General features: G+C 34.1%; 48 protein-coding genes, 2 tRNA genes, 1 pseudogene and 1 riboswitch. Of the genes and pseudogenes, 24 read left to right on the plus strand and 27 right to left on the minus strand.

Going from position 1 to position 57671, the window contains the following annotated elements:
- From RC62_RS15530 to RC62_RS15585, 12 genes and pseudogenes are all read right to left on the minus strand, one after another.
- Positions 1 to 2136, minus strand: a pseudogene (locus RC62_RS15530) (DUF11 domain-containing protein); the annotation flags it as partial.
- A gap of 476 nt (positions 2137 to 2612) precedes the next feature.
- Entirely contained in the window at positions 2613 to 3539 is a 927-nt protein-coding gene (queG, locus tag RC62_RS15535) for a tRNA epoxyqueuosine(34) reductase QueG (protein WP_055096836.1), read from the minus strand.
- Positions 3536 to 4882 carry a cytochrome P450 gene (locus RC62_RS15540; RefSeq protein WP_055096838.1) on the minus strand — a complete coding sequence of 449 codons (1347 nt, stop codon included), beginning with the start codon at positions 4880 to 4882 and terminating at the stop codon, positions 3536 to 3538. The genes queG and RC62_RS15540 overlap by 4 nt, the downstream gene beginning before the upstream one ends.
- 11 nt (positions 4883 to 4893) lie before the next feature.
- Positions 4894 to 5916 (minus strand): Holliday junction branch migration DNA helicase RuvB, encoded by a 1023-nt coding sequence (ruvB, locus tag RC62_RS15545; protein ID WP_055096839.1) that lies wholly within the window; start codon positions 5914 to 5916, stop codon positions 4894 to 4896.
- A gap of 175 nt (positions 5917 to 6091) precedes the next feature.
- Positions 6092 to 7894 carry a cbb3-type cytochrome c oxidase subunit I gene (locus RC62_RS15550; protein WP_055096842.1) on the minus strand — a complete coding sequence of 601 codons (1803 nt, stop codon included), beginning with the start codon at positions 7892 to 7894 and terminating at the stop codon, positions 6092 to 6094.
- Positions 7895 to 7925: 31 nt separating this feature from the next.
- The gene (locus tag RC62_RS15555; protein ID WP_055096843.1) at positions 7926 to 9110 is read right to left on the minus strand and encodes a cytochrome c oxidase subunit II; all 1185 of its coding nucleotides are present in this window, start codon (positions 9108 to 9110) and stop codon (positions 7926 to 7928) included.
- A gap of 19 nt (positions 9111 to 9129) precedes the next feature.
- Complete coding sequence (locus RC62_RS15560; protein ID WP_055096845.1) at positions 9130 to 10524, minus strand: hypothetical protein; 1395 nt, start codon at positions 10522 to 10524, stop codon at positions 9130 to 9132.
- 27 nt (positions 10525 to 10551) lie between these two features.
- Complete coding sequence (locus RC62_RS15565; RefSeq protein ID WP_055096847.1) at positions 10552 to 11097, minus strand: c-type cytochrome; 546 nt, start codon at positions 11095 to 11097, stop codon at positions 10552 to 10554.
- A gap of 8 nt (positions 11098 to 11105) precedes the next feature.
- A complete protein-coding gene (locus RC62_RS15570) occupies positions 11106 to 11630 on the minus strand; it encodes a DUF3341 domain-containing protein (protein WP_025572651.1) in 525 nt (174 codons plus the stop codon).
- Complete coding sequence (gene nrfD, locus RC62_RS15575) at positions 11623 to 13023, minus strand: NrfD/PsrC family molybdoenzyme membrane anchor subunit (RefSeq protein WP_055096849.1); 1401 nt, start codon at positions 13021 to 13023, stop codon at positions 11623 to 11625. Before nrfD ends, RC62_RS15570 begins: the two co-directional genes overlap by 8 nt.
- Before the next feature lie 34 nt (positions 13024 to 13057).
- Positions 13058 to 16123: a TAT-variant-translocated molybdopterin oxidoreductase gene (locus RC62_RS15580; protein ID WP_055096852.1), complete on the minus strand. Its 3066-nt coding sequence runs from the start codon at positions 16121 to 16123 to the stop codon at positions 13058 to 13060.
- A gap of 32 nt (positions 16124 to 16155) precedes the next feature.
- Positions 16156 to 17484, minus strand: a complete 1329-nt coding sequence (locus RC62_RS15585) for a c-type cytochrome (protein WP_055096854.1) — start codon at positions 17482 to 17484, stop codon at positions 16156 to 16158.
- A 219-nt stretch (positions 17485 to 17703) separates the two neighbouring features.
- Between RC62_RS15585 and RC62_RS15590 the strand changes: the two genes are divergently transcribed.
- Positions 17704 to 18093, plus strand: a complete 390-nt coding sequence (locus RC62_RS15590; protein WP_055096856.1) for an SPOR domain-containing protein — start codon at positions 17704 to 17706, stop codon at positions 18091 to 18093.
- 269 nt (positions 18094 to 18362) lie between these two features.
- Here the strand turns inward: RC62_RS15590 and RC62_RS15595 are convergent, their stop codons facing one another.
- From RC62_RS15595 to rimP, 4 genes are all read right to left on the minus strand, one after another.
- Positions 18363 to 19148 (minus strand): acid phosphatase, encoded by a 786-nt coding sequence (locus RC62_RS15595; protein ID WP_055096858.1) that lies wholly within the window; start codon positions 19146 to 19148, stop codon positions 18363 to 18365.
- Positions 19149 to 19396: 248 nt separating this feature from the next.
- Positions 19397 to 22282, minus strand: coding sequence for a translation initiation factor IF-2 (infB, locus tag RC62_RS15600; RefSeq protein ID WP_055096860.1), 2886 nt, complete (start codon positions 22280 to 22282; stop codon positions 19397 to 19399).
- Between the two features lie 48 nt (positions 22283 to 22330).
- Complete coding sequence (gene nusA, locus RC62_RS15605) at positions 22331 to 23578, minus strand: transcription termination factor NusA (protein ID WP_041516381.1); 1248 nt, start codon at positions 23576 to 23578, stop codon at positions 22331 to 22333.
- Between the two features lie 13 nt (positions 23579 to 23591).
- A complete protein-coding gene (rimP, locus tag RC62_RS15610) occupies positions 23592 to 24056 on the minus strand; it encodes a ribosome assembly cofactor RimP (RefSeq protein ID WP_055097735.1) in 465 nt (154 codons plus the stop codon).
- Positions 24057 to 24231: 175 nt separating this feature from the next.
- Between rimP and RC62_RS15615 the strand changes: the two genes are divergently transcribed.
- From RC62_RS15615 to RC62_RS15625, 3 genes are all read left to right on the plus strand, one after another.
- A complete protein-coding gene (locus RC62_RS15615; RefSeq protein WP_055096863.1) occupies positions 24232 to 25056 on the plus strand; it encodes a universal stress protein in 825 nt (274 codons plus the stop codon).
- A gap of 184 nt (positions 25057 to 25240) precedes the next feature.
- Positions 25241 to 26656, plus strand: a complete 1416-nt coding sequence (locus tag RC62_RS15620; protein WP_055096865.1) for an aldehyde dehydrogenase family protein — start codon at positions 25241 to 25243, stop codon at positions 26654 to 26656.
- A 61-nt stretch (positions 26657 to 26717) separates the two neighbouring features.
- The gene (locus tag RC62_RS15625) at positions 26718 to 27524 is read left to right on the plus strand and encodes a helix-turn-helix domain-containing protein (RefSeq protein WP_055096867.1); all 807 of its coding nucleotides are present in this window, start codon (positions 26718 to 26720) and stop codon (positions 27522 to 27524) included.
- Between the two features lie 96 nt (positions 27525 to 27620).
- Here RC62_RS15625 and RC62_RS15630 read toward each other — a convergent pair.
- Both RC62_RS15630 and RC62_RS15635 read right to left on the minus strand, forming a co-directional pair.
- Positions 27621 to 27691, minus strand: a tRNA-Gln gene (locus RC62_RS15630).
- A gap of 97 nt (positions 27692 to 27788) precedes the next feature.
- A tRNA-Gln gene (locus RC62_RS15635) sits at positions 27789 to 27859 on the minus strand.
- Between the two features lie 245 nt (positions 27860 to 28104).
- Here RC62_RS15635 and RC62_RS15640 point away from each other — a divergent pair.
- Positions 28105 to 31383 carry a DUF2723 domain-containing protein gene (locus RC62_RS15640; RefSeq protein WP_055096869.1) on the plus strand — a complete coding sequence of 1093 codons (3279 nt, stop codon included), beginning with the start codon at positions 28105 to 28107 and terminating at the stop codon, positions 31381 to 31383.
- Between the two features lie 92 nt (positions 31384 to 31475).
- Positions 31476 to 32111, plus strand: coding sequence for a polysaccharide deacetylase family protein (locus RC62_RS15645; protein ID WP_055096871.1), 636 nt, complete (start codon positions 31476 to 31478; stop codon positions 32109 to 32111).
- A 23-nt stretch (positions 32112 to 32134) separates the two neighbouring features.
- Here RC62_RS15645 and RC62_RS15650 read toward each other — a convergent pair whose 3' ends face one another.
- From RC62_RS15650 to RC62_RS15680, 7 genes are all read right to left on the minus strand, one after another.
- Positions 32135 to 32437 carry a thioredoxin family protein gene (locus RC62_RS15650; RefSeq protein ID WP_007803883.1) on the minus strand — a complete coding sequence of 101 codons (303 nt, stop codon included), beginning with the start codon at positions 32435 to 32437 and terminating at the stop codon, positions 32135 to 32137.
- A 74-nt stretch (positions 32438 to 32511) separates the two neighbouring features.
- The gene (locus RC62_RS15655) at positions 32512 to 33747 is read right to left on the minus strand and encodes a metallophosphoesterase (RefSeq protein WP_055096873.1); all 1236 of its coding nucleotides are present in this window, start codon (positions 33745 to 33747) and stop codon (positions 32512 to 32514) included.
- A gap of 177 nt (positions 33748 to 33924) precedes the next feature.
- Complete coding sequence (locus RC62_RS15660) at positions 33925 to 34113, minus strand: hypothetical protein (RefSeq protein WP_055096875.1); 189 nt, start codon at positions 34111 to 34113, stop codon at positions 33925 to 33927.
- A gap of 107 nt (positions 34114 to 34220) precedes the next feature.
- Positions 34221 to 35558, minus strand: a complete 1338-nt coding sequence (locus RC62_RS15665; RefSeq protein ID WP_245176837.1) for a sensor histidine kinase — start codon at positions 35556 to 35558, stop codon at positions 34221 to 34223.
- Between the two features lie 9 nt (positions 35559 to 35567).
- Positions 35568 to 36242, minus strand: coding sequence for a response regulator transcription factor (locus RC62_RS15670; protein ID WP_055096879.1), 675 nt, complete (start codon positions 36240 to 36242; stop codon positions 35568 to 35570).
- Positions 36243 to 36428: 186 nt separating this feature from the next.
- Entirely contained in the window at positions 36429 to 36611 is a 183-nt protein-coding gene (locus RC62_RS15675; protein WP_055096881.1) for a hypothetical protein, read from the minus strand.
- A gap of 50 nt (positions 36612 to 36661) precedes the next feature.
- Positions 36662 to 36859, minus strand: a complete 198-nt coding sequence (locus RC62_RS15680; RefSeq protein WP_055096884.1) for a hypothetical protein — start codon at positions 36857 to 36859, stop codon at positions 36662 to 36664.
- 337 nt (positions 36860 to 37196) lie between these two features.
- On the opposite strand from RC62_RS15680, the gene polA reads away from it, so the two are divergent.
- Positions 37197 to 40043: a DNA polymerase I gene (gene polA / locus RC62_RS15685; RefSeq protein ID WP_055096885.1), complete on the plus strand. Its 2847-nt coding sequence runs from the start codon at positions 37197 to 37199 to the stop codon at positions 40041 to 40043.
- 224 nt (positions 40044 to 40267) lie between these two features.
- On the opposite strand, the gene RC62_RS15690 is transcribed toward polA, so the two are convergent.
- Entirely contained in the window at positions 40268 to 41293 is a 1026-nt protein-coding gene (locus RC62_RS15690; RefSeq protein WP_055096888.1) for a LacI family DNA-binding transcriptional regulator, read from the minus strand.
- Between the two features lie 521 nt (positions 41294 to 41814).
- Here RC62_RS15690 and RC62_RS15695 point away from each other — a divergent pair.
- The 6 genes from RC62_RS15695 (at position 41815) to tsf (ending at position 46502) form a co-directional block, all read left to right on the plus strand.
- Complete coding sequence (locus tag RC62_RS15695; protein WP_055096890.1) at positions 41815 to 42561, plus strand: ferritin-like domain-containing protein; 747 nt, start codon at positions 41815 to 41817, stop codon at positions 42559 to 42561.
- Positions 42562 to 42587: 26 nt separating this feature from the next.
- On the plus strand, positions 42588 to 43400 hold the full coding sequence (locus RC62_RS15700) for a ferritin-like domain-containing protein (RefSeq protein ID WP_055096892.1): 813 nt from the start codon (positions 42588 to 42590) through the stop codon (positions 43398 to 43400).
- Between the two features lie 193 nt (positions 43401 to 43593).
- The gene (gene rplM, locus RC62_RS15705) at positions 43594 to 44049 is read left to right on the plus strand and encodes a 50S ribosomal protein L13 (protein WP_007808911.1); all 456 of its coding nucleotides are present in this window, start codon (positions 43594 to 43596) and stop codon (positions 44047 to 44049) included.
- Entirely contained in the window at positions 44049 to 44435 is a 387-nt protein-coding gene (rpsI, locus tag RC62_RS15710) for a 30S ribosomal protein S9 (RefSeq protein ID WP_007808909.1), read from the plus strand. Before rplM ends, rpsI begins: the two co-directional genes overlap by 1 nt.
- A gap of 176 nt (positions 44436 to 44611) precedes the next feature.
- Positions 44612 to 45403, plus strand: a complete 792-nt coding sequence (gene rpsB, locus RC62_RS15715) for a 30S ribosomal protein S2 (RefSeq protein ID WP_055096894.1) — start codon at positions 44612 to 44614, stop codon at positions 45401 to 45403.
- A 136-nt stretch (positions 45404 to 45539) separates the two neighbouring features.
- Positions 45540 to 46502 (plus strand): translation elongation factor Ts, encoded by a 963-nt coding sequence (gene tsf, locus RC62_RS15720; RefSeq protein ID WP_055096895.1) that lies wholly within the window; start codon positions 45540 to 45542, stop codon positions 46500 to 46502.
- Between the two features lie 401 nt (positions 46503 to 46903).
- Here the strand turns inward: tsf and RC62_RS15725 are convergent, their stop codons facing one another.
- A complete protein-coding gene (locus RC62_RS15725) occupies positions 46904 to 49021 on the minus strand; it encodes a M3 family metallopeptidase (protein WP_082421307.1) in 2118 nt (705 codons plus the stop codon).
- A gap of 181 nt (positions 49022 to 49202) precedes the next feature.
- Between RC62_RS15725 and RC62_RS15730 the strand changes: the two genes are divergently transcribed.
- From RC62_RS15730 to RC62_RS15780, 11 genes are all read left to right on the plus strand, one after another.
- The gene (locus RC62_RS15730; RefSeq protein ID WP_055096897.1) at positions 49203 to 49865 is read left to right on the plus strand and encodes a queuosine precursor transporter; all 663 of its coding nucleotides are present in this window, start codon (positions 49203 to 49205) and stop codon (positions 49863 to 49865) included.
- A gap of 15 nt (positions 49866 to 49880) precedes the next feature.
- Positions 49881 to 50555: a hypothetical protein gene (locus tag RC62_RS15735; protein WP_055096900.1), complete on the plus strand. Its 675-nt coding sequence runs from the start codon at positions 49881 to 49883 to the stop codon at positions 50553 to 50555.
- Positions 50556 to 50697: 142 nt separating this feature from the next.
- Complete coding sequence (locus RC62_RS15740; protein ID WP_157472545.1) at positions 50698 to 51138, plus strand: lipocalin family protein; 441 nt, start codon at positions 50698 to 50700, stop codon at positions 51136 to 51138.
- Positions 51139 to 51212: 74 nt separating this feature from the next.
- Positions 51213 to 51776: a DNA-3-methyladenine glycosylase I gene (locus tag RC62_RS15745; RefSeq protein WP_055096904.1), complete on the plus strand. Its 564-nt coding sequence runs from the start codon at positions 51213 to 51215 to the stop codon at positions 51774 to 51776.
- 82 nt (positions 51777 to 51858) lie between these two features.
- Positions 51859 to 51956, plus strand: a riboswitch (TPP riboswitch).
- An 86-nt stretch (positions 51957 to 52042) separates the two neighbouring features.
- Entirely contained in the window at positions 52043 to 52249 is a 207-nt protein-coding gene (thiS, locus tag RC62_RS15750) for a sulfur carrier protein ThiS (RefSeq protein WP_055096907.1), read from the plus strand.
- 278 nt (positions 52250 to 52527) lie between these two features.
- Positions 52528 to 54351 (plus strand): phosphomethylpyrimidine synthase ThiC, encoded by a 1824-nt coding sequence (gene thiC / locus RC62_RS15755; protein WP_055096909.1) that lies wholly within the window; start codon positions 52528 to 52530, stop codon positions 54349 to 54351.
- 75 nt (positions 54352 to 54426) lie between these two features.
- Positions 54427 to 55017 (plus strand): thiamine phosphate synthase, encoded by a 591-nt coding sequence (locus RC62_RS15760; protein WP_055096911.1) that lies wholly within the window; start codon positions 54427 to 54429, stop codon positions 55015 to 55017.
- Entirely contained in the window at positions 54984 to 55739 is a 756-nt protein-coding gene (locus RC62_RS15765; RefSeq protein ID WP_055096913.1) for a hydroxymethylpyrimidine/phosphomethylpyrimidine kinase, read from the plus strand. The genes RC62_RS15760 and RC62_RS15765 overlap by 34 nt, the downstream gene beginning before the upstream one ends.
- Positions 55729 to 56367: a thiamine phosphate synthase gene (locus tag RC62_RS15770; RefSeq protein ID WP_055096916.1), complete on the plus strand. Its 639-nt coding sequence runs from the start codon at positions 55729 to 55731 to the stop codon at positions 56365 to 56367. Before RC62_RS15765 ends, RC62_RS15770 begins: the two co-directional genes overlap by 11 nt.
- Entirely contained in the window at positions 56348 to 57124 is a 777-nt protein-coding gene (locus RC62_RS15775; protein WP_055096918.1) for a thiazole synthase, read from the plus strand. The genes RC62_RS15770 and RC62_RS15775 overlap by 20 nt, the downstream gene beginning before the upstream one ends.
- Before the next feature lie 149 nt (positions 57125 to 57273).
- Positions 57274 to 57651: a GxxExxY protein gene (locus tag RC62_RS15780; RefSeq protein WP_055096920.1), complete on the plus strand. Its 378-nt coding sequence runs from the start codon at positions 57274 to 57276 to the stop codon at positions 57649 to 57651.
- Positions 57652 to 57671 lie beyond the last annotated feature (20 nt).

A 57671-nucleotide genomic window follows, 5' to 3' on the forward strand; every position in this document is an offset into this window, starting at 1 on the left:
AATATAATATGTTCCGGCTGTAGCTGCTGTTGGTGTTGTATATGATGTAGTAGCAGTTGAGTTAGTCCAATATGTAAAAGTTAAATTTGACGAACTTCCTGCAGTAACTGAAGAAGCTGTTATATCAACTTTTGATGGCGAACAAACTGATGCCGGATTAGTAATAACAAGTGTAGGCAAAGGATTAGGAGTAGTAGAAACACTAGCTGAGTTATTTGCTAAATTACTATCTGTTGTCGTAGATGGCAATGCTGCTGTGTTGGTATAATTTCCTGTAGCGTTTACTTTTGCAATAATTTTTAATGTTTCAGTGATTCCTCCGTTTACATCTCCAATACTCCAAACTCCACTTCCGGAATTATAGCTTCCTACTGATGGTGTTGCACTAACGAAATTATATCCGGAAGGAAGTAAATCATTTACAGAAACTCCTGTTGCATTATTTACGCCTAAGTTACTGAGCTTAACAGTAAACTCGACATTAGAACCTACACACGGAGTTGAATTATCAACTGTTTTTGTCACACCTAAATCTGTACACAAAGTAACACTTACTGGTTTAGATTGAGTTTGAACTCCACATGCTAAAGTCGAAGCTACTGAATAAGAACCTGTTTTAGTAGCGATATATGAATTTGAATTTGCTCCTGTAATAGCTGTACCATTAAAATACCATTGATAGGGTGCAAAATCTGAAGGAGTGGTTAATGTAGCTGTATTATTAGTACATCCGCCTCCTGAAACATAAGTCATTGTTGGATCTTCCGGCTGAGCCGCAAAATTTGAGAAAAAACCTGCCATGGAGAATCCACCTCCTTGTTGTACAATTGAAACTGTTAATTTAGCTAAACTTGATATGGAAAGTACATTTGGACTTCCAATCTGGGTATCTTCAAAATTAATTATATACCATCCTGTCGATCCTAATTGATGACGCGGAGAAATACCAGATACTGTTTCAATATTAACTCCATTAACATTCACAACAGCAGCCGCATCTTTTAAAAGTATATATCCAAAATAAGGTAAAGAACCTGTTCCGTAATTTCTAAATTTAGCAGTTTCTATAAAATTTGACCCGCCACATTCTGATACGGGAGCAATTGTCGAAATATCTACCTCACAGGATTGGGCTGTACCGGAATACACTGCTACATTCTTATCTGCAGAAACTCGTGAAGCTGAAAAATTAGTATTTGAATTACCATTAAGAAAAGTGAAAAATTTACCAGCGGTTGCTAAAACTGTAGTTGTTGTTTTTGTTAATACTCCAGTAGCTGAATAACTGTCAACTGTAACTGTTGTATTATCTTTTGTAGCCACAACAGTAGTTTGCTCTGCTGTATCATTTCCTTTTCCTCTTTCAATAAAATATTCTGATCCTAAAACTGATTCAGGAGGTACTTGATTATAAGCTCCGTCCCCACATCCTCCGGGTGTATCAATGGCAGCAGAAGTATTCATTACCGTTGGATTAGACGATTGTACCAAAGTACCTATTGGTGCTTTAAACAAATAACTCTGACCGGCATCTAAAGTTGCCTTAACAATACCATCTATAGTAATTGATGTGCCATTTGCAATAGCCATAATACTGTAAATAGGACGTTGATCACCATAACCATTAAAATTCCCTAAAGAACCGTCTCTGTAATATCCTACTCTAAATCGTATACCAATTCCTGCATCACCAAAACTTGTTAATGCAGCATTCCCTTTAATATCCTGATCTGTACCATCACCACCTAATGCATCTGAAGCGACATTTCTTAAATTAATGGATATTGGTGCATCCCCAGTCACAATTAATCCCGCTGCAGTTAAAACTGTATTTAATGCAAAAGCAGGAGCCGCACTTGGTTTACCTAAAAATCTATATACTGCAGGAGCTCCTTTTGTAGCTGTAAGTGTCGTAACTAAAGTACCATCACTCTTAGCTACAGTAATATTTACGGTTGACGTAGAATTCGTTGCAATTACGATCTCATTAGCTTTACTAAAATATTGCCAAGGCGCAGGCGCAATGTAATGTTTTGTATAAAACTGTGCTGATGCGTTATAACTAATAAATAATAAAAATAAAACCAGGAAATTTAATCTAAAAAATTTAGATCGGCTAAAAGTAAAGTTACGCATAGACAACTGTGAATTTAAAAATAGAAATACCCAAAACTGAATCGCTAACATTAGCATTCGATTGGATGTATGGGAGATACGATAAAATAGAAAGAATGGATTTTAAAAATCTGAAAAAAATATTTTCAAGATCTTCATAAAAATAAAGTAGTGTTTGAACCATAGATCGTTATAGGTGCAAGACTCAAATTGTCTCTCTGTTAAATTAGTAGTTTTTGGAGCGGCGAAAGTATACAAACACCTCTGTACTAGCTAGTTTAGTCGTCAAACTACATATATAAACGTTGAATTACACTTTTTAACGGTAAAAATTAACGTTGAAGTGTGAAAAATATAACTATTTGATAACCAAACAACAGAAAATTCTTAATTTTTTAGGGAATTATTATTATTTACAGATTATGAAGATAAAAACGTAAAAATCTTACAAATAATAAAAAGAAAGGGATTAAAAATCTGAAAATAAAAGCAAAAGATTATTCCAGAAACTTTACATTTCTTTTTAAACCATCAAATTTGGTTCTTTTGATAGGCGAATTTTTAAAAACTGCCCGAAAAGTTTCTTCTGTAATTTCAATCCAGTCTTTTTTAGTAAAAGAAAGTAATTCGGGATTTGGATTAAATAATGGCTCTGAATGAGGTTTCGAAAATCGATTCCAGGGACAAACATCCTGGCAAGTATCACATCCAAACATCCATTCATCAAATTTCCCTTTCATTTCATAAGGAATATTCTCTTTGAGTTCTATTGTGTAATAAGAGATGCATTTACTCCCATCAACAATATGAGGAGCAACAATTGCCTGCGTCGGGCAAGCATCTATGCAAGCAGTACAGGAACCGCAATGATCTGTAGTTGCATGATCATATTCTAAATCTAAATCAAGTATAAGTTCAGCAATAAAGTAAAAAGAACCTACTTTTTGAGTTAACAGATTACCACTTTTACCAATCCAACCTAATCCGCTTTTAGCTGCCCAGGCACGATCTAAAACTGGTGCCGAATCAACAAAAGCACGACCTGAAACGTCTCCTATATTTTCCTGAATGGAATGCAAAAATTCTTTAAGCTTCTCTTTGATTACAAAATGATAATCCTGACCATAAGCATATTTCGAGATCTTAAAACTTTCCTGAGTTTGAGTTTCTTCAGGATAATAATTGAGCAAAAGCGACACAACACTTTTTGCATCATCGACTAACAAAGTTGGATCTAAACGTTTATCAAAATAATTCTCCATATAAGCCATTTGGCCATGATGGTTGTTATTGAGCCATTTTTCAAGGCGTGGTGCTTCCTCTTCCAGAAATCCAGCTTTAGATATTCCGCAAGAAAGAAACCCGAGGCGTTTTGCTTCTGATTTTATAAATTCCGAATATGTTTCTTTTGCATTAATGCTCATCTTTTCGAAAATGAAACTTCTACACCAACCGGTTTTAATGTAATTAAAGGATTAAACTGAACAGTATCAGTACTGGATTTAATCTCATATTTTTTTACAATTTGAGCAATGGTCAAACACATCTCATAAATAGCAAATCCCGCTCCTATGCACATTCTTGGTCCCGCGCCAAAAGGGTAAAAATACTGCATAGACTGTTTTTTCTGCTCGCCAAGAAATCGTTCCGGAATAAATTCATCCGGATTTTGCCAATATTTAGGATTTCGATGTAATTCGTAGAAAGAAACTCCGATAAGAGTTTCTTTTTTTATATGAAAACCAGCAAGTATATCATCTGTAACATTTTGTCGATCTGTAATCCATGCTGGCGGATACAAACGCATAGATTCATTTAATACTGCATTAGTATAAGTCATTTTTTGAAGCTGCTCCACAATATTCTCAGTTTGAGATTCTATCTCTAAAATCTCATCTAAAACTCTTTGTTGTACATCGGGGTTTCTTCCTAAAAGATGTAAAGTAAAAGTCAAAGCATTTGCTGTAGTTTCATGTCCTGCGATAAAGAGCACTTTAATTTCATCTACTAATTGCTTAACCGACATACCTTCTCCCGTATCTTCATATCGGGTTTCCAAAAGCATATTGAGCAAGTCATTAATTTCTTCTTTCGAAGTAATTCTTTGTTCAATAATTTCCTGAATAATACTATTATTTTCTTCAGCAAGTTCTAGATGTTTTTTTACTTGTCCGCTTAATGAAAACCACCATGCTTTATGCGGAAGTCTAATTTCTTTGATCAAAAAATTCTGGACTTCTTCAATAATAAATTTTATTCTATTTAATTTTTCGTCTGAAATTGAAAGCTGAAACAATGACTTCGCCACCACATTAAAAGCCAACTGACTCATTACAGGAAAAAGATCAATTGGTTTTTCTTCCAGTAAATCTTTTAATTCTGAAGCAATAGTCTCATTCATATTTTCAACTAATTGATTCATCTTTTGCTTATGAAAAGCTGGCTGAATCAGTCTTCTTTGCTTAAGCCAAAAATCCCCATCTACCGTTAAAAGACCTTTTCCTAAATACTTTGAAAGATAAACAGACTGAAATTTAGATTTATGATAATTCTTTTGATTTTTCTGCAAGATATATTGAGCAATCTCATTATCTCTTGATAAAATTATATGTTTAGAAAAACCAATTTTGAGAGAAAAAGAATCGCCAAATTTATCAAAATACCTTTTATGAAAAGGAATCGGATTTTTACGTACTCCTTCTGCATCCAGAAAAAATCTCAATATCGAAAGTCTGTTCGGGTAATTATATTTTCTATTTTCAGACATTTTGATAGAATTTAAAATAATCCACCCTGAATATTAGTATTAATTTTTCCTAAATGTTTATATGCTTTATCGGTTACTTCGCGTCCGCGTGGTGTACGCATAATAAAACCTTCCTGAATTAAAAACGGTTCATAAACTTCTTCAATTGTTTCACTGCTTTCAGAAACGGCAGTTGCCAAAGTTGAAAGTCCAACAGGTCCTCCTTTAAATTTATTAATGATAGTTAACAATATTTTGTTATCCATTTCATCAAGTCCATGCGCATCTACATTAAGCGCTTTTAATGCATAACGAGCAATTTCGAGATCGATAGTTCCGTTTCCTTTTATCTGTGCAAAATCACGTACTCGACGCAACAATGCATTTGCAATACGAGGAGTTCCACGGCTTCTGCCTGCAATTTCGATAGCAGCATCTAATGAGATTGGCATTTTAAGAATAGAAGAACTTCTTTCTACGATTGTAGTTAAAAGTTCTGTAGTATAATATTGTAATCGGGATGAAATTCCAAAACGTGCACGCATTGGTGCAGTCAATAATCCTGAACGAGTTGTGGCTCCAATTAATGTAAAGGGGTTTAAATTGATCTGTACTGTTCTGGCATTTGGTCCAGACTCGATCATGATATCAATTTTAAAATCTTCCATTGCAGAATACAAATACTCTTCAACAATTGGGCTTAAACGATGAATTTCATCAATAAACAAAACATCTCTTTCATCAAGATTTGTAAGCAATCCGGCTAAATCTCCAGGCTTATCTAAAACTGGTCCGGAAGTAATTTTAATACCAACTTCAAGTTCATTGGCCAATATATTAGCCAAAGTAGTTTTACCTAATCCGGGAGGACCATGAAAAAGTGTATGATCAAGAGCCTCACCACGTTGATTGGCTGCTGCAACAAAAACTTTTAAATTCTCTAAAACTTGATCTTGTCCGGCAAAATCATCAAATGACAGCGGACGTAATCTTTTTTCAAGATCTAATTCTTCTGGATTGTACCCATTTGTAGTGGGATCTAGGTTCTCATTCATTTTACAAAGATAGACAAAGTAATCAGTTTGTAAAATAGATAAAATTTAAATAAAAGGAAACCAAATTTCAATTTTTTAAAACTACAAATTCCAATACGACGTTAAACTCAACTCGAATTTGGAATTTATATAAAAAAAAAAGACCATCTTTTCAGATGGTCTTTTTTAAATATTTTTAGTGGTGTAAAACTTCTTCACCTTCTTTCATTGGTACATTTTGCGGTACAAAATCTACATCGTGATTTGGGTTACTGTAGTCATATGGCCAACGGTATACGTGAGGAATTTCACCTGGCCAGTTACCGTGAATATGTTCTACCGGAGTAGTCCACTCTAATGTTGTAGATTTCCATGGATTTTGTACTGCTTTCTTACCGTAGAAAATACTACTAAAGAAGTTGTACAAGAATACTAATTGGAACGCACCTCCTACAAGAGCAAATGTTGTAATTAAAACATTCACATTTTGTAAATCATCAAATAATGGGAAGTTCGTGTTTGTATAGTAACGTCTTGGTAAACCAGCTAATCCGATAAAGTGCATTGGAAAGAATACTCCGTAAGCACAAACTGCTGTTACCCAAAAGTGAATGTAACCTAAATTTTTATTCAACATTCTTCCGTACATTTTAGGGAACCAGTGGTAAATACCAGCAAACATTCCGTAAAGTGCAGAGATACCCATTACTAAGTGAAAGTGAGCAATTACGAAGTATGTATCGTGAACGTTAATATCTAAAGTACTATCTCCTAAAATAATTCCGGTTAAACCTCCAGTGATAAAAGTAGAAACCATTCCGATAGAGAATAACATAGCAGGATTGAATTGTAAGTTACCTTTCCATAAAGTTGTAATCCAGTTGAACGCTTTTACAGCAGATGGAATCGCAATCAATAAAGTAGTAAAGGTAAATACAGATCCCAAGAAAGGATTCATACCTGAAATAAACATGTGGTGACCCCAAACAATTGTAGATAAAAATGCAATTGCAAGAACTGACATAATCATCGCTCTGTATCCAAAGATTGGTTTACGAGAGTTCGTAGCCATAATTTCAGAAACAAGTCCCATTGCAGGTAAGATTACAATATAAACCTCAGGGTGTCCTAAAAACCAGAATAAGTGTTCGAATAATACTGGAGAACCACCTTGGTAATGTAAAACCTCTCCAGCAATATAAATATCAGATAAAAAGAATGAAGTACCAAAACTTCTATCAAAAATCAATAATAATGCAGCAGATAACAATACCGGGAATGAAATAACACCAATAATAGCTGTTACGAAAAATGTCCAGATTGTAAGTGGAAGTCTGGTCATAGACATTCCTTTAGTTCTTAAGTTGATAACAGTTACAATATAATTTAAAGATCCCATTAAAGAAGATGCAATAAATATAGCCATTGAAACTAACCATAAAGTCATACCTGTTCCAGATCCTGGAATCGCTTGTGGTAAAGCACTTAATGGAGGATAAATTGTCCAACCTGCAGAAGCTGGTCCAGCTTCAACAAATAAAGAAGACAACATAATTACAGCAGATAAGAAAAACAACCAGTATGAAATCATATTCATAAATCCAGACGCCATATCTCTTGCTCCAATTTGAAGTGGAATAAGTAAGTTACTAAAAGTACCACTTAAACCAGCCGTTAGTACAAAGAATACCATGATGGTACCGTGAATTGTTACTAAAGCCAAATAAATATCATTAGCCATTACACCATCAGGTGCAAATTTATCTCCTAATAAAACATTAAAGATCTTGAAAGACTCTTCTGGCCATGCTAATTGCATTCTAAAAAGCAAGGACATTGCAATACCAATAATACCCATAATGATACCGGTAATTAAGTATTGCTTAGCAATCATTTTATGATCAATACTAAAGATATATTTAGTAATGAACGTGTCTTTATGATGATGTTCGTGCTCGTGATCGTGTCCGTGATCGTGATCGTGCGCTTCTGCTGACATATATGTGTACTTTAAATTTTCTTAATAAATATTATTTCATAGCAACTTTAGCTATAGCTGCTTTAACAGTATCAATTACCGCTTTAACAGTATCTTTAGCTGTGCTATCTGTAGTAGCTTTTGCTCCTTCAGCTGGTGCTTTAGCAGCTGCTGCCGCTTTAATATCCTGAGCTAAAGTAGTCTTTTCGCTTAACCATTTTTTATAATCTTCCGGAGTATCAACAACCACTTTCATTTGCATGTTGTAGTGAGAAGCTCCACAAATTTTATTACATAATAATAAATAATCAAATGTGTAAGGATCTAAAGCTGTACCTCCTTTAGCAACCAACTCAACGCTTTTTTCAGCTCTAAGTTTGTTGATGTTTGCAACTTTCTCCACCATAAATGGCAACTCTCTGTATTCAGCAGTTGTATAAGTCGGGATAAAAGCAAACTCAGTAACCATTCCCGGAACACAGTTCATTTGCGCTCTAAAGTGAGGCATATAAGCTGAGTGCAATACGTCTTGAGAACGCATTTTGAAATGTATTTTTTTACCTTTTGGAATATGCAATTCTGAAACTACGATATCATCAGCTGAATTTTTGTCAGACATATCAACACCTAAAGTATTGACACCTTCAATCAAACGTACGTTAGCTTTTCCTAAAACATTATCATTACCTGCATATCTTGCAGTCCATTTGAACTGTTGTGCATATAATTCTATTTCAATTACATCCTCGTCTTTATCAACAAACATGATATTGTTCCAGGCATACAATCCATAAAGAATTAAACAAGCCAAAACTACAGATGGAATAATACTCCAAATTGCTTCTAATTTATTACTATCAGCAAAAAATAATGCTTTTTTATCTTTATGTCCTCTGTTCTTAAAAGAAAACCAATATAATAAACCTTGTGTAATAAATTGTACTACAAAAATTAAAACCCAAGTAATATTCATTAAGTTATCTACTAAAAGTCCATGCTCTGAAGCAGGAGTATGAAGTGCTAAATTACCCCATTTTAGTAAACCGTAAATCGTAAATATATATATGAAAGCTAAAAAGCCAAACATCACATATCCCTGAATATTATTATCATTATCTGATGCAACCTGAGAATCGTCCGAAGAAGATCCCACTTGAGTAAGATCAAATATCTTGGTCAATTGCCACAATGCAACTGCTAATAAAACTAAAACTATAATTACCAACAAACTTGTCATCTGTTTACTTCTTTAAATATTAATAATGAAAATGTTTACTTTCTTCAATGAAAGGATTTCTTTTTGCTAACAAAGGAGCTTTAGTCAATGCAGTAAACACTACAAAAATAAATAAACCTAAGAAGAAAAGTATAGATGCAATTTCAGAAACTCCAATAAACCATTTATCTCCAACTGTACCAGGCATAATCATATTAAAGAAATCTACGTAGTGACCTAGTAAGATAACAACACCAGCCATTACAATTACCCAGCTAAGACGTTTGAAGTCTGTATTGATTAATATTAATAATGGGAACACAAAGTTCATAACCACAGCACCAAAGAATGGTAAATTGTATAATTGAATTCTTGTTACGAAGTAAGTTACCTCTTCAGGAATATTAGCATACCAGATTAACATGAATTGAGAGAACCATAAATAAGTCCAGAAAACACTAATACCAAACATAAATTTAGCTAAATCGTGAATGTGGCTTGTATTTACATACTCTAAATATCCTTTAGATTTTAAGTAAACCGTTACTAATGCAATAGCAGTAATACCACTTACGAAGAAAGATGCGAAAACATACCATCCAAATAAAGTACTGAACCAGTGTGGATCAAATGACATAATCCAATCCCAAGACATAATAGACTCAGATACGATAAAGAATACTAAGAATCCAGCAGTTAACTTGAAGTTCTTTTTGTAGTATAGATCATCATTAGCTTCATCCTGAGCTAAACAATTTTTTCTAGATTGGTAACGATATAAGTTCCAACCTACTAAAAATATAGCAGCTCTAATAATCCAGAAAGTAAAGTTTAAATAACCCGCTTTACCAGCAATAATTTTATCATAATTTGCATGAGTAGGATCTGTAACCCCTTCACCTAACCATACGAATATATGATTAAAGTGTAATCCGCAAAGAATTAAAATAATAAAGAAAATAACTGAACCTACAGGTAAATAAGCTGTGATTCCTTGCATAACTCTAAACAAAACCGGAGACCAACCTGCCTGAGCAACTTGTTGAATAGCATAAAATGCTAAAGTTCCCATAGAAAGTAGCAAGAAGAAAATACAAGCAACATATAAAGCTGACCAAGGCTTATTTTGCAATTGGTGCAATACATGCGTTAAATGTTCTTTGTGCTCATCAGCAGCATTTACTGTTTCATGCTCGCCCCCTTTGTGCGATTCATGCGAAGCTTCAGCAGCTTCGTGGTGTCCAGCTTCTTGATGAGAAGTTTCTGCTGTTGCTTCATGCGCAGCATCATGAGAACCATGTGCATCTGCAGCTAGAATTTTTTCAACTTCTTGAATATCTTTAGGAGCAGTTAAAAAACCATATCCAATTCCTAATATACCAAGGGCCATTAGGATGATAGAAAAAGTTTTTAATTTACTTGAAAATGTATACATATCTATTACGATCAGTTTGTTCAACAATTATAATTGGCTTTTTAGTTTTAGAACATAGTCAGCAACTAACCAACGTTCGTGGGCACTTAATTGATTTGCATGTGAACCCATTGCATTTAAACCATAAGTTTCAACATGAAAGATACTTCCTTCAGTGATTTCTCTGTCTTTATAGCTAGGTACTCCAAGAAATTTTTCTCTTTCAACCAATTTACCTTTACCGTTTCCAGTTGCACCATGACAACTGATACAGTAAATTTCGAAAAGTTCTTTTCCTTTACCGGAATTTCTTTCGATAGAATCCAAAGGTGATTTTAAATTAGCTTTAGCCAATTCATAACCAGCAGTTGAATTTTCATATTCATAAGGCTCAAAACCTCTATTGATACTTCCCTCTGCAGGAAGCTGTCCTTCTTTTCCACCTTTAAATACTTTTGCTTCTGAATAGGTTTCATATCCTACAGACTCATACATATTTGGGAAATACTGATAGTTTGGTGCCGAATTATTGTGGCAAGATGAAACTAAAATAGTTATACCAACTAAAAGTGTTATTTTATATATCCTTTTCATAGCTACAATTAATTCTTTTCAATTACTTTAACTTCAACAGCTCCTGTACCTTCGAAAAAAGAAACTAGTTCTGCTTCGTTATCATTTACAGCAACTTCCATTAAAAAATGGTCATCTGTTGTTCTTACATCAGGATTCTCAGCTTGTTTGAATGGCCATAATCTACTTCTCATATAAAAAGTAATAACCATTAAGTGAGCAGCAAAAAATACTGTCATTTCAAACATAATTGGAACAAATGAAGGCATATTCTGAATGAAGCTAAAACTTGGTTTACCTCCAATATCTTGTGGCCAGTCATGAATCATGATATAACTCATCATGGTTGTTGCAACAGAAATACCAACACATCCGTATAAGAAAGCACAAATTGCTAATCTTGTTGGTGCTAAACCCATAGCTTTATCCAATCCGTGAACTGGGAATGGAGTAAAAACCTCTTCAATATGATGATGAGCAGCTCTGGTTTTCTTTACTGCATCCATCAAAATATCATCGTCATTATAAATGGCGTATATTACTTTATTACTCATGATGTGTGTCTTTATTTGCTCTTTCTCTAATGTAATTATCTCCTGTTCCTTTCAAAATTGTTTTTACCTCTGCCTGAGCAATTACAGGGAATGTTCTTGAGTATAATAAAAACAATACAAAGAAGAAACCAATCGTTCCGATGAAAATTCCAATATCAACAAATGTTGGTGAAAACATTGTCCAAGAAGATGGAAGGTAATCTCTATGTAAAGAAGTAACAATAATTACGAATCTTTCAAACCACATTCCGATGTTTACTACAATCGAAATAATAAATGAAAACATGATACTTGTTCTTAATTTCTTGAACCACATAAACTGTGGAGAGAAAACGTTACAAGTCATCATTGACCAATACGCCCACCAGTAAGGTCCGGTTGCTCTGTTCAAGAACGCATATTGCTCATATTCTACACCTGAATACCAAGCCACAAACAACTCAGTGATATATGCTACCCCAACAATAGAACCAGTAATCATGATTACAATATTCATTAACTCGATATGTTGTAGTGTAATATAAGCTTCAAGGTTAGAAACTTTTCTCATAACGATCAACAATGTATTTACCATTGCAAACCCTGAGAATACCGCTCCGGCAACGAAGTACGGAGGGAAAATTGTTGTATGCCATCCCGGAATTACAGAAGTAGCAAAGTCCATCGATACAATCGTGTGTACAGAAAGTACAAGAGGTGTAGCCAAACCAGCTAATACCAGAGATACTTCTTCAAAACGTTGCCAGTCTTTAGCTCTACCACTCCATCCAAAACTTAGGATAGAATATACTCTTTTATTAAAAGGTGTTATTGCTCTATCACGTAGCATTGCAAAGTCAGGCAACAAACCAGTCCACCAGAAAACCAATGATACTGAAAGGTACGTAGAAATTGCGAATACGTCCCAAAGCAGCGGTGAGTTAAAGTTTACCCATAATGATCCAAATTGATTTGGAATAGGTAAAACCCAGTATGCTAACCATGGGCGACCCATGTGAATAATTGGAAATAAACCTGCCTGAACTACCGAGAAGATAGTCATAGCTTCAGCAGAACGGTTAATAGCCATTCTCCAACGTTGACGGAAAAGTAATAATACCGCAGAAATTAATGTTCCGGCGTGACCAATACCAACCCACCAAACGAAGTTCGTGATATCCCAGGCCCAACCAACTGTTTTATTTAATCCCCATGTTCCAATACCGGTAGATACGGTGTAAATTATACAACCTAACCCCCAAAGGAAGGCTATTAATGCGATTGAAAATACAATCCACCAATGTTTGTTTGCCGGCCCTTCAACAGGGGCGGCTACATCTACAGTTACATCGTGATAAGATTTATCACCTATAACTAAAGGTTTTCTAATGGGTGCTTCGTAGTGAGACGACATAATCCTTTATATGTTTCTTAATTAATAATTTATTCTAAGTATTTCTAACTTTAACATGGTAAACCACATTAGGTTTTGTTCCAACATGCTCCAATAAGTGGTATGATCTATCATCAGCAGCTAATTTAGCAACTTTACTTTCAGCATCATTAACATCACCAAATATCATTGCTCCTGAAGAACAAGCATTTGAACATGCTGTCTGGAATTCACCATCAGCAACCGGACGACCTTCATTTTTAGCTTTTAGCTTAGTCGCCTGTGTCATTTGAATACACATAGAACATTTTTCCATAACTCCACGAGAACGAACGTTTACATCTGGATTTAATACCATACGTCCTAAATCATCATTCATGTGGTAATCGAATTCACTGTTTTTGTTATACAAGAACCAGTTGAAACGACGTACTTTATACGGACAGTTGTTTGCACAATAACGAGTACCAACACATCTGTTGTATGCCATATGATTTTGACCTTCACGACCGTGAGAAGTTGCAGCAACCGGACAAACTGTTTCACATGGTGCGTGATTACAGTGTTGACACATTACTGGCTGGAAAGAAACTTGTGGATTATCTCCTGCTTTTTCCATTTCATTAAATGTAGATAATGAACTAGACAAACCAGCGATATTCTCTTTTCTTTCATTATCACCTTCAAAAGTACTTTCAGAAGAGTAATATCTGTCAATACGCAACCAGTGCATATCACGACTTCTTCTTACCTCTGCTTTACCTACAACCGGAACGTTGTTTTCAGCGTGACATGCAATAACACATGCTCCACAACCTGTACAAGCGTTTAAGTCAATCGAAAGGTTAAAGTGATGTCCTGTAGAACGATCAAATGATTCCCATAAATCGACAGTTGTAGCCTCAACTTCCTGGTGATCTAAAGATACCATTGGTTTTTCATTCCAATGTTCAGCATCTTTAGTATTAAAAATTTCAAGAGAAGTTTCTTTAATGATATCTCCTCTTCCCATTAATGTTTTTTGTCCCTGAACACAAGCAAACTCATGAACTCCATTTGCTTTCGCAATAGAAACAGACTGAACACTATTGAAGTTTTTATATAATGAGTAAGCATTTAAACCTACTACCATTTCTTCTTTTAAGGCAGCCTTACGACCATAACCTAATGCTAAACCAACCGTACCAACAGCTTGTCCCGGTTGAACAATCACAGGAACATTTTCTAATTTTAAGCCATCAGCAGTAGTAATTGTAGCATAACTTCCGTTTAAACCTCCGTTTGCAACGATTTCATTTGTTAAGCCTAATTTTTTAGCATCAGCATTCGAAACAGTTACATAATTATCCCAAGATACTCTTGTGATTGGATCTGGGAACTCCTGCAACCAAGGATTGTTTGCTTGTTGTCCATCACCCATACCTGTTTTAGTATACAATACTAATTCGAAATCTCCAGCAGATTTTGATTTTGCAACAGCACTTGCAGCAGCAGTAAAATCAACAGATCCAGCAGATAACGCAGATGAACCAATGACAAAAACACCATCATGTAAAACTTTGTTCCAAGAAGAACCTACAATAATAGAAGCTGAATTAGCTTTAATATAATCGTAGAAATTTCCAGGAGTTCCATTTAACGATAATAAAACGTCTTGAAATTGTTTTGTGTTAAAGATAGGACGAATAGTTGGCTGAGTCAAACTATAAGTTCCTTTTGTAATTACAACATCTCCCCAAGCCTCTAAATAATGAGGAACCGGAGCAGCTATTGTAGTTATTGATGCAGTTTCATCTTCTTTTAAAGAAAAAGCAACTGATGTTTTTACTTTTTTCAATCCAGATACAAAAGAAGCTGAATCAGCTAAAGTATAAACTGGATTAATGCCGCTCATGATTAAGGTATGAACACTTCCAGCATTCATATCTTTTATCAATTGAGATACAATTGCATTAGAACCTTTTCTAATTTGTCTTGTACCTGCAGTATTAAAAGCTTCACTAGCCAACACTTGGTTGATAGCTAAAACTAATAACTGAGCATTTTTATCTTCAAGTCCTGAAACTAAAACTCCTTTAGAACCTGCAAGTTTTAATTGCTGAGCAGCTTTAACCGCTTCGGCTTTAAATTTAGCATCTAAAGAAACAGCTACAGAAGATCCTGTAATAATGTTATAGATTTGAACCAAAGCTTGTTTTTGATCTGCAATTCCCATAGGAATACGCTTATCAGCTGCAGCTCCGGATAATGTCATATTAGATTCAAACTGAAAATGACGAGACATTTTTTTCGCTCCGTTAGATCCTGACGGAATTCTACCTTGAGCATATCCTGCATCATATCCACCACCTTGCCAGTCTCCTAAGAAATCAGCACCAACAGAAACAATTAAAGAAGCTTTTGAAAAATCATAATCAACAAGAGCTCTTTCTCCGTATACTGTTTCAAATGCATCTAATGCGTCAGATGACGAAACCGCATCATAAACAACATGTTTTGCATTAGGATTTTTAGCGATAAACTCCCCTATTAATTTCTCAGTAGACGGACTCGCTAAAGTATTTGTCAACAATACTACTTGTCCACCTTTTGCTTTTGCTTCAGCAAGACTTGATTTAATTCTCAAATCAACAGCAGACCAGCTACCATTTTTCCCATCCAATTTAGGCTCTTTCAAACGCATACTATCATATAATGATAAGATAGATGCATGAATTCTAGCATTGGCTGAAAACTTAGATCCGGAAATAGTATTGTTATCAATTTTAATTGGACGACCCTCACGAGTTTTTACTAATAAGTTAGCAAAATCGAAACCATCAAAAACAGTAGTTGCATAATAATCAGCAACACCAGGAATGATTTGTTCCGGTTGTAACACATATGGTATAGACTTGTGAACAGGACCTTCGCAGGCTGCAAGCGTAACAGCTGCAGTACTAAATCCTACGTACTTTAAAAAGTCACGACGTGAAGTTCCAGATGAAGCTAAAGCATCTGCATTTCCTAAGAATTCTTCTGTAGGAATTTCTTCAACAAATTCGTTATTTCTAAGCGCCTCAACAATAGAACTATTCTCTAGTTCTTCAACACTTTTCCAGTATTTTTTGTTTGATGACATTGTATATAAATATTAAAATCTTAATAATTCGATTAATAGTGGCATTTACCGCATTCTAAACCTCCCATTTGCGCTGCAGTCAATTTTTCTACACCGTATTTTTTAGAAAGTTCAGCATGAATTTTATCATAGTAAGCATTTCCTTCCATCTTAACATCAGTTTTTCTATGGCAATCAATACACCATCCCATTGTTAATTTAGAATATTGCTTCATGATCTCAAATTCCTGCACAGGACCGTGACAAGTTTGACATTCAACTCCGGCAACATTAACGTGTTGTGAGTGGTTGAAGTAAACAAAATCAGGAAGATTATGAATACGAACCCATTTTACAGGCTGCGTTTTTCCGGTATAAGCTTGTTTAGTCTTATCCCAACCAACTGCATCATACAATTTCTGTATTTGAGCATCATAAAACGCTTTGCTGTATTCAGCAGTAGCAGTAGTTTCAGCAACTTCAGAAATATTTTTATGACAGTTCATACAAACATTCAAAGAAGGAATACCAGCGTTTTTACTTACACGAGCAGCAGAGTGACAATATTTACAATTGATCTCGTTGTCTCCAGCGTGAATTTTATGAGAATAGTGAATTGGCTGAATTGGCTCATAATTTTGATCAACACCTACTTGCATTAAGTATGCATACACAAAATAACCACTTGCCAAAAGCAAAAATATAGAAGTAACTAATACTAAAAATTGGTTTTTAGCAAAAGCTTTCCAGATTGGAGTTCTAGCCTCTTTTGGAGCAACTACAATACCATTATTACTTGCTACTTTAGTTAACACTTTGTTCACCATGAACAACATAACAACTAAAATCGCCATTACAAGAGCAAGAGCTCCTAAAATAATGTTATTAGAAATTCCACTTCCACCTTCTTGAGGACCTGTTGGCAATGCACTAACAGCCCCAGCAGGCTTCTCAGGTATTGGCTGAGAAGTATAAGCGATAATATTATCAATATCACCTGTAGACAATTGAGGAAAAGAAGTCATTACAGACTTATTGTTTTCTTCAAATAATTTAACTGCAACAGCATCTCCTGATTTAATCATTTCAGAGCTGTTATGCACCCACTTGTAAATCCAGGCCATATCATGTTTACCAGCAACACCTCTTAAGGCAGGGCCAGTTGATTTAGCATCTAATTTGTGACATGCAGCGCAATTTGCATTAAAAAGTTCTTTCCCTTTTACTGGATCACCACCTGCAGCAGCAGCCGGAGCAGCAGCTTCAGGCGCCGCCGGAGCAGCAGCATCTTGAGCAAATGAAGTTAGGGAGAAAATTAACGTTAGCGATAAGCTAAGAAGTAATTTTCTTGAGATCGAATTATGGTTACCCACCTTTTTCATATAGTATAATAATTATCTACTAATTTTTGGTATGATTTTTTCTATATCAAATCAACGAAAAACTAATACCTTCTTTTAAAACTTGCACAAAAATACGACTTATGAACTATTCTCAAAACCTTAAAATACTCTTAAATATCAATTTATATCAATTCTAAATAATATCAATATTTTCCACACAAATTTTAAATACTATTTTTGCATAAAAACCATCACATTATGAGAATTTTAACCCCTTCAAAAAGAGTTTTCTTAACATTATCAATGTTTACTTTAGCATATAATATTCATGCTCAAGACCAAAATTTAACACTAAATCAAGACCCTAAATTTGACCAACTACTCAACGACAAACGTAAAATTAACACGTCAATAAACACAAACGATACTTATAAAATCCAAATCTTTAGCGGCAAAAGCGAAGAAGCAAAGAAAACGTTATCGGATTTTAAAAGGGAATATAGCAATATTGACGGAACCATAATTTTTAATACCCCAAACTACAAAGTAATGGTTGGGAATTTCAAAACAAGAATAGAAGCAGAACGTAATTTAGCGGAGATAAAAAAGAGATACAAAAGCGTCTTTTTAATCAAACCTGGCAAATAATTTCAAATTACAATAACACCAATAAAAACAACTCTAATTGAGTTGTTTTTTTTTGATCTTCATTTATTCACATAGAAATAGTTTACATGAATTGTTTAAAAAAACTTCAATAGAACAATTAGATCTAAATCTCAGTTTATGCATAAAACAATCAGCTATCATAACACCTTTAATACAGAAATAAAATGGAGTTTAGCAACTTAAAAAACAAGATAAAAATAGTTAAAAACAAAAAAAATAGAAAGAAAATAGCTAACCCAATAAGGCAATTATTTCTTATTGTCTGCAATTTCATTTAAAATCATTTGTACCTCTTCCTTTACTACTGATAAATCTTCCTTAAAGGCTAAATTATCCTGAAGTCTATCTACGGTTGCACTCCCCATTACCCTACCCATTTCTACATCACTGTGCCAATGCGCATTACAAACAATACGACTTTCACCAAAATCATAACCACGCTTTAAAGTCATCTTCTTATTATATGGGAAAATCTCACTGAAGATCAATGCCCACGCCCATCCAACAGCTGCATGTCCAGAAGGAAAAGAACCAACGTTACGCAATGTTTTTTCTTGTTCAGGAGTACAAGTTTTTGTATTTGTGACTACAAATGGACGCTCACGATTATAATAATTCTTAGCGGCATAAGTAGATAATCCCGCATCTGTCATTACCCTACGCATCAACAAATAAAGCTTGGGTGTTTTTACTTCACTAATCTCAACTCCCAAAGTAGATTCAAAAGACCTTACTGCAGCAGGAAATGATAAATTCGCATCAATAGCCGCCTGCATAATCCGAATCTTATCATTAGAATCTATAGCTTTATTAGCATATTCTAAATCAAATTTAAATGCCTTTGACAGATGTTCTGGCGGAGGCTGCAAAAACTTCAAACTGTCAGGCATCTCATTTTCGTTTAGATATCCATGCAATAAATCAGGCATTATTTCTTTTAGCTGTTCAACGTTTGCAAATGTACGCAAAGCACTTTCCGACTTAAAACCTTTATTTACAAGTCTGTTGATAATATAAAATATTTTCAATCTCATAAAAAATTTAGTTAGCAAAAATTAACTTAAAAATAAAAGCAACACAAAGAAATCAATAACTGCATTGCAAAACATAAAAACATCTTATATTCTGGTTTCAAATTATAAATTGAAACACATACACAAAATCATAAATTCCAGTATTTTCTCAAACAGATTACGCAAGTTTCTTTTTACTAAATCAAAAAAAATAGCACACAAAAAAAAGTCCCAATTTTCATTGGGACTTAAAATATAATTATTGAATCTTATTTCAATTTCTTTTTAATTGCAACTTCATGGTAAGCTTCAATAACATCTCTTTCTTCAATGTCATTGTAACCTTTAATTTGAATACCACAATCATAACCTTTAGAAACTTCTTTTACATCATCTTTGAAACGTTTCAATGCAACAAGTTCACCCGTATGCACTACTACTCCTTCTCTAATAACTCTAATTTTAGAAGTTCTCATGATTTTACCATCCATAACCATACATCCTGCAATAGAACCTACTTTAGAAATTTTGAAAATCTCACGAATTTCAGCAGTTCCTAAAATTTCCTCTTTCATCTCAGGAGCTAACATTCCTTCCATCGCATCTTTCAAGTCATCGATAGCTGCATAGATAATAGAGTAGTAACGGATATCGATTTCTTCTTTATCGGCAAGTTGTCTCGCATTTCCAGCAGGACGAACGTTAAATCCAATAATGATCGCATCAGATGCAGAAGCCAACATAACGTCAGTTTCAGTAATTGCACCAACACCTTTATGGATAATATTAATTTGAACTTCTTCTGTAGAAAGTTTAGAGAATGAATCTGATAAAGCTTCAACAGATCCATCAACGTCTCCTTTAAGAATCACGTTCAATTCTTTAAACTGACCAAGTGCAATACGACGACCAATTTCATCAAGTGTAATATGACGTTGTGTACGTACAGATTGTTCACGCATTAATTGAGAACGTTTAGATGCAATTTGTTTTGCTTCTTTTTCATCTTCAAAAACGTTAAACTTATCACCTGCAGTTGCAGCACCATCTAAACCTAAAACTGATACCGGAGTCGAAGGACCGGCTTCTTTAACAATATGCCCTCTTTCATCATGCATGGCTTTAATTTTACCATGATGTTTACCGGCTAACATATAATCTCCAACTTTTAAAGTTCCGTGTTGAACTAAAATTGTTGACACGTATCCTTTTCCTTTATCCAAGAACGCTTCTACAACTGTTCCTTGTGCAGCTTTGTTTGGATTAGATTTTAAATCTAAAATTTCAGCTTCTAATAAAACTTTTTCTAGTAATTCTTTTACTCCTGTTCCAACTTTTGCAGAAATATCATGTGACTGAATTTTTCCACCCCAATCTTCAACAAGTAAATTCATTCCAGCCAAACGCTCTTTGATTTTCTCAACATTAGCATTTGGTTTATCAATTTTATTGATTGCAAATATAATTGGCACTCCCGCCGCTTGAGCGTGAGAAATTGCTTCTTTTGTTTGTGGCATGATATCATCATCCGCAGCAACAACAATAATTGCGATATCGGTAACCTGAGCTCCACGCGCACGCATCGCGGTAAACGCCTCGTGACCGGGTGTATCCAAGAATGCAATCTTCTGACCATTGTCTAAAGTTACTCCGTATGCTCCAATATGTTGTGTAATACCTCCAGACTCACCAGCGATAACATTCTCTTTACGAATATAATCCAGTAAAGATGTTTTACCGTGATCGACGTGACCCATTACAGTAACAATCGGCGCTCTAACAACTAAATCTTCTTCTTTATCCTCGATTACCTCAATAGCATCTTCGATATCAACTGTTATAAACTCAACTTCATAACCAAATTCATCGGCTACAATAGTTAATGTTTCAGCATCTAAACGTTGGTTCATGGTTACCATGATCCCAAGAGACATACAAGTTCCAATTACTTTAGTAATCGGCACATCCATCATGATAGCAATTTCACCTACAGTAACAAACTCAGTAACTTTAATAGTTTTACTTCCTTCATCAAGTGCTCTTTGCTCCTCATCAGATTTCTGACGGTGCGTATCTCTTTTATCTCTTCTGTATTTAGCAGCTTTTGATTTTCCACCTTTCCCCTGAAGTTTTTCAAGAGTTTCTCTAATTTGGTTTTTTACTTCCTCTTCAGTAGGCTCAACTTTTGCAACAATTGCAGGACGATTTCCTTTTACAAAACCTGGTCTTGCACTTCTGTTAGCATTAAAACCTCCACCACCAGTATTTGGTGTAATTTTATTAGGATTTGGAGTTCCCGGTGCATTTCCTGTAGCAGGTTTTGGTGCACCCGGTGCGCCAGGCTTAGGAGCAATTCTTTTACGCTTATTTTTATTAGCGTTATTTCCGGCTCCCGGAGCTCCTGGTTTATTAGGAGTAATTTTTGGATCTTCCTTCTTTTTCTTAGGCTTATTAAATTGAGATAAATCAATCGTTTGCCCAGTAAGGGTAGTTCCTGATAATTTTTGATATTGTGTAGTAATAGTTTCCTCTGCAGTTGTTGGATCAGTTGAAACAACTGGTTCCTGAGCAACTTTAGGAGACTCCACTTTTACTTCTTTCACTTCTTTTTTCTCAGTAATAATAGGTTTTTCTACCTTTTTCTCTTCAGAAACTACAGGAACCACTGGCTCAGGCTGTACAATTTCTTTTTGAACAGGTTTTTCTGGTTGAGTTGGAGCAACAACTACTTTCGGTTCTTCAACTTTAGCAGGCTCCTCAACAGGAGTAGGAACAACTGCAGGTTTCTTAGGATTTAAATCAATTTTACCAACCTGAACAGGTCCGGTTACAACAGCTCTCGCTTTTATAACCTCTTGTTGTTTTTGGCGTTCCTCGTCTTGTCTGCGTTTGTCTTCAATTTCTTTTTCACGCTCTACACGTAAAGCTTCTTTTTCTTTTCTTTTCTCTTCCCCCACTTCCTTAGAAGCTTCTTTATTCCCCTTATCGCCCGCAAATTGGCTTTGTAGGATATTAAATTCGCTATCAGAAATTTTCGCATTTGGATTTGCATCAATAGCAATTCCCTTATCTTTTAGATAATCAACAGCTCTTTCTAACGAAATATTTAATTCCCTTAAAACCTTGTTTATTCTTATTACTCTCTCTTCAGACATATAACCTTTTTATTATTACCTTTTTCGTTGTGTTGTTAGAGCAGATAACTAGCTATCAAACTCTTCTTTTAGTATTTTCATAACATCAAGAATAGTTTCCTCTTCTAAATCTGTTCTTCTTACTAAATCTTCTACTTCTTGTTTTAAGATACTTCTAGCTGTATCCAAACCAATTTTTGCAAATTCTTCGATAACCCAGCCTTCAATTTCATCTGAAAACTCAGTTAATTCAACGTCATCATCTTCGCCACTAGCAACATCACCTTCTCTGATAACATCCAGCTCGTAACCTGTAAGCTGACCCGCTAATTTTATATTATGACCACCTCTACCAATTGCTTTAGAAACTTCTTCTAATTTCAAGAATACTTCAGCTCTTTTGTTTTCTTCATCAATTTTGATTGAAGAAACTTTTGCAGGGCTTAATGCTCTTGTAATAAACAACTGAATATTACTTGTATAGTTTATTACGTCGATATTTTCGTTTCCTAATTCACGAACAATTCCGTGAATACGAGATCCTTTCATACCAACACAAGCTCCAACAGGATCAATTCTGTCATCATAAGAATCTACCGCTACTTTTGCTTTTTCACCAGGAATACGCACTACATTTTTCACTGTAATCAAACCGTCAAAAACTTCCGGAATTTCTTGTTCAAATAATTTCTCTAAAAACTTCTCAGAAGTTCTTGACATGATAATTTGAGGCTTATTTCCTTTTAATTCAACGCTTTCAATGATTCCGCGAACGTTATCCCCTTTACGGAAAAAGTCAGATGGAATTTGTTTTTCTTTTGGAAGAACAATTTCATTTCCTTCATCATCGACCAAAATTACAACTCTTGGGCGAACATGGTGCACTTCGGCAGTATAAATATCACCAATAATATCTTTAAATTGTTTATAAAGATTTGTATTATCGTGTTCGTGAATTTTAGATATTAAGTTTTGACGCAATGCCAAAATAGCTCTTCTTCCTAAATCAATCAATTTAACTTCTTCAGAAACTTCTTCACCAATTTCAAAATCCGCTTCGATCATTCTAGCTTCTGTTAACGTAATTTCTTCGTTCTCAAAATCAAGATCTTCATCAGCAACAATTACTCTTCTTCTCCATATCTCCATATCTCCCTTATCAGGATTAATAATAATATCGAAGTTATCATCAGAACCGTATTTTTTCTTTAATGCATTTCTAAACACGTCCTCTAAAATTGCCATAAGCGTTACACGATCAATAAGTTTATTATCTTTAAACTCTGAGAATGAATCGATTAATGCTAAATTTTCCATGCGAATTCTTTAATTAAAATGTTACTGTAACAATTGCCTCTTTAATTTCTGTATAAGGTATTTGTTGCTCTTTTTGAACTGTTTCTTTTCCTTTTCCTACTTTTTTCGGTTCTCTTGCTTCCCAAGACAAAATTATAAAAACATCGTTAGCTTCCACTAATTCTGCTTCAATTTTTTCAGTATTTGTAGTAACAATCAATGTTCTACCAATATTTTTCTTGTACTGCCTTGTCATTTTCAATGGTGATCCTACTCCAACCGATGCGACTTCAAGCGAAAAATCCTGTTCTTCACGATCCAGATTATTCTCGATTGCACGACTTACATCAATACAATCCTGCAGCGCCACTCCATTATCTCCATCTAAACCTACACTAATTTTGAAAGAGTCTGAAATAGCCAGATCAATCAAAAAGATTGATGGCTTATCTAAAAGAGCCTCCGTAATTAATCCGTTTACTTTTTCTTTAAATGTCATAATTTTATAAAAAGAGGGGACACTTAGTCCCCTCATTATTTAGATTTTAATAAATAACGGTGCAAATATAGTGTTTTTTTTATAAATCAAAATAAATACATTGCTCTAAAAATATTTCTTATCTTTATGAGAGCATAAAAACAACAGAATTTCACATTATTTAACCCAAAAAATTATGAAACTAATTCTAGTACCTACTGACTTCTCTGAACATGCAGAAGACGCCCTTAAAGTCGCTGCTCAAATTGCTAAAAAAAACGGATCCGAAATCATCGTTTTACACATGCTTGAACTGCCAAGCCAAATGAACGACGCAGTACTGGGAGGCGCAAGCATTCCTGAAACAATGCTTTTCATGAAAAAAGCCAATGAAATGCTTGACGAAGTTTCATCAAGACCGTATTTAGACGGAATTCCCGTGACGGAAATTGTAAAAATGGACAAGCCAATTCACGGTATTTCACAAGTAAGCAAAGATTACAATGTTGATTTAATTGTAATGGGATCTCACGGTTCTTCAGGAATTGAAGAGCTATTAATAGGATCGAATACCGAAAAAGTGGTTCGCAATTCCGAAATTCCTGTTTTAGTAATTAAAAAAGACGCAACAAATTTTGATGCATCAAATATCGTTTTCGCATCTGATTTTTCAGATGAAGCAAAAAAACCTTTTCAAAAACTTTTAAATTTCACCAAATTCTTCGAATCAAAAATACACTTGGTAACAATTTGCACACCAAACAGCTTTAAACCAACTCATGTAGTAGAAAAAGCCATGAATGAGTTTGCGTCCGAATTCAATCTTACCAACTACAAAACCCACATTTATAACGATACCAATATAGAAAAAGGAATTATCAACTTTTCAAACAGCATCAATGCAGATATTATTGGAATGTGTACACACGGAAGAACCGGTTTTGCTCACTTTTTTAACGGAAGCATAAGCGAAGGATTAGTAAATCACGCCGTAAAGCCAGTCATAACTTTTAAAATCTAAAACCTCACATATCTCACTCAGAAGCCTCTTAATCGAGAGGCTTTTTTATGCCCAACTAGTCTTATTCTCTACAAAACAACTTTTTTTTATGAGCTTTTCAACAAAGCTACTTTGAACTTCACAACAAAGTCAACAGCATTCTTAATCCAGATCTTTGTCAAATAAAAATCATAAATAATACAACATGAAAACAATAGACAAGATTTACATTAACGGAGAGTTTATTACTCCTGAAGGGACTGAATATTTTGATTTAATAAACCCTACAACAAACGAACAACTGGGAAAAGTACTTTTAGGAAATCAAAAAGACACACAAAAAGCTATAGCAGCAGCAAAAGAAGCTTTTAAAACTTTTTCTAAAACCACAATAACAAAAAGAATTCAATACTTACAAAACATTCAGACTTCTATCGAAAAAAGAAAAGAAGAATTCATTAACGTAATGATTGAAGAGTACGGAGGAACAAAACAATTTGCAACAATTAGCTATGCTTACATGCTAAAAGGTTTTGAGTCCGTAATCAACTTATTAGATACCTATGATTTTACCAAAACAATGGGAAAGTCCGAAGTTCAGATGACCCCAATTGGCGTGGTTGGAATAATTATTCCGTGGAATTCCAGCAATGTTTTTATTTGCAGCAAATTATCCACCGCAATCGCAGCAGGATGTACATCTGTAATAAAACCAAGTGAAATGAGCGCACAGCAAACGCAATTAATCACAGAATGCCTTCATGAAGCAGGATTACCAAAAGGCGTTTTTAATATCGTTAACGGATTGGGCGAAATAGTTGGCGCAGAAATAAGCCGCAATCCTGATATTGCCAAAATCTCGTTTACAGGTTCCACCAATGTTGGAAAAATTATCGCAAAAGAAGCTGTCAACACCATGAAAAGAGTCACATTGGAACTTGGTGGGAAATCACCTAATATCATTCTGGACGATGCTAATTTTTCAGAAGCAATTCCGCTTGCTGTCATCGCCGCTTATATGAATAGCGGACAAGCGTGTATTGCCGGAACCAGATTATTAGTTCCCGAAAACCGACTTGAAGATGTCAAAAAAATAATAAAAGAAGTCCTCTCTAACACTATTGTTGGAGACCCAAAAAACGAAACAACAGCAGTTGGACCAATGGTTAGCGCAAAACAATACGAACGTGTTCAAAATTACATTCAGATAGGTATTGATGAAGGTGCCGAAGTTTTAATTGGTGGATTAGGAAAACCTGAAGGATTAGAAAAAGGAAATTTTGTAAAACCAACTGTTTTTGTAAATGTAAACAATCAAATGCGAATTGCAAGAGAAGAAATCTTCGGGCCTGTTTTGTCTATTATAACATACAAAACCGAAGAAGAAGCAATAGAAATCGCAAATGATACCACATATGGATTACAAGCTTATGTAAGTTCATCAGATGAAAAAAGAGCTCACAAAGTTGCTTCACAAATAAATGCCGGACGCGTGCAAATAAACGGAATAGGCCATGATCCCATGGCGCCTTTTGGAGGATTTAAACAATCAGGAATAGGCAGGGAATTTGGAATAATTGGTCTTGAAGCATATCTTGAACCAAAAGCGTTAATTCGATAAATAAACCGGATCCGGAAGTCTTCACGAGCAAGATTTCCGGATCTTTTAGTAACTTTACGTTATGACAGCAAAACTAATCACAAAACCCAAAATACTCTACTCCTGCTACTACACACGAAGTCGTGAAGGAGAAAACTTTATACCGGAACATGTATTTAGTTACCAGATTTCAGGAGAAATGATCGCTTCTGACAGTAAGAATACCTACATATCAAAAGAAGGTGATTTTCGCTTTAGCAAAAGAAACCATTTAGCAAAATTTATTAAAATCCCACCCGAAGGAGGTGAATTCAAAACAATCTCTCTTTTCTTAGATCAGGAAATCTTACGCGAAATAAGCAAAGACTACGACTTTAAAATTAATAAGAAACCAGATTCCAAAGCCATGATTTCATTAACACCAAATCCTCTTTATAAAGCTTTTATGGAATCACTAATATCTTATCTCGAAGTAGAACAAGAAAACAACGAAGGTTTATTCAATTTGAAAATAAAAGAAGCAGTACATCTTCTACTTAAAGTAAATCCAGAATTAAAAGATATCTTATTTGATTTTAATGAGCCCGGCAAAATCGATCTGGAAGCATTCATGAATAAAAATTTTCATTTTAACGTTCATCTAACGCGCTTTGCTTATCTCACCGGCAGAAGCTTAGCCACTTTTAAAAGAGATTTTCAAAAAGTTTTTCAGGAAACACCCGGAAAATGGCTGCTTAATAAAAGATTGCTAGAAGCTTATTATTTAATTAAACAGGGAAAATCCCCATCTGAAGTTTATATTGGAGTTGGCTTTGAAGATTTATCGCATTTTTCATTTTCATTTAAAAAGAAGTTCGGAGTTGTCCCATCTTCATTATTCACAAAATAAGCCATTCAAAACCAAACAGATACACCTTATACAATTATAAAACAGTAATAAAATTTATTGCATAAAAAAAGCCTCTCAATCGAGAGGCTTTTTATGTTGGTCTACAAGGACTCGAACCTTGAAAGACTGCACCAAAAACAGTTGTGTTACCATTACACCATAGACCAATAAGAATGCTTACGCGAATGCAAATTTAAAGCTTTTTTTAGTTTGCACAACTTTATTTTTGAATAAAAAAGCCTCTCGATTGAGAGGCTTTTTATGTTGGTCTACAAGGACTCGAACCTTGAAAGACTGCACCAAAAACAGTTGTGTTACCATTACACCATAGACCAGCGTTGCTGTTAAGCGAGTGCAAATTTAAAGCTTTTTTTAGTTTGCGCAAACTTTTTGATAAAAAAAATTCGTTTTTTTTCATTTTTTATTCTCAGAAACTCACAACATTTTTACAAGTATTTCACAAACAACACATTACTTGCCATAAATACTTTTGTAGAATTTTTTGTTAATGCTCTTCTCTTTCAACAAAAAAACATTTTCTTTGTAAGATAGAAAACATACATAATTATAACACCTAAATATGGCACAATTCAATTTCAATAAATGGAATACAATTATTGGTTGGTTTGCATTTGCAATCGCTTTAATTACCTATACACTAACCGTTGAACCTACCATGAGTTTTTGGGATTGTGGCGAATATATTGCCACAGCAGCTAAACTAGAAGTTGGTCACCCTCCTGGAGCTCCATTATTCCAGATGATGGGCGCATTTTTTGCTATGTTTGCAATAGATGCACAACACGTAGCTGTTATGGTTAATATGATGTCTGTTTTTTCAAGCGCATTTACTATTTTATTTTTATTCTGGTCTTCATCTATGATTTTGAAAAAAATTATAGAACGATTCTCAGAAATTAATCAAAATAATTCAATTGTTATATTAGGAAGTTCTTTTGTTGGAGCTCTTGCTTATACTTTCTCTGACAGCTTCTGGTTTAATGCAGTTGAAGCCGAGGTTTATGCAATGGCTTCTTTATTAATCGCATTGCTTTTCTGGCTGGGTCTTCGTTGGGAACAAGACATGGACAAACCTAAAGGGAATAAATGGTTATTAGTTATTTCTTTAGTTGTAGGACTTTCATTTGGAGTGCACTTCATGGCTTTATTAACCATTCCTTCAATAGGATTCCTTTACTACTTTAAACATTACGAAAAAGTTACAATCAAAAACTTTCTTATTGCCAATGTTGTCGTAATTGGTATTTTACTATTTATATTCAAACTGCTATTGCCATTAACAATGGAGGCATTTGCAGATACTGAAGTTTTCATGGTTAACAGCATTGGATTACCATTTAACTCAGGAACTATATTTGTGGCGCTACTATTAATTGCATTCTTTTATTTTGGATTAAAATACACCAAACAAAAAGGACTGGTTTTCTATAACACTATAATTCTTTGCATCTTATTTATCTTTATCGGATTCTCAACCTGGATGATGTTACCTGTTCGTGCTAACGCCAACACGGTAATCAATGAGAACAAACCATCAGATGCTGCAGAGGTTTTAGCCTATTACAATCGTGAGCAATATGGTGTAAATCCTTTATTTTATGGTCCGCAATACACAGAAGTTTTCTCTGGTCTTGATGCAAAAACACCTTATTTAGATAAAAAACCTAACTACGAAAGAGATTATAAAACCGGTAAATATATTATTACCAATAATTTCAAAAACGCAGAACAAAATACTGATGATAATCAAAAAACAATTCTGCCTAGAATGTGGAGTACTGAAACAGGACACATTCAGAACTATATCAGTTTTACAAATCCGCCTAAATTTAAAATAAATCCCAACTACGATTATGAACAGGATTTAGGTAAATACGGAATTGATGCCAGTCAGTTAAGCGAAGAAGAATACAATAAAGCTACTGCTCAATTGCGTAACGAAGTTGAAAAAACAGTTTCTGAATTCAGAAAAGCATATGCTCAGAAGCAAATTGACAACGAAGGTTACACAAAATTTTTGAAAAGCTACGGAGATTATTTAATTATCGAAAAACCTTCAGCTGTAGATAATTTCAGTTTTATGTTCGAATATCAATTTGGATATATGTATTGGAGGTATTTAATGTGGAATTTTGTTGGTCGTCAAAGTGATGTTCAGGGTAAATATGATAATCTTGACGGGAACTGGATTAGCGGTATCAAAGCTCTTGATTCTTTACACCTTGGTTCTCAGGACAATCTGCCTTCAGACGTTTTAAACAACAAAGGAAGAAACGTTTATTTCTTCCTGCCTTTTATTCTGGGTCTTATTGGATTAATGTATCATGCCAACAAAGATCTTAAAAGCTTTTACGTGCTTTTAGCTTTATTTTTATTTACGGGAATTGCCTTAAAGATATATTTGAATGAAAGACCTTTTGAGCCTCGTGAAAGGGATTATGCTCTTGTAGGATCTTTTTATGTATTTGCAATATGGATAGGATTTGGGGTGTATTCGCTCTACGAAAGCATTCAGAAATATATTGCACCTAAAATTGCAGGACCACTTATTATTGGAGCAAGTTTATTAGCAGCTCCTGTTTTAATGGCTTCTCAAAACTGGGATGATCACGATAGATCAGGAAAATATACTGCAGTTGCAATGGCAAAAGCATATTTAAATTCCTGCGATAAAGATGCTATTTTATTCACTATTGGAGACAACGACACATTCCCATTATGGTATGCTCAGGAAATCGAAGGCATCAGAACAGATGTTAAGATTGTAAATACGAGTCTATTTATGACAGATTGGTATATTGACCAAATGAAAGCAAAAGCATACGAATCTGATCCTTTGCCAATATCGTTCACACACGATGAGTATGTTGGAGATAAACTTGATTATGTGGCTCACATACCTAAAATCGAAACTCGTTGGAATATTAATGATTTTATTAGCTTCATCAAAAATCCAAAATCAACTGTAGGTTTACAAAACGGACAGACAATTCATTTTTATCCAACAAATAAAATCAGAGTTCCTGTTGATAAAAATACAATCATCAAAAACAAAGTTGTTAATCCTAAGTACAACGATTCTATCGTTCCTTATATGGATATTGACATCAAAGGAAGCGCTATATATAAAAATCGTTTAATGATGCTGGATATACTTGCCAATAACAATTGGAAAAGACCAATTTACTTTAGCGGAGGTGCTTTTGACGATGAAGATTATTTATGGCTAAAAGATTATTTGCAACTAGATGGAATGGTATACAAATTAGTCCCTGTTAAAAACACTCCTTCAAAAGATGGAGGACCAATGGATATGGGACAAATTGATGCTGATAAAATGTATGATATTGTAATGAAATGGGATTGGGGAAATAGTAATGGCAACATTTACCATGATCCTGAAACCAGAAGAAACAGCATTACATACCGTACAAATTTATCACGTTTAATGAATCAACTTATTGCAGAAGGTAAAATTGATAAAGCCAAAAACATTATCAATTTAGCAATAACAAAAATGCCTTTAGATAAATTTGGATACTACTCTTTAGTAGAGCCATTTGCCGGAGGATATTACAAAGTTGGAGAAACTGCAAAAGCACATGATTTACTAAACAAGCTGGTTCAGAAATACAAGGAAGAACTAAACTATTACGCAACATTAACGCCTGGTGATCAAACTGACCTGGCAATTGATATCATTACAGATATTGAGCGTTACAGAAGCTTATTACAAGTTATGAGAGAGAATAAAGATCTTGCATTCTACGAAAAACACAAAGTAACATTTAATACTTATGTAAATGTTTTTGAACGTTTTGGAAGAGAAAAAGAATAATATACGAAAAACATAGCAATTAAAAAAATGCAGCGCAATTTGATAAATAGCGCTGCATTTTTTATTTTTACATATCTGTAAATCAAATCAAAATGAGCTTTTATTGGGTAAAAACTAATTCATTCATAAAAAGGGTATTTTCTAAATATTGTTGGGATATTCCAAACAATGAAAAGAAAATATATCTAACCTTTGATGATGGTCCTACTCCGGAGATTACAGACTGGGTTTTATCAGAATTGAAAAAGTTTGATGCAAAAGCGACTTTCTTCTGCATAGGAAAAAACATAAAAGCCAACTTATCTTTATTCGAAAAATTAATTACCGAAGGGCATTCTATAGGAAACCATACCATGAACCATGTAAATGGATGGAAAAGCAATAACAATGATTATATTGAGAATGTAAAAAACTGCGCTGCAATTTTAGAAGAAGAAAAAACATGCAACCTTATATTTCGTCCTCCGTACGGGAAGATAAAAAAGGCACAATCTAAAATTCTAAGAAAACTCGGGTATAAAATAATTATGTGGGATGTTTTAAGCGCTGATTTTGATCAGACTATTACGCCTGAAAAGTGCCTTGAAAACGTTACTAAAAATGTAAAATCAGGAAGTGTAATTGTATTTCATGACAGCATTAAAGCTTCACCTAATTTAAAATTTGCTTTACCAAAAACGTTACACTTTTTAAAGGAGAACGGCTATACATTTGATATTATTCACTAAACAATATCAACAAAAAGTAGTATTTATAGACTGAATTGTTCCTGAACAATTCCGATAATTGTATTTGCGTCAAGTTCGCCGGATTGTCTCCAGATCATTTGCCCTTCTTTATAGATCATTAACGTAGGAAGGCCTTTAATACGCAGGGCTTCTGCTAATTCCTGATTTTTATCCACATCTATCTTAATCACTTTGGCTTTATCGCCTAGTGCAGCTGCAACATCCTTGATTACAGGATGCATCGATACAGATGATTCATTCCAATCCGTGTAAAAATCAATTAACACTGGGACCTGAGCATTTATAAGTTCTCCAAATTTTGACATAAAACCAAAAATTTAATTCTTTTTTATTCTGTTAAAAAGAGATAATTATATACAAATGTAGCATTTTTAACGAATTAAGCCACATTGTTCCCTTTTTTTAGTTCAATCACTGTAATTTCGGGCATAATACCCACTCTTCCCGGATAAGCATGAAAACCAAATCCGCGATTTACATAAACATATCGTCCAACATTTTCATACAATCCCGCCCATTGTTTGTAAATATACTGCGCCAGACTCCATTTAAAATACCCTGGAATTTCAATTCCAAATTGCATACCATGGGTATGACCGGATAAAGTCAAATGAAAGTTTTTAGGATGATTTTTAATCTCATATTCCCAATGACTCGGATCATGACTCATCAATACCTTAAAATCGTCCTGATGCACGTTTTGAGATGCTTTATTTAAATCTCCTGCTTTCTTAAAATTCTGACCCCAGTTTTCCACTCCAATTAAGGCAATTTTATCATCCCCTTTTTGAATATATGTATGTTCGTTCAGCAAGAGCTCAAAACCTATCTGGCCGTAAAGACTTTTAATTTCCTGAAAGTTCTCCTCTTTTTGTTTTTCTGAAGGCCACGTAACGTATTCACCATAATCATGGTTTCCTAAAACAGAAAACTTACCATATTTATAGTCTTTTATCCTGTTAAAGGTTTCTAACCACGGATGCATTTCTTTAGCATGGGTGTTTACAATATCTCCTGTAAACAAAATCATATCTGCTTCCTGCTCATTTATCAAATCAATGGCATAATTTATTTTGTCCGGATTATCAAAACTGCCGCTATGAACATCTGAAATCTGAGTGATTTTAAACCCATCAAAAGCATCCGGTAAATCAGGAAAATAGATAGTTTGCTTAAAAACTTTAAAATTATATTTACCTTCAAAAATTCCGTAGAGCAGCGATAAAAAAGGGACTGCCGCCAAACCTAAAGCCACTTGGCTAATAAACTTTCTCCTGTCCGGCATAATATCTTTTCTTGGAACATTATACATGAAATAATTCAGGATACTTGCACCAATTCTAAAAATATCTTCACCAAACATTACAAGTGTCAAAACTATTTTAGGAACATATACCAATAACATCAAACCCATTGTAAACATGGTTTGTTTGGTTTGCCCAACAGAACGATCAAATTGTGTAAAAGAATAGATGATAAAAATTAAAAGCAGCAAACTTATAATTTGGTAACTCACCAAAACCCATCTCAATTTGACTAAAGTACGAAAGGCTTGATAAGAATAGAACTCAATAAATAAAAATAGAGCACATAGAATTACAAAACGTAAGATCATTATTTATAGTTTTAAGCAAAGTAACAAAGAATGAATTTTTTATTGCTTTTTATTATCAAAATTTTAACTCAAATAAAACAAAAAGCTGATAGATTTCTCTACCAGCTTTTTCTCTACCAAATTTTTTAAAACCTTTATAATCCACAACATGGTTTGTATTATCAAACCTATGCTGTTTTATTTTTTAGCTTCAGGCTTAGCTGCTTCTGGTTTTGCTTCGGCTTTTTTAGCTTTTTTATCTGCTTTTTTGTCTTTCTTAGGAGCTTTAGCTTCTTTTACCGGAGTTGTTTGAGCTGGAGTTGTTTGAGCGTTTACCATTGCAGCTGTTCCTAACACAGCTACTGCTAACATTACTAATTTTTTCATGATTTGAAGTTTTTATGATTATTAATATTTTCATTTATTATACCTCAAAGATATATTCGTTAAATGAAGACAAAATGAAGATTGGACAACTTTGAAAAAATTAACTTTTAATTTTGTTTTAACGCTTCAGGAAACAATAACATAAAAGTCGTGCTTTCATTTATTTGCGAAGTAACTTTTATTTCAATGTGATGAAAAGAAGCAATACTGGCTGCAATAGCGAGTCCCAGACCCTGCCCTTCCTGATCTGAACTAATTCTCGCAAATCTATTAAATATGTTTTCAATTTGAGAAGCATTCATTCCAATTCCGGAATCAGTTATCGAAATAAAGTAATTGTTTTCTAAAAAACCATCTGTCACTTCAATACTCCCTTTTGGTTTATTGTATTTAATGGCATTGGTAACCAGATTATAAATCAGAATATGAATAAGGGTTTTATTTCCTGTAAAAGTAAAATCATGATTCATTTTATTCAAAAACAGAATTTCCCTATCATCAATACGATCTTGTAAATCTTCTTGCAGGTCAGTAATAATGTCATAGAAATTTATATCCTCGTTTGCTTCGTACTGATTGTTTTCGATTCTGGAGATCAATAATAAATTATTAATTATTTTTTTCAGCATATCCAACGTTCTTAACGAACCTGCAATTTTATCAAAAGCATTATCATCTAAGGAATCATTTTGAAGCAGATTTTCGAACTTATTTTTAAGCAATGCAATTGGCGTAAGCAATTCATGAGAAACATTTGAGATGAATTGTTTTTCTTTTTTGAAAAGTTCCGCAATACGATCCATCATCTGATTTAATACAAAATCGAGTTCCCTAAAGTCCCTGGACCTTGCTTTTATTGGCGTATGATCGAAAGCTTCAGGTTCATTGACACGCCTTATTTTGGTATCTATTATTTTATAGAAAGGCTTTAGCAGATATTCTATATAAAAAGTATCTGCGAGAAAAGTTATGAATAATATAACCACAAATACAATTATAATAAAAAACCTGATTATAAAAGTAAGATCATTTACCTCGCCAAGACTACTTCCTATTTCGAGTTGATAACCTTGATTTTCATAAATAAAATGATACTGCAGAATTCTGTATTCATTTTCTTCGCCTTCGATAATGCGATATTCATTATTAAAAACAGCTTTTTTTTGATTGGCTTTTACAGGAGATTTCGAAAGCACCAAAAATTCACTGTGTAGTGTAGAAAACTGCGAATAGGTTTCGGTAGAATCATCTGAGTTTTCTATAAAATCATTAATTTCATTTTTATCTAAATGCTCAATAAATTTTTGCTTTTTCTCCAGCAATCCATTATTAATATGTCGGTACACAACATCTTCAACCAATATTGGCAACATTAGCCACAACACTAAGATCACCAACAATCTTGTCAGTGCATTAAAAATAGCCAATTGATGCTTTATCTTCACAATATTTATTTACTCATTAATACGATAACCAACATTTCTTACGGTTTCAAACCAATCTATTGTAGTATGTTTGTCGAGTTTTTTTCGAAGATTCCGCACATGTACATCTATGAAATTTGAATCTGAATTTACCTCCAGAATATCTCCCCAGATATGTTCTGTTAATTGTAATCTGGTAATTACCCTGTTTTTATTTAAAACCAAATACTGAAAAATATCAAATTCTTTTTTGGTAAGACTAATAGGTATTTCATTATAACTCACTTTATAATCCTGAAGCTGCAATAAAAATCCGTGAATACTTAAACTATTCACTGTAAATCCATGAATCCTGCGAATCACAGCAAATAATCTGGCACTAAGTTCTGTCAAGGCAAAAGGTTTTGTCAAATAATCATCTGCACCAAGATGCAAACCATTTATCCTGTCATCTAATTCGCCACGTGCAGTGAGTACAATAACCGCCATTTTTGACTTTGTTTTTCGAACCGTTTTTAAAACCTCAAATCCGTCCCCGTCCGGCAAACCAAGATCAAGAAGCATGGCGTCATAATCATTACTGCTCACCTCTTCAAGAGCATCACCGCAGTTATGAGCAATCTTACAAACGTAACCTACATTACATAAAAAATCGTAAATCTCGACAGCAAGTTCCTTATTATCTTCAACAATCAGAATATTCATAATACAGCATTTAAGCGCAAATAAATTTAAGCAATTCTAAAAAAATTATTACGCATTATTAAAAAATTAACGAATCAAAAAAAGCTGATAAATTTCTTTACCAGCTTTTCCATCTGCATTCTCATAATCATTACTTCTGTTTTGCCTCCTTTACAATTCTTTGAAAGCAAAACAAAAACAATTTTATTATTTCATCTTAGTTGCTTCTGCTTTCGGAGCTTCTGCTTTTACTTTTTTATCAGCTTTGTTTTTGTGGTGTTTTGTAGCTTTTACTTCTTTTGCAGGAGCTGCCTGAGTTGGAGCCGTTTGAGCACTTACCATTGCAGTTGTTCCTAAAACTGCTGCTAATACAATAAATAAATTTCTCATGATTTCTAAATTTTAAATTAATTAACCTTTTATTTTACAATAACCTTTTCTTATTTTTTTACTTTAGCTGTCCCTACTTTTACAGCCTCGCTTTTTTCTGATTTCACTTTTTTATCAGCTTTGTTTTTTGGGTGTTTTGTAGCTTTTACTTCTTTTGCAGGAGCTGCTTTAACCTCTTTTGCAGGAAAAGCACTTACCATTACACTTGTACCTAAAACTGCTACTAATAACATCAATAAATTTCTCATGATTTCTACTATTTAAAAATTAATATCTTTTATTTTACAGATCAAATGTACCTCTGTAATATGAAGACAAAATGAAGAAATCCATGATCCTAAATATTTTAACTTGACATTAACTATTGGGTGTTTTTCTACCATATAAGTAATATAAGTTCATTTAATTTTATTACCGAAATGTTAGACGCGCCGCTGTGCATCTCTACAATGCTGCGCATCTTTACAGAATGTGCGCTACTAAAATGACCTTACATTACTTATATAGCTGAAAACAAATTAAATTTTCAGAACCGAATCATTTTTAAAACCCAATTGTTTATTTTTACAGACTAATATTTTTTTTATGTCAACTCAAAAACGTCTTTTTCTTCTCGATGCTTACGCTTTAATTTTTCGTGGTTATTATGCCTTCATAAAGAATCCGCGAATTAATTCTAAAGGAATGGATACATCAGCGATCATGGGATTCATGAATTCGCTTTTAGATGTCATTAAACGTGAAAAACCAGATCATTTGGCCGTAGCTTTTGATAAAGAAGGAAGCCAGGTAAGAACAGAAATGTTTTCTGACTATAAAGCCAATCGCGATGCAACGCCTGAAGCTATTAAAATTGCCATTCCTTACATTCAGGATTTATTGAGAGCGATGCATATTCCTATTATCGAAATGGCGGGCTGCGAAGCCGATGATTTAATTGGAACAATTGCAAAACAAGCCGAAAAAGAAAACTACAAAGTCTTTATGGTAACTCCGGATAAAGATTTTGCACAATTAGTTTCTGAAAACATATTTATGTACAAACCAGCCCGAATGGGAAATGGTATCGAAATCTGGGGTGTTCCGGAAGTGTTGGCAAAATTTGAAATCGAAAGACCGGAACAAGTAATCGATTTTCTTGGAATGATGGGAGACGCTGTTGATAATATTCCAGGATTACCGGGAGTTGGTGAAGTTACCGCTAAAAAATTCCTGAAAGAGTTTGGCTCGATGGAAAATCTTTTAGACAATACCCATTTACTAAAAGGTAAAATGAAAGAGAATATCGAAGCCAATAAAGAAAAAGGAATCTTATCTAAAAAACTGGCGACTATTATATGTGATTGCGATGTTGTTTTTAATGAAAATGATTATGAACTTTCACGACCGGATATCGAAAAAACCGATGCTATTTTTCAGGAATTGGAATTTAGAAGAATGGCCGAACAATTTGATAATTTATTTAAAGTAGGCGGCGGAAATGAACTGGCAAATGCAGGTCAGCCATCGGACGCTAAATTGTATAAAAAACCACAACCTAAAAATGAAGATCAGTTTGACCTTTTTGGAGGTGGCGCCACTACAGATGAAAATACCGAAGAAAGAACTTCATTTTATAACACTTTAGAAAACACACCTCACTCCTATCAGGCCATTGAAGGTGATTTAGGTATTAAATTGCTTCTACAGAATTTACAAAAACAGACTTCTGTTTGTTTTGACACTGAAACTACCGGTCTGGATGCTTTGCACGCAGAATTGGTCGGAATGTCTTTTGCATATGAAAAAGGAAAAGCATTTTATGTTCCGTTTCCTGAAAGTCAGGAAGAAGCTCAGATTTTAGTCGATAAATTCAAACCATTTTTCGAAAATGAAAACATCGAAAAAATTGGTCAGAATTTAAAATATGATTTAAAGATTCTTTCTAATTATGGCGTTACTGTTAAAGGAAAACTTTTTGATACGATGATTGCACATTATCTGATTAATCCGGATATGCGTCATAATATGGATATTTTAGCAGAAACGTATTTGAAATACTCTCCAAAATCAATTGAAACTTTAATTGGTAAAAAAGGAAAAAATCAAATTACGATGCGCGACGTAGCTCTTGAAGAGATCAAGGAATATGCTGCCGAAGATGCTGATATTACATTCCAGCTAAAAGAACTTTTTACCGCTGAACTAGACAAAACCGAAACTAAAAAGTTATTCGATGAAATCGAAATACCGTTAGTAAGCGTTTTAGCAGACATGGAAACAGAAGGAATTCGTTTAGATGTTGAGTTCCTAAGTATTATGTCTAAAGAGATGGATATTGAGATTAAATCTTTAGAAGAGAAAATATACGAAACTGCCGGAGAGAAATTCAATCTGGCTTCTCCAAAACAATTAGGAGACATTTTATTTGATAAACTAAAAATTGGCGGAGCAAAGCAAAAGAAAACCAAAACCGGTCAATATGCGACTGGCGAAGAGGTTTTAACATATTTAGCCAACGACAATCCAATCGTAAAACAAATTCTGGATTGGCGCCAAATGGTAAAATTACAAAGTACTTATATTTTGGCTCTACCAGAACAAGTAGATAAAAAAACATTGCGTGTTCATACTGATTATATGCAAACTGTTGCTGCAACAGGTCGTTTGAGTTCTAATAACCCTAACTTGCAGAATATCCCGATTCGTACCGAAAGAGGCCGTCAGATTCGCAAAGCATTTGTTGCCCGTGATGAAAACCACACGTTAATATCTGCCGATTACTCGCAAATAGAATTAAGAATTATTGCTGCTTTAAGTGGTGAAGAAAATATGATTGCAGCTTTCCAAAACGGAGAAGACATTCATAAAGCAACGGCTGCAAAAGTTTTTGATGTTCCGTTAGACGAAGTTTCCCGCGAACAAAGAAGTAACGCCAAAACCGTAAACTTCGGAATTATATATGGTGTTTCTGCTTTCGGATTAAGCAATCAAACTTCATTATCCCGCAGCGAAAGTGCTGCTTTAATCGAAGCCTATTACAAAACATACCCAAGATTAAGATCTTATATTAATGAGCAAATAGAATTTGCCCGCGAAAAAGGATATGTACAAACGATTTTGGGTCGTCGTCGATATTTAAAAGACATTAACTCAGCAAATGCTGTTGTTCGTAGTGCCGCAGAAAGAAATGCTGTAAATGCACCAATTCAGGGAAGTGCTGCAGATGTGATTAAAATCGCGATGATCAACATCCATAAAAAATTAAAAGAAGAGAACTGGAAATCGAGAATGTTGCTTCAGGTTCATGATGAGCTTGTGTTCGATGTTCATAACGATGAACTGGAAAAAATCCAGCCTATGATTAAACACGAAATGGAAAATGCTTTTATGATGAGCGTTCCTTTGGATGTTGAACTTGGTATGGGTAAAGATTGGTTAGAAGCGCATTAATTTATTTTAGATTTTTGATTGTAGATTTTAGATTTCTACCCAATCTTGTCATTTCGACGAAGGAGAAATCTTCGCAAGTAACTCCGCAACGAGAATCCAATCTTTGTCGAGCTTCTCACGAAGATTTCTCCTTCGTCGAAATGACAAAAATGGTGAAATTCATAACTAATACATAAAAAAAGACTACCCTTTCGGATAGTCTTTTTTTATGATTTATTTTATGATTAAGCTTTTCTTGTCGATTCTCGTTCTTTCAACTTTGTTTTAATAACGATGGTTTCATAATCTGAAGTTTCTTCTTCAGATTCTTCCAGACGTTTGATTAATTGCTTGGCAGCAACTTCTCCAATTTCAATCCCGTGTTGACTTACTGTAGTCAAACTTGGCGACAAACGTCTTGAAGCTAAAATTCCATCTGCAAAACCTATTATTGATATATCTTCAGGAACTTTATATCCTTTTTTCAAACTTACACGTAAAGCAGCAACTGAATCATTTTCATCCAAAGCAAAAATAGCGTCGATTTTGTTATCAAAAATGGTATCAATTTTAGCTTTCATGTCATCTTCAGAATCGGTACGAAGGATAATTTTTTCGTTTACCGGAATATTATTATCTGTTAAAGCTTTCAAATATCCATCAGCTCTTAATTTTCCAACACTTAAATTATCTACTGAAGAAATTAAGGCAATATTTTTACATCCCAAATTAATTAAATGCTGAGTTGAATTTAAAGCTGAATCAAAATCATCCACCACTACTTTATCGCATTCTACTTCATCAGCAATACGATCAAACATTACAATGGGAGTTCCGTCATTTATAATCGCTGAAAAATGGCTGTAGTCTTGCAGTTTTTGCGCTTCTTCAGAAACCGACAGAATAAATCCGTCGATTGTTCCGTTGCTTAGCATTTCAAGAGTATGAATTTCTTTCTCTAAAGATTCATTCGAAATACAGGTAATTACATTATATCCTTTTTTATCTGCTACCTTTTCGATACCACTAAAAACCTTTGCAAAAAAGGAGTTCAATATATTAGGTATAATTACACCAATTGTTTTGGTTTTACGATTCTTTAAATTCAGACCAATAACATTAGGCTTATAATTTTTGAGTTTGGCATACTCCTTAATCTTCACCTTCGTTTGCTCACTAATTTCAGGGCTATCATTTAATGCCTTAGAAACCGTAGAAACAGAAACACCTAGTTCTTTCGCAATTTGTTTTAGAGTTGCTTTAGCTTTCATTTAAAAATAATTTTATGTAATTAATACAAATATAGTAGAATTACCTAAAATAAAACAAAAATCACCCACCAGTATTTGATTTTATAAGACCTTTTTAAAATGAAATTAAAATATTACGATTTAATCTTATTAGGGCAGGCATTGAAAAAATCTAAAAAAAAGTTAAACATGAGGCTTTATATATAAAAACCTTACTATAAAATCATTATTTTTTAAAGAAATTACTTACCTTTATTAACTTTATCTTAAATTATAAAATTTATCATAAAACTTGTTTAAACTCAACAAATTAAAGACTTTATTAAATACTCATTTAATAAAAAAACATTCAATCAACTTAATAACAGTATTTTACATCATAAATAATTTAATATTATGATGAATTTACCTATCTTTAATTGTAAAAGCAAAAAAAATCTTAAAAAAGACAAAAACTTAAAACCGCATAGGTTTAAATCTCGTTTATATCTATTTACGGAATAATTATAATTACTATTAATAACACTTTAAAGAATTAAATTATGAAAAACGAAGTTAAAATTCATGAAGTTGACCGCTCATTGAATAACAGAAGGAGCTTTCTTAAGCTCAGCGGCTTAGCATTAGCAGGCGCAGGTCTCGTAATAGCTGGTTGCAGCAACGATGATAATGACAACGGACCGGAAGACACGTCATTACCAGGAGTTAGAAATGGTGTTTTTGATTTAGGCTCTGGAGATTTTGGAGTATTAACTTATGCTTATGCTCTTGAACAACTAGAAGCCGACTTTTATACTAAAGTTGTAAACTCTACAAGTTTTAACAGCGCCTTTAATGATACTGAACGTCAGGTCTTAACTGATTTGTATCATCACGAAGTAATCCACAGAGATTTTTTTAAAGCTGCTTTGACCGGAGCACTTCCAAATCCAAGCTCACAATTACTTCCTACACTAGCTTTTAATTATGGCTCGCTAAACTTTAATAGCCGTACCGAAGTTCTTGCAACTGCAAAAGCACTTGAAGATACAGGAGTTGCAGCCTATAACGGAGCAGGAAAACTAATAAAAAGTGCGGATTATTTATTATTAGCAGGAAAAATTGTTTCGGTAGAAGCCAGACACGCATCTGCCATCAGAAGCTTAATCAATCCTAATTCTAAGGATTTTGCCGGAGATGATGTAATAAACGTATCAACAGGTTTAGATGTCGCTAAAGATCCTTCAAAAATTCTGCCAATTGCCGGAGGATTTATTACCACAAAATTTACTGCCAAATATTTACCTTAATCTTAACTAGCTAAAACTTAGAAATTATGAATATTTTAAAATTTATAGAAACATTTACTGATGATAGCTTAATGAGAAGTACTACTTCCCGAAGAGACAGTTTTAATCAGTTTGGAAACATAGGAAAAACACTGGCATATGCATCAATCCCATTTGGATTATCTGCCATGGCAAATAAAGCACTTGCAAAAGATATTACCGCAACACCGGCAACACCTATTGGAGCTTTACAATTTGCATTAACATTAGAATATCTGGAAAATGAATTTTATGCGATGGCATTAGATTCAGGCGTAATTCCGGCATCTGAGAATGGAGGACGCGATTTAAAAGTTTTCCAGCAAATAGCAGCACACGAATCAAGCCACGTTAAATTCCTGATTGCAGGTCTAGGCGGGCCAGCAAGTGCAAACTTTGTAGCCAAACCTACTTTTGATTTTACGGTTGGCGGAGCATTTGACCCTTTTCATGATTATCCAACCTTTTTAGCATTAGCCCAGGCTTTTGAAGATACAGGTGTAAGAGCATATAAAGGTCAGGCGGCAAATTTAATTTCTGCTCCTGATTTACTGACTGCTGCCTTGCAAATTCACTCAGTAGAAGCTCGTCATGCTTCTGAAGTGCGAAGACTGCGCAGCTTAAAAGGATGGATTTCGAATAGCGAAAGAGGAGCAGGAATGCCAGCAGCAACCCAAGCCGTTTATGATGGCGAAGGCGTTACTGTTCAGGCAGGATTTAATACATCGGCTGCATTTGGGCCTGCTGCGGGATCAGAAGCTTATGATGAACCACTTACGACGCAACAAGTCGTTGATATTGCAAATTTATTTATTGTTTAACAAAAACAATTCTAAATATTGAACCACCTTCGCGTTATTGTGAAGGTGGTTTTTTTTTATTGTTTTAAATACAAAACTGAAACCCTGATTTTCAGCAGATAAAATATTCTTTTAAGGTATTTGGTTTTAAAATAATTAATTGTACTTTTGCATCCCCTTTATTGGGGATGGAATGTTTAATTAAAATAATATTATGGACGCATTAAGCTACAAGACAATTTCAGCAAGCAAAGCCACTGTAACGAAAGAGTGGATCGTTGTAGACGCTGAAGGTCATAACTTAGGTCGTCTTGCTTCAAAGGTTGCTATGATCTTAAGAGGTAAGTACAAACCAAGTTACACACCGCACGTTGACTGTGGAGATAACGTAATTGTTATCAACTCAGAAAAAATTAACCTTACAGGTACAAAAATGAATGACAAAATTTACATGCGTCATACAGGTTACCCAGGAGGACAAAGAACTTTAACTGCTAAAGTATTGCAATCTAAAAACCCTGCATTATTAGTAGAGAAAGCTGTAAAAGGAATGTTACCTAAAAACAAATTAGGAGCTGAACTTTTTAGAAATCTAAATGTTGTTGTAGGATCTGAGCACAAACAAGGAGCTCAAAAACCTAGAACTGTTAACCTAAACGATCTTAAGTAATGGGAGTTATTCACAAAATCGGTAGAAGAAAAACCGCTGTTGCACGTGTATATGTTTCTGAAGGAACAGGAAAAATCACTGTAAACAAAAAAGAATTCGCAACTTACTTTCCAACTGCAACTTTACAATACAAAGTTTTACAACCAATGTCTATGACAGAAAATGTAAACAACTTTGATGTAAAAGTAAACGTTTACGGAGGTGGTTCAACTGGTCAGGCAGAAGCTGTAAGAATGGCATTAGCACGCGTTATGTGTGAAGTAAATGCTGAAAACAGAGCTATCTTAAAACCAGAAGGTTTATTAACAAGAGATCCAAGAATGGTTGAACGTAAGAAATTCGGTCAGAAGAAAGCTCGTAAGAGATTCCAATTCTCTAAACGTTAATATTACCTGTCTTGTTCAATTAGGACAAGACATGATCAATTATTTATTGAAATTAAAAAACACAGTTGTTGTTGCTCTCCTATCGAGGTAGGAAATAGTTTAGCATCTAAATGTATAAAGCCTGGGAAACCGCCATTTATACATTGCTAATCAACAGAACGTAAACTAGTACAAAAATGGCAAACAAAATAGAAGTAAAAGACTTACTAGAAGCAGGTGTTCACTTTGGACACATGACTAGAAAATGGGATCCAAACATGGCCCCTTACATTTATATGGAGCGTAATGGTATTCACATTATCAATCTATATAAAACTGCAGCTAAAATTGAAGAAGCTAACGAAGCTTTGAAAAAAATTGCTGCATCAGGTAGAAAAATTTTATTCGTAGCTACCAAAAAACAAGCGAAAGACATCGTTGCTGAAAAAGCAAAAGCTGCAAACATGCCTTACATCACTGAAAGATGGCCTGGTGGAATGCTAACGAACTTTGTAACTATCAGAAAGGCAGTTAAAAAAATGTCTTCTATTGATAAAATGAAGAAAGATGGTACTTTCATGACGTTATCTAAAAAAGAGCGTTTGCAAGTTGATCGTCTACGTGCTAAATTAGAGAAAAACTTAGGTTCAATCGCTGACATGTCTAGACTACCAGCTGCATTGTTCGTAGTAGATATCAAAGCTGAACATATCGCAATAAAAGAAGCACAAAAATTAAACATTCCAGTTTTCGCAATGGTTGATACGAATTCTGACCCAAGAGAGGTTGATTACGTTATTCCTGCAAATGATGATGCTTCTAAATCAATTGACAAAATTTTATCTTTAGTTACTGCTGCTGTAATCGACGGTCTTTCTGACAGAGGTTCTGAAAAAGAAACTGAAGCTGCAACAGAAGAAGCTACTGCTGCTCCTGCTGTAGAAGCTGCGCCAGCTGTTGAAGCTGCTGCGCCTGCAACTGAAGAATAAATCAAATTTAAATTCCAAATTTTAAATTCTAAAATCCAAACACAAATTAAAAACGTTATGTTGATAATTTAATAAAATTGGAGTTTAGAATTTAGAAGATGGAATTTTTACTTTTAACATTAAAATTCAAAATATTATGGCAACAATTACTGCTGCAGACGTAAATAAATTAAGACAATCTACAGGTGCCGGAATGATGGACTGTAAAAAAGCTTTAGTTGAGGCTGATGGAGATTTCGATAAAGCGATACAAGTCCTTAGAGAAAAAGGACAAAAAGTTGCTGCTAACCGTTCTGACCGTGAGTCTTCTGAAGGAGCTGCTGTTTCTTTTATCAATGCTGACAATACTAAAGGAGCTATCATCACTTTAAACTGCGAAACTGATTTCGTAGGTAAAAATGAGGCTTTCGTAACTTTAGCTAAAGAATTAGTAGAAAGAGCTATTAACTTCTCTTCTAAAGAAGAATTTTTAGCTTCAGATTTCAACGGAATTACTGTTGCTGAAAAATTAATCGAGCAAACTGGAGTTATCGGAGAAAAAATCGAAATCGGTGGTTTTGAAATTTTAGAAGGTGCTTTTGTTGGATCTTATGTTCACGTTAATAAAATTGCTGCATTAACTGCAATTTCTGCTGCAATTCCTAATGCTGACGTTTTAACTAAAGATGTTTCTATGCAAGTTGCTTCTATGGGAGCTGATACATTATCTTACAAAGATTTTGATCCTGCTTTCGTTGAATCTGAACTTGCTGCTCGTATTGCTGTAATCGAAAAAGATAATGAAGAAGCAAAACGTTTAGGAAAAACTTTAAAAAATGTTCCTAAATATATTTCTTTCTCTCAATTAACTGAAGAAGTTTTAAAACAAGCTGAAGAAGATGCTAAAGCTGAATTAAAAGCTGAAGGTAAACCAGAGCAAATTTGGGACAAAATTATCCCAGGAAAAGTTCAGCGTTTTATCTCTGACAACACTACTTTAGATCAAGAGAAAGCTTTGTTAGATCAAAACTTTATCAAAGACGATAGTAAAAAAGTTGGTGATTACGTTAAAGGATACAACGTTGAAATCACAGGTTTCAAAAGAGTTACTTTAGGTTAATATATTATTTCAATATAAAAAGCCCTGAATATTCATTTATGCAGGGCTTTTTTTGTTTTAATAACTTCTTGTTCAGCTAGACATATAAGATTAAAGCTTTTTAAAGTCATTTTTTGTCAATTTCAACAAAAGGAAACTCGAAAGATAGCAGATCGAATTCTCGTTGCAAAATTACTTAAAGAGCTTTGCTTCGCCTGTTCGCTATCGCTCGAGTCTCCTTCTAAACGACAAAATATTATCATAAAAATGATTGCCCTAGCCCCGATAGAAGTGGAAATCCTTTTGTGGCGGTCCCGAGGCTTCGGGAGCCACAAAAGATTGTAACGAATAGCGGGATTAGCTCTAAAAAAAAATCCCTGCATAAAATATTATGCAGGGATTTCAAATAAAATTTAATCTTATTATTTTTTATCCTTAATCGGGAAATTTCTCGCACGCATTAAAGCATCAGATTTAGGAGCTCTTCCTCTAAAGTTTTCATAGGCTTTCTCCTGATCAATAGTATTTCCTACACTAAAAACATTATCATAAAGACGTTTTGCTACCTCTTTGTCATAAGGCCCTTTACCTTCGGTAAAAGCTTCATAAGCATCTGCATTAATAACATCAGCCCATAAATAGCTGTAATATCCAGCTGCATATCCATCTCCTGAGAAAATATGTCCAAATTGAGGGATTCTATGGCGCATTACAATTTCTGACGGCATATGAAGCGCATCTAACGTTTCTTTTTCAAATTTATGAGGATCGATAGGTGAAGTTGTTAAATGTAGTTTCATATCAATCAAAGAACTTGAAATTGTTTCTACAGTAGAAAAACCTTCTCCAAAATTAGATGCTTTTTCGATTCTGTCTACTAAAGATTGTGGCAACGGCTGATTTGTTTTATAATGTAAAGCAAACTTGTTCAATACCTCTGGAGTAGCCAACCAGTGCTCTAATAACTGTGAAGGAAACTCTACGTAATCTCTTGCAACACTTGTACCCGCTAAACTTGGGTATGTTACATTAGAACATAATCCGTGAAGCGCATGTCCAAATTCATGAAAAAGAGTTGTAGCATCTTCCCAAGAAATTAAAACCGGCTCGTTTGCAGTTCCTTTTATAAAATTACAATTGTTAGAAACGATTGTAAGAACTTCTCCATCCATTTTTTGCTGATCACGGTAAGCATTCATCCATGCACCAGAACGTTTTCCTGCACGCGCATAAGGATCAAAATACCATAATCCAACCACTTTCCCAGTGATTTTATTGCTAACTTCCCAAACACGTACATCCGGATGATATACAGGAACAGTTGTAATTTGTTTAAAGCTTAAATTAAATAATTCTCCGGCAACCCAAAACATACCTTCACGCAAGTTTTCTAATTGCAAATAAGGCTTAACTTCATTTTGATCTAAATCGTATTTTGCTTTTCTAACTTTTTCAGCATAATAACGGTAATCCCAAGGCTGAATTTTAAATTTACCTCCTTCGGCATCTACAATTTTCTGCATTTCCGCAACATCCTGATGTACTTTTTCTACAGCCGGTTCCCAAACCGACATCATCAAATCTATTGTTTTCTTAGGATCTTTTGCCATTTTATTAGATAAACTCCAATCTGCAAAAGTAGGAAACCCTAACAAATTAGCTTTTTTAGTACGCAATTGTAAAATAGACACAAGAGTTGCATTGTTATCATTTGCATTACCATTATCACCACGTTTTACAAAAATATCAAATGCTTTTTCTCTTAAATCCCTACGGGTTGAGAAAGTCAAAAATGGTTCAATAGAGGAACGTGTGTTTGCAATACAGCCCATAACATCAAGTTTTCTGCTTTTTGCTTCAGCAATTGCAGCATTTTTTACTTCGGTTGGCAAACCATCAAAATCACTTTCTGTTTTTAATGCCACATATTGATTATGCTCTTCTGCTAATAAATTTTGACTGAACTTTGTAAAAAGACTTGCTAATTCCTGATTAATTTTAGCCACTTTTTCTTTGTCCTGTACATTTAACTTGGCTCCTTCACGAACAAAATCAGTATAATACAACCAAATTAAACGTTGTTGCTCACTAGTAAGTTTTTTACTTTCTTTTGAGTTATATAAAGTTTCTATTTTAGTAAACAGCTTTTTATTTTGAACAATTTTATCACTAAACTCAGATAATTTCGGAGACATTTCAGTTTCAACTGCATCAAACTCCGGAGTACTTAAAGTAGAGCCATAAATGCCGTAAACGGTATAAATCCTGGACATTGTTTTTCCAGAACGCTCTAAAGCGGCAATAGTATTATCAAAAGTCGGTGCTTTTGGATTATTTACAATAGCATCGATCTCACTTAGTTTTTCCTGAATCGCAAATTGAATTGCAGGCTTAAAATCCGAAACCTTGTACTCATTAAAAGCAGGAACTCCACCGTAAGGTCCTGTCCATTTTTTAAGCAATGGATTATCAGAAGTTGTTTGTGCGTTGGCCGCGAATAAGGTTGTTCCCATGAGAAAAATTGTCATTAATTTTTTCATTATCATTAATTTGATTTAATATAAAATATTACCTGTTATTGTACCAAATGTAACTAAAAATCAGCATTCGAATGAAAATTTTAACTTTCGATCCATGTATAAACCATCTTTTAATTTAAAATTATCCGTTAAAAGTTATAGAGAAATAGTTTAAATTTGGAACATCATTTACCAAAACCACATGTTTAAAACCAGAAAAGAAATTGTTTTTGTAGTTCTTGCAGGTATCTTTATAACCAATGCCGTTGTAGCTGAACTTATTGGAGGAAAATTAATTCAAATTGGGCCATTTGTAATGAGTATTGGTATATTGCCCTGGCCAATAGTTTTTTTGACCACAGATTTAATAAATGAATATTTTGGCGAGAAAGGTGTAAAAAAACTCTCTTTTATAACGGCGTGTTTGATAGCTTATGCCTTTTTAATATTATTTATGGCAATCGTGATACCGGCTGCAAAAGGAATCAGTCCTGTAAACGACGAACAATTTCAAGCCGTTTTTGGTCAAAGTATGTGGATCATTGTAGGTAGTTTAATTGCCTTTATGGCATCCCAATTAATCGATGTCTGGATATTCTGGTTTTTCAAAAGACGTACAGGAGAAAGAAAAATTTGGCTCAGAACAACGGGATCAACTATAATTTCGCAATTATTTGATTCTTTTATTGTCTTGGGAATTGCCTTTTGGTTGCCTGGAAAAATTGATTTTAAAACTTTTATATCTTCCGGCTTAACAGGATATCTCTTTAAGCTTTCAGTGGCTGTTGTATTAACTCCTTTAATTTATTTGGGGCATCATTTGATAAAAAAATATTTAGAAGAGGATACTTCTGTTAAAGATTAAGAGTATCTTGTAGTTATGAAAAATACCATTGCCATCATACTAATTTTAACAGCCTTTTTTTTGACAGGCTGTGGTAACGATGCAAAAAAGAATTCTAAACAAGAGAAAGTATATCCGGTAAATAAACTAAAAGCTGCTTCGGCAAAAATTTTAAAAAAAACAGCATTCAAAACTGCCGATGTATCAAACTTCAAAAACAAACATACTACTAAGAATAGTTTTTCTGTAAAAGAAGAAAATGACTTAAAACCTCAAATTCAAAATCAACAGATTGCAACAAGTACTCCTAAATTAGATCTTAGTGAAGAAGCAAATAAAACCTTAATGAGTTTTGTTAATTTACGCAAAATACTTTCCGGCAGTAAAATTGGTCAAACTTTAACTCAAGAACAGCTGACTCAAAAATTAGAAATTCCGCAAGAAGCTGTTAAACTCGTAAAAAGCATTACAAAAACCAACGAAGATGAGATTGCTGTAAAATGGCGTTCGACATGGTTTGTAGAAAAAGTTTCTGATGCTAAATTCAAGGATGGTTTGATGAAAATTAAATTCAAAGCCAATAAATTATATACCTCCGGAACTGCAATTGGAATCAAATATGACAAAAAAATTTATAATGAATTGGTCATAATAGGTTGCTCTGCCTATATTCCAGGTATTAAAGGATATAGCTGGCAAATTGGGAAATGATTTTTTTCTAAATAAAAATCCTCATTTTCAATACTTTAGTTTCATTAAAAATAAACACGAAAAATCCTGCTTAAGTTTTGGTTTTAGAGAAAAAGATTTTACTTTTGTTAACGAATTTTTAACAAATAAAATCAACAAAAAAATGAAAAAACTAAGCATTTTATTTTTGTCAGTATTGACATTAGGATTAGCAAGTGTATCTTGTAGCAGTGACGATGATAACTCAGGATCTATTGAAGGAAAATGGGCACCTGTAAAAATGGGAAGCGTTGTTAACGGACAAGAAGTATTAGTTAATATTCCAAATGAAGGAAAATGTGACAGCGATTATATTGAATATACAAGTGGTGGAAAATTTACTGAGCTTGAATATGAATTTCAAAACAATAAATGTACACCTTTAACTGATAAAGGAACATGGACATTAAAAGATAAGATTTTATCAACAACATATGATGGAGAAACTGAAGTAAATACAGTAGAAATTATGGAATTGAACAAATCTTCTTTAAAAGTAAAATATACTGAAAAAATTGATGATACAAACTCTATGATTATCATTACTCTTTTTGAAAGAAAATAATAATTCTAATCAGTTATTTATTTAAAACCTCAAACCTCACGTTTGAGGTTTTTTTATACATTTGAAATAAAAAAATGGAACCAATAAGATGCGGTTGGTGTTCTGCCAGCGATTTATATAAAAAATATCATGACGAAGAATGGGGAATTCCGGTTTATGATGATCCTTCATTATTCGAATTTTTAATTCTCGAAACTTTTCAGGCAGGTTTAAGCTGGATTACCATTTTAAATAAAAGGGAGAATTTCAGAATCGCTTTTGATCATTTCGATTATAAAAAAATTGCCCATTATCCCGAAGAAAAAATTGAGGAATTGCTTCAGGATACTGGAATTATCCGTAACAAATTAAAAATCCGTTCTGCAGTTACAAATGCTCAGGCCTTCATGAAAGTTCAGGAAGAATTTGGCAGTTTCTCTGATTATATCTGGAAATTTACTAACGGAAAGCCTATTAATAACAACCCCAAAACATTAAAGGATGTTCCCGCCACTACGCCACTTTCAGACGAAATCAGTAAAGATTTAAAAAAAAGAGGCTTTAAATTCGTAGGCTCAACCGTAATTTATGCACACATGCAAGCCACCGGAATGGTAAACGATCACGTCGAAGACTGCTGGACGAGGAAAAATAGTTAGCAATTTTCAGTCTCCGTTTTCAGTTTTTTTGAACCTGAAACTTAAAACCTGACACTTTTAAACAAAAATTACATATATTTGCTTCACACTTTAGGGGTGTCTACAACTTTGTAGGCTGAGATTTTACCCTCTGAACCTGATCTAGTTCATACTAGCGTAGGGAAAAGTAAGATGACTTCTGCGCGCATTTTTATGTGCAATTGTAGCCATTCCTAAGGTAGAGATTCACTGTAGTGAATCTTTATGGTAACCTAAAAACTTAAGGAATGGAACTAAAAATCAATCAACAAATCAAACAATTCAATGCTGAATCGCTAAGCGTTCAATCATTGCTCGATCTCGAAATTCCACACAAACAAAACGGAATTGCCGTTGCCATTAACAATACCGTTATTCCAAAAACAAAGTGGAACGAATTCACCGTACACGAAACTGACGAAATCTTAATTATTTCAGCAACACAAGGCGGATAATAGGACTGCCTAAACGGGCTATCCGTTTCAAGTCCGCAGTCGTCAACCAAAAAAATATAGTCTTAGCAAAGCTTCCGTTGGTCGCTTTCCTAATCCTTATTTTTTACGGTTTTCTCCTTTACGGGCTTTACACTTCTATCCCTGGCAGAAACGGAAACAAGAAATTTATCTTTCAAAAACAAGATTAAAACATACAAAAGAAACAACTGAAAAAGACGCAATGCTATGCGCCTCTAAGGAAAACCATTTTACAACACACACTTTACAATTCACAAGCTATGACTACAGAAGAACAAATCTCCAGAACTCCTTTTCCTAATTCCAAAAAAGTCTATGTAAAAGGTGAAATTCACCCTATAGAAGTAGCCATGCGCGAAGTAATACTTAGCGACACCAAACTTTCTAATGGCGGAATCGAAAAAAATCCATCCGTAACAATTTACGACACTTCAGGACCATATACAGATCCAGACATCGAAATTGATATTCGCAAAGGCTTACCAAGACTCAGAGAGGAATGGATTCTAAACAGAAATGATGTAGAAATTCTAAACGAAATCTCATCTGAATACGGACAAACCCGATTAAAAGATGAAAGTCTTAATCATCTTCGTTTCGAATATTTACATCAGCCAAAACGAGCCAAAAAAGGTGCAAATGTCACCCAATTGTATTACGCCAAACAAGGTATAATAACTCCAGAAATGGAATATATTGCCATTCGTGAAAACCAACGTATCGAACTTTTAAAAGAGCAAACCAAAGCTATGCGATGCCAACACGACGGACATAGTTTTGGCGCAAATACTCCAAAAAGCAAAATCACTCCTGAATTTGTTCGTAGCGAAGTAGCTTGCGGAAGAGCCATTATCCCTAACAACATCAACCATCCTGAAAGTGAACCCATGATTGTTGGGCGTAACTTTTTAGTAAAAATAAACGCTAATATTGGTAATAGCGCCGTGACTTCAAGCATAGAAGAAGAAGTAGAAAAAGCTGTTTGGGCTTGCCGTTGGGGAGCTGATACGATTATGGATTTATCAACCGGTAAAAATATTCACGAAACCAGGGAATGGATTATTCGTAATTCACCGGTTCCCATTGGTACCGTTCCTATTTATCAGGCTTTAGAAAAAGTAAAAGGAATAGCCGAAGATTTAACCTGGGAAGTTTTTCGTGATACATTAATCGAACAGGCAGAACAAGGTGTTTCGTATTTTACGATTCATGCAGGAGTTTTGTTACGTTACATACATTTAACTGCGGATCGTGTTACCGGAATCGTTTCCCGCGGCGGATCGATCATGGCAAAATGGTGTTTATTTCACCATAAAGAAAACTTCTTATATACTCATTTTGAGGAAATCTGCGAAATCATGAAACAATATGATGTTGCTTTTTCTTTGGGTGATGGTTTACGTCCGGGTTCGATTGCTGATGCTAATGATGCTGCACAATTTGCCGAATTAGAAACACTTGGTGAACTAACAAAAATTGCCTGGAAACATGATGTTCAGGTTTTCATTGAAGGTCCGGGTCACGTGCCAATGCACATGATAAAAGAGAATATGGACAAACAATTAGAGCATTGCAGCGAAGCTCCTTTTTACACTCTTGGTCCCTTAACCACAGATATTGCACCAGGTTACGATCATATCACATCGGCAATTGGAGCTGCAATGATTGGCTGGTATGGTTGTGCAATGTTGTGTTATGTTACACCAAAAGAACACTTGGGATTACCCAACAAAAAAGACGTGAAAGATGGCGTAATCACTTATAAAATTTCTGCTCATGCCGCAGATTTGGCTAAAGGTCATCCCGGAGCACAATATAGAGATAATGCCTTAAGTAAAGCTCGTTTCGAATTTCGTTGGGAAGATCAGTTTAATTTGTCATTAGATCCTGATACCGCAAGAGAATTTCATGACGAAACCCTTCCTGCAGACGGTGCAAAAGTGGCACATTTCTGTTCGATGTGTGGACCAAAATTCTGCTCGATGAAAATATCTCAGGAAATACGCGATGTAGCAGCTGCTGAAAAAGGCATGCAGGAAAAATCAGAAGAGTTTATCGAGCAAGGGAAAGAAATCTATATATAGTGATGTGTTTTCTGTAAAATGTGAGATGCGTTTCACTTTTACATTTCACATTTTACAAAAAACATTTTACAAAATATGATCGTAATTACAAATCCTTCTGCTATTGCAAATGAAATCAACATTATTGATTCTTTATTTGAAGAAGGATTGTCTTTGCTTCATATTCGGAAACCTGATTTTTCTGAGATTGAAATGGTGGAATTTATTCATCAAATAAAACCTGAATATCGTTCTAATTTGGTTTTGCACAATCATCATCAATTAGTTGAAGATTTTGGAATAAAGCGAATTCATTTTTCAGAACAAGACAGAAAAAATAGTTTTTCAATTCGTAAGCATCAAAAGATATTCTCAACGTCAACGCATTCTATTGAAGATTTCAATTCTGTAGAAAATGATTTTGATTATGCATTTCTAAGTCCTGTTTACAAAAGTATTTCTAAGGCAGATTATCATCCAAAAGAAAACCTTTTTGAAGCATTAAAATCGAGAACAAATCACAAAACAAAAGTGATCGCTTTAGGCGGAATTGATTCTGAAAACATCAAAAAAACATTTGAAAATGGCTTTGACGATGTAGCCCTTTTAGGAAGTATCTGGAAGAACGAAAACCCAATAAAACAATTCAAATTATGTCAGAAAATCGTCCGTTCGTGCTCAGTATAGCCGGTTTTGATCCTTCCGGAGGCGCAGGTGTTCTGGCCGACATCAAAACATTAGAGCAACATCAGGTTACAGGATTTGCCATTATAACCGCCAATACCATTCAGACTGAAAATGAATTTCATACTATCCAATGGATAGATTTAAGTTTTGTAATTCGGTCTATTGAAACCTTATTTAAAAAGTATGCTATCAAAACGGTAAAAATTGGAATTGTACCTTCTTTACATTATTTAAACCGAATTCTTTCGACTATAAAACTATTATCTCCAACGACTTTAATTGTCTGGGATCCTGTTCTAAAATCGACTACAAAATTCGAATTCATGAATATTGAAGATCAATTGAATTTAAATAAAATCTTATCAAAAATTGATTTAATCACGCCAAATTACAATGAAATAGAAATTTTATTTCCTGGTTTCACTACCAATAAAATTTGGCTGCAAAATGAAATTCCAACTTCTGTTTTATTAAAAGGCGGGCATAATTTTTCTGAATTGGGAACTGACAGGTTATTCGTGAAAAATGAAATTATTGATTTATTGCCTTCAGGAAAAAAATGTTTTGAGAAACATGGTTCGGGCTGCGTTTTGTCATCTGCAATTGCCGCAAACCTGTCTTTGAACCAAACTAAAAAAGAGGCTTGCAAAAATGCTAAAATTTATATTGAAAAATATCTGAGTTCAACTTCAACTTTAATAGGATATCATTATGTATCATAAACTTCAATACATCTCACAAGGAAATACAATAGAAGAACAATTGTACAATATCCATCAGGCTTTAGACGCAGGATGCGACTGGATACAAATGCGATTTAAAGACCAAACTGATAAAGATACCTTTGCATTAGCCGAAGCTGTAAAGTTTTTATGCGAAGAATATCTCGCCAATTTTATTGTAAATGACAACTTGTATCTCGCGCAACAAGTCTTGGCAGACGGAGTGCATTTAGGTCTTTCGGATATGAAAATAGACGAAGCCCGCGCTATTCTAGGAAATAATAAAATTATCGGAGGAACGGCCAATACTTTTGAAGACATTGAAAGTCACGTAAAAAACGGCTGTAATTATATTGGATTAGGCCCCTTTAGGTTTACCAGTACAAAAGAGAAATTAAGTCCTATTTTAGGATTATCAGGATATTTTGAAATTCTTCAAAAAATAAAAAAAAATAAAATTGAAATCCCCGTTTATGCCATTGGAGGAATTAATTTAAAAGATATTAGTCCGCTAATGGAAACAGAAATTCATGGTATTGCAGTTTCAGGAATGATTACAAATAGTGATCAAAAGAAGAAATTAATTCAACAAATAAACGAAAAATTATATGCAAACGTCATTGTTTAAAATTGGAGACAAAACCTTCACTTCCCGACTATTTTTAGGTACTGGGAAATTTGGTTCGAACCATGAAATGGAGGAAGCTATTTTAGCCTCAGAAAGTGAATTAGTGACTGTTGCACTAAAACGAATTGATTTAGAGACAGAAACGGATGCTATATTATCGCATTTACAACATCCTAATATTCATTTATTGCCCAATACATCGGGAGCAAGAAATGCTAAAGAAGCAATTTTTGCTGCTCAGTTGGCCAGAGAAGCTCTAGAAACAAATTGGTTGAAATTAGAAATTCATCCAGATCCTAAATACTTAATGCCGGATCCCATAGAAACTTTAAAAGCAACAGAAGAATTGGCTAAACTTGGCTTCTTCGTTTTGCCTTATATTCATGCAGATCCAGTTTTGTGCAAACATTTAGAAAATGCAGGAACTTCAGCCGTTATGCCTTTAGGATCTCCAATTGGAAGTAATAAAGGTCTGAGAACAATAGATTTTCTGGAAATTATTATCGAACAAAGTAGCGTTCCTGTAATTGTAGATGCCGGAATTGGCGCTCCATCAGACGCTGCAAAAGCTATGGAAATTGGTGCTGATGCAGTTTTGGTAAATACCGCAATTGCTGTAGCCGGAAATCCAAAATTAATGGCCGAAGCTTTTAAAGATGCAGTTATTGCAGGCAGAAAAGCTTTTGAAGCTAAAATCGCAAACCAACAAAATTATGCTGTAGCTTCTAGTCCTTTGACATCTTTTTTATATGAGTAATTCTTTATCTCTCGCAGATTTGGCAGATTGAGCAGATTTTTTTTTACATATTTTATTCGAATAGATCTGCTCAATCTGCCAAATCTGCGGGACAAAAACATAAAAGTAGGAAATTTCATTATATTTGATTTTAAATTAAAGCTAACATCATGTCAGAAAATGAAATTTCATATAAAGTAAGAGGTGCAATATTTACGGTATACAATACTTTAGGTCCTGGACTATTAGAATCAGTTTACGAAAGTGCATTACATTACCAATTAAATAAGAATGGATTAAATACCATCAAACAAATTAACTTACCAGTTAAATATGATAATGTAGATTTGGATATCACTTTTCGGTTAGATCTATTAGTTGAAAACAAAGTAATTGTTGAATTAAAATCTGTTGATGAATTGAAATCCATTCACTTTAAACAATTAAATACTTATTTAAAATTAACAAATAAAAAACTGGGATTATTAGTCAATTTCAATTGTATAAATATTCTGGATAATATACATCGAGTAGTAAATAAAATATAATCTGCTTAAATCTTTTTTAA

Origin of the sequence: Flavobacterium aquidurense (genome assembly GCF_001404985.1) — a bacterium.
Taxonomy (GTDB): domain Bacteria; phylum Bacteroidota; class Bacteroidia; order Flavobacteriales; family Flavobacteriaceae; genus Flavobacterium; species Flavobacterium aquidurense_B.

Bases quoted from the DNA above. Each gene is read 5' to 3' on its own strand.
- queG (WP_055096836.1), bottom strand. From the start codon at position 3,539: ATGAGCATTAATGCAAAAGAAACATATTCGGAATTTATAAAATCAGAA.
- RC62_RS15540 (WP_055096838.1), bottom strand. From the start codon at position 4,882: ATGTCTGAAAATAGAAAATATAATTACCCGAACAGACTTTCGATATTG.
- ruvB (WP_055096839.1), bottom strand. From the start codon at position 5,916: ATGAATGAGAACCTAGATCCCACTACAAATGGGTACAATCCAGAAGAA.
- RC62_RS15550 (WP_055096842.1), bottom strand. From the start codon at position 7,894: ATGTCAGCAGAAGCGCACGATCACGATCACGGACACGATCACGAGCAC.
- RC62_RS15555 (WP_055096843.1), bottom strand. From the start codon at position 9,110: ATGACAAGTTTGTTGGTAATTATAGTTTTAGTTTTATTAGCAGTTGCA.
- RC62_RS15560 (WP_055096845.1), bottom strand. From the start codon at position 10,524: ATGTATACATTTTCAAGTAAATTAAAAACTTTTTCTATCATCCTAATG.
- RC62_RS15565 (WP_055096847.1), bottom strand. From the start codon at position 11,097: ATGAAAAGGATATATAAAATAACACTTTTAGTTGGTATAACTATTTTA.
- RC62_RS15570 (WP_025572651.1), bottom strand. From the start codon at position 11,630: ATGAGTAATAAAGTAATATACGCCATTTATAATGACGATGATATTTTG.
- nrfD (WP_055096849.1), bottom strand. From the start codon at position 13,023: ATGTCGTCTCACTACGAAGCACCCATTAGAAAACCTTTAGTTATAGGT.
- RC62_RS15580 (WP_055096852.1), bottom strand. From the start codon at position 16,123: ATGTCATCAAACAAAAAATACTGGAAAAGTGTTGAAGAACTAGAGAAT.
- RC62_RS15585 (WP_055096854.1), bottom strand. From the start codon at position 17,484: ATGAAAAAGGTGGGTAACCATAATTCGATCTCAAGAAAATTACTTCTT.
- RC62_RS15590 (WP_055096856.1), top strand. From the start codon at position 17,704: ATGAGAATTTTAACCCCTTCAAAAAGAGTTTTCTTAACATTATCAATG.
- RC62_RS15595 (WP_055096858.1), bottom strand. From the start codon at position 19,148: ATGAGATTGAAAATATTTTATATTATCAACAGACTTGTAAATAAAGGT.
- infB (WP_055096860.1), bottom strand. From the start codon at position 22,282: ATGTCTGAAGAGAGAGTAATAAGAATAAACAAGGTTTTAAGGGAATTA.
- nusA (WP_041516381.1), bottom strand. From the start codon at position 23,578: ATGGAAAATTTAGCATTAATCGATTCATTCTCAGAGTTTAAAGATAAT.
- rimP (WP_055097735.1), bottom strand. From the start codon at position 24,056: ATGACATTTAAAGAAAAAGTAAACGGATTAATTACGGAGGCTCTTTTA.
- RC62_RS15615 (WP_055096863.1), top strand. From the start codon at position 24,232: ATGAAACTAATTCTAGTACCTACTGACTTCTCTGAACATGCAGAAGAC.
- RC62_RS15620 (WP_055096865.1), top strand. From the start codon at position 25,241: ATGAAAACAATAGACAAGATTTACATTAACGGAGAGTTTATTACTCCT.
- RC62_RS15625 (WP_055096867.1), top strand. From the start codon at position 26,718: ATGACAGCAAAACTAATCACAAAACCCAAAATACTCTACTCCTGCTAC.
- RC62_RS15640 (WP_055096869.1), top strand. From the start codon at position 28,105: ATGGCACAATTCAATTTCAATAAATGGAATACAATTATTGGTTGGTTT.
- RC62_RS15645 (WP_055096871.1), top strand. From the start codon at position 31,476: ATGAGCTTTTATTGGGTAAAAACTAATTCATTCATAAAAAGGGTATTT.
- RC62_RS15650 (WP_007803883.1), bottom strand. From the start codon at position 32,437: ATGTCAAAATTTGGAGAACTTATAAATGCTCAGGTCCCAGTGTTAATT.
- RC62_RS15655 (WP_055096873.1), bottom strand. From the start codon at position 33,747: ATGATCTTACGTTTTGTAATTCTATGTGCTCTATTTTTATTTATTGAG.
- RC62_RS15660 (WP_055096875.1), bottom strand. From the start codon at position 34,113: ATGAAAAAATTAGTAATGTTAGCAGTAGCTGTGTTAGGAACAGCTGCA.
- RC62_RS15670 (WP_055096879.1), bottom strand. From the start codon at position 36,242: ATGAATATTCTGATTGTTGAAGATAATAAGGAACTTGCTGTCGAGATT.
- RC62_RS15675 (WP_055096881.1), bottom strand. From the start codon at position 36,611: ATGAGAAATTTATTTATTGTATTAGCAGCAGTTTTAGGAACAACTGCA.
- RC62_RS15680 (WP_055096884.1), bottom strand. From the start codon at position 36,859: ATGAGAAATTTATTGATGTTATTAGTAGCAGTTTTAGGTACAAGTGTA.
- polA (WP_055096885.1), top strand. From the start codon at position 37,197: ATGTCAACTCAAAAACGTCTTTTTCTTCTCGATGCTTACGCTTTAATT.
- RC62_RS15690 (WP_055096888.1), bottom strand. From the start codon at position 41,293: ATGAAAGCTAAAGCAACTCTAAAACAAATTGCGAAAGAACTAGGTGTT.
- RC62_RS15695 (WP_055096890.1), top strand. From the start codon at position 41,815: ATGAAAAACGAAGTTAAAATTCATGAAGTTGACCGCTCATTGAATAAC.
- RC62_RS15700 (WP_055096892.1), top strand. From the start codon at position 42,588: ATGAATATTTTAAAATTTATAGAAACATTTACTGATGATAGCTTAATG.
- rplM (WP_007808911.1), top strand. From the start codon at position 43,594: ATGGACGCATTAAGCTACAAGACAATTTCAGCAAGCAAAGCCACTGTA.
- rpsI (WP_007808909.1), top strand. From the start codon at position 44,049: ATGGGAGTTATTCACAAAATCGGTAGAAGAAAAACCGCTGTTGCACGT.
- rpsB (WP_055096894.1), top strand. From the start codon at position 44,612: ATGGCAAACAAAATAGAAGTAAAAGACTTACTAGAAGCAGGTGTTCAC.
- tsf (WP_055096895.1), top strand. From the start codon at position 45,540: ATGGCAACAATTACTGCTGCAGACGTAAATAAATTAAGACAATCTACA.
- RC62_RS15725 (WP_082421307.1), bottom strand. From the start codon at position 49,021: ATGAAAAAATTAATGACAATTTTTCTCATGGGAACAACCTTATTCGCG.
- RC62_RS15730 (WP_055096897.1), top strand. From the start codon at position 49,203: ATGTTTAAAACCAGAAAAGAAATTGTTTTTGTAGTTCTTGCAGGTATC.
- RC62_RS15735 (WP_055096900.1), top strand. From the start codon at position 49,881: ATGAAAAATACCATTGCCATCATACTAATTTTAACAGCCTTTTTTTTG.
- RC62_RS15740 (WP_157472545.1), top strand. From the start codon at position 50,698: ATGAAAAAACTAAGCATTTTATTTTTGTCAGTATTGACATTAGGATTA.
- RC62_RS15745 (WP_055096904.1), top strand. From the start codon at position 51,213: ATGGAACCAATAAGATGCGGTTGGTGTTCTGCCAGCGATTTATATAAA.
- thiS (WP_055096907.1), top strand. From the start codon at position 52,043: ATGGAACTAAAAATCAATCAACAAATCAAACAATTCAATGCTGAATCG.
- thiC (WP_055096909.1), top strand. From the start codon at position 52,528: ATGACTACAGAAGAACAAATCTCCAGAACTCCTTTTCCTAATTCCAAA.
- RC62_RS15760 (WP_055096911.1), top strand. From the start codon at position 54,427: ATGATCGTAATTACAAATCCTTCTGCTATTGCAAATGAAATCAACATT.
- RC62_RS15765 (WP_055096913.1), top strand. From the start codon at position 54,984: ATGTCAGAAAATCGTCCGTTCGTGCTCAGTATAGCCGGTTTTGATCCT.
- RC62_RS15770 (WP_055096916.1), top strand. From the start codon at position 55,729: ATGTATCATAAACTTCAATACATCTCACAAGGAAATACAATAGAAGAA.
- RC62_RS15775 (WP_055096918.1), top strand. From the start codon at position 56,348: ATGCAAACGTCATTGTTTAAAATTGGAGACAAAACCTTCACTTCCCGA.
- RC62_RS15780 (WP_055096920.1), top strand. From the start codon at position 57,274: ATGTCAGAAAATGAAATTTCATATAAAGTAAGAGGTGCAATATTTACG.